This is a genomic window from Longibacter salinarum (genome assembly GCF_002554795.1).
Taxonomy (GTDB): Bacteria; Bacteroidota; Rhodothermia; order Rhodothermales; family Salinibacteraceae; genus Longibacter; species Longibacter salinarum.
This window is the reverse complement of the sequence record NZ_PDEQ01000002.1, coordinates 519,043-576,713: the sequence shown is the minus strand read 5'-3', so window position 1 is coordinate 576,713 and position 57,671 is coordinate 519,043. Positions and strand designations below refer to the sequence as shown.

General features: G+C 57.9%; 42 protein-coding genes (1 of these 42 running past the window's edge). 11 read left to right on the top strand and 31 right to left on the bottom strand.

Features of this window, described 5'->3' with window-relative positions:
* Positions 1-516: 516 nt before the first annotated feature.
* From CRI94_RS05730 to CRI94_RS05645, 18 genes are all read right to left on the bottom strand, one after another.
* Entirely contained in the window at positions 517-1,671 is a 1,155-nt protein-coding gene (locus CRI94_RS05730; RefSeq protein WP_098074697.1) for an O-antigen ligase family protein, read from the bottom strand.
* 98 nt (positions 1,672-1,769) lie between these two features.
* A complete protein-coding gene (locus tag CRI94_RS05725) occupies positions 1,770-2,882 on the bottom strand; it encodes a glycosyltransferase family 4 protein (RefSeq protein ID WP_098074696.1) in 1,113 nt (370 codons plus the stop codon).
* 48 nt (positions 2,883-2,930) lie between these two features.
* Positions 2,931-3,878 carry a glycosyltransferase family 2 protein gene (locus CRI94_RS05720; protein ID WP_098074695.1) on the bottom strand — a complete coding sequence of 316 codons (948 nt, stop codon included), beginning with the start codon at positions 3,876-3,878 and terminating at the stop codon, positions 2,931-2,933.
* Positions 3,871-4,827 carry a sulfotransferase family protein gene (locus CRI94_RS05715; RefSeq protein ID WP_098074694.1) on the bottom strand — a complete coding sequence of 319 codons (957 nt, stop codon included), beginning with the start codon at positions 4,825-4,827 and terminating at the stop codon, positions 3,871-3,873. The genes CRI94_RS05720 and CRI94_RS05715 overlap by 8 nt, the downstream gene beginning before the upstream one ends.
* A 68-nt stretch (positions 4,828-4,895) precedes the next feature.
* Positions 4,896-6,293: a flippase gene (locus tag CRI94_RS05710; protein WP_143815314.1), complete on the bottom strand. Its 1,398-nt coding sequence runs from the start codon at positions 6,291-6,293 to the stop codon at positions 4,896-4,898.
* 6 nt (positions 6,294-6,299) lie between these two features.
* Complete coding sequence (locus CRI94_RS05705; RefSeq protein ID WP_098074692.1) at positions 6,300-7,535, bottom strand: Wzz/FepE/Etk N-terminal domain-containing protein; 1,236 nt, start codon at positions 7,533-7,535, stop codon at positions 6,300-6,302.
* Between the two features lie 78 nt (positions 7,536-7,613).
* Positions 7,614-8,723, bottom strand: coding sequence for a GDP-mannose 4,6-dehydratase (gmd, locus tag CRI94_RS05700; RefSeq protein ID WP_098074691.1), 1,110 nt, complete (start codon positions 8,721-8,723; stop codon positions 7,614-7,616).
* A gap of 231 nt (positions 8,724-8,954) precedes the next feature.
* Entirely contained in the window at positions 8,955-9,926 is a 972-nt protein-coding gene (locus CRI94_RS05695; protein WP_098074690.1) for a GDP-L-fucose synthase family protein, read from the bottom strand.
* A 25-nt stretch (positions 9,927-9,951) separates the two neighbouring features.
* On the bottom strand, positions 9,952-13,023 hold the full coding sequence (locus tag CRI94_RS05690) for an SLBB domain-containing protein (protein ID WP_245846090.1): 3,072 nt from the start codon (positions 13,021-13,023) through the stop codon (positions 9,952-9,954).
* Positions 13,024-13,357: 334 nt separating this feature from the next.
* Positions 13,358-14,227, bottom strand: coding sequence for a glucose-1-phosphate thymidylyltransferase RfbA (gene rfbA / locus CRI94_RS05685; protein WP_098074689.1), 870 nt, complete (start codon positions 14,225-14,227; stop codon positions 13,358-13,360).
* A 63-nt stretch (positions 14,228-14,290) separates the two neighbouring features.
* On the bottom strand, positions 14,291-15,184 hold the full coding sequence (gene rfbD, locus CRI94_RS05680; RefSeq protein ID WP_245846089.1) for a dTDP-4-dehydrorhamnose reductase: 894 nt from the start codon (positions 15,182-15,184) through the stop codon (positions 14,291-14,293).
* A 38-nt stretch (positions 15,185-15,222) separates the two neighbouring features.
* Positions 15,223-15,783: a dTDP-4-dehydrorhamnose 3,5-epimerase gene (gene rfbC, locus CRI94_RS05675; protein ID WP_098074687.1), complete on the bottom strand. Its 561-nt coding sequence runs from the start codon at positions 15,781-15,783 to the stop codon at positions 15,223-15,225.
* Between the two features lie 115 nt (positions 15,784-15,898).
* On the bottom strand, positions 15,899-16,339 hold the full coding sequence (locus CRI94_RS05670; protein WP_098074686.1) for an oligosaccharide flippase family protein: 441 nt from the start codon (positions 16,337-16,339) through the stop codon (positions 15,899-15,901).
* 99 nt (positions 16,340-16,438) lie between these two features.
* Positions 16,439-17,494, bottom strand: coding sequence for a dTDP-glucose 4,6-dehydratase (gene rfbB / locus CRI94_RS05665; protein WP_098074685.1), 1,056 nt, complete (start codon positions 17,492-17,494; stop codon positions 16,439-16,441).
* 102 nt (positions 17,495-17,596) lie between these two features.
* Complete coding sequence (cysN, locus tag CRI94_RS05660; protein WP_342751889.1) at positions 17,597-19,516, bottom strand: sulfate adenylyltransferase subunit CysN; 1,920 nt, start codon at positions 19,514-19,516, stop codon at positions 17,597-17,599.
* 85 nt (positions 19,517-19,601) lie between these two features.
* Positions 19,602-20,513: a sulfate adenylyltransferase subunit CysD gene (cysD, locus tag CRI94_RS05655; RefSeq protein WP_098074683.1), complete on the bottom strand. Its 912-nt coding sequence runs from the start codon at positions 20,511-20,513 to the stop codon at positions 19,602-19,604.
* Between the two features lie 154 nt (positions 20,514-20,667).
* Positions 20,668-21,627 (bottom strand): UDP-glucuronic acid decarboxylase family protein, encoded by a 960-nt coding sequence (locus CRI94_RS05650; RefSeq protein WP_098074682.1) that lies wholly within the window; start codon positions 21,625-21,627, stop codon positions 20,668-20,670.
* A 93-nt stretch (positions 21,628-21,720) separates the two neighbouring features.
* Complete coding sequence (locus CRI94_RS05645) at positions 21,721-23,109, bottom strand: UDP-glucose dehydrogenase family protein (protein WP_098074681.1); 1,389 nt, start codon at positions 23,107-23,109, stop codon at positions 21,721-21,723.
* 674 nt (positions 23,110-23,783) lie between these two features.
* On the opposite strand from CRI94_RS05645, the gene CRI94_RS05640 reads away from it, so the two are divergent.
* The 5 genes from CRI94_RS05640 to CRI94_RS05620 all read left to right on the top strand — a co-directional run bounded on the left by CRI94_RS05640 (position 23,784) and on the right by CRI94_RS05620 (position 29,804).
* Positions 23,784-24,941 carry a DegT/DnrJ/EryC1/StrS family aminotransferase gene (locus CRI94_RS05640; protein ID WP_098074680.1) on the top strand — a complete coding sequence of 386 codons (1,158 nt, stop codon included), beginning with the start codon at positions 23,784-23,786 and terminating at the stop codon, positions 24,939-24,941.
* Positions 24,938-25,558: a sugar transferase gene (locus CRI94_RS05635; RefSeq protein ID WP_098074679.1), complete on the top strand. Its 621-nt coding sequence runs from the start codon at positions 24,938-24,940 to the stop codon at positions 25,556-25,558. The genes CRI94_RS05640 and CRI94_RS05635 overlap by 4 nt, the downstream gene beginning before the upstream one ends.
* A 520-nt stretch (positions 25,559-26,078) precedes the next feature.
* On the top strand, positions 26,079-26,744 hold the full coding sequence (locus CRI94_RS05630; RefSeq protein WP_098074678.1) for an acetyltransferase: 666 nt from the start codon (positions 26,079-26,081) through the stop codon (positions 26,742-26,744).
* Positions 26,698-28,059: a glycosyltransferase family 4 protein gene (locus CRI94_RS05625; protein WP_098074677.1), complete on the top strand. Its 1,362-nt coding sequence runs from the start codon at positions 26,698-26,700 to the stop codon at positions 28,057-28,059. Before CRI94_RS05630 ends, CRI94_RS05625 begins: the two co-directional genes overlap by 47 nt.
* Before the next feature lie 164 nt (positions 28,060-28,223).
* On the top strand, positions 28,224-29,804 hold the full coding sequence (locus CRI94_RS05620; RefSeq protein WP_143815313.1) for a polysaccharide biosynthesis protein: 1,581 nt from the start codon (positions 28,224-28,226) through the stop codon (positions 29,802-29,804).
* On the opposite strand, the gene CRI94_RS05615 is transcribed toward CRI94_RS05620, so the two are convergent.
* On the bottom strand, positions 29,798-29,998 hold the full coding sequence (locus CRI94_RS05615) for a glycosyltransferase (protein ID WP_098074675.1): 201 nt from the start codon (positions 29,996-29,998) through the stop codon (positions 29,798-29,800). The genes CRI94_RS05620 and CRI94_RS05615 overlap by 7 nt on opposite strands.
* A 248-nt stretch (positions 29,999-30,246) precedes the next feature.
* Positions 30,247-31,155 (bottom strand): glycosyltransferase family 2 protein, encoded by a 909-nt coding sequence (locus CRI94_RS05610; protein WP_098074674.1) that lies wholly within the window; start codon positions 31,153-31,155, stop codon positions 30,247-30,249.
* A gap of 191 nt (positions 31,156-31,346) precedes the next feature.
* Here CRI94_RS05610 and CRI94_RS05605 point away from each other — a divergent pair, with 191 nt between their 5' ends.
* The 3 genes from CRI94_RS05605 to CRI94_RS05595 are packed head-to-tail and all read left to right on the top strand — an operon-like array spanning position 31,347 to position 39,156.
* On the top strand, positions 31,347-32,591 hold the full coding sequence (locus CRI94_RS05605; protein WP_098074673.1) for a glycosyltransferase: 1,245 nt from the start codon (positions 31,347-31,349) through the stop codon (positions 32,589-32,591).
* A 46-nt stretch (positions 32,592-32,637) separates the two neighbouring features.
* On the top strand, positions 32,638-37,776 hold the full coding sequence (locus CRI94_RS05600; RefSeq protein ID WP_179862178.1) for a C25 family cysteine peptidase: 5,139 nt from the start codon (positions 32,638-32,640) through the stop codon (positions 37,774-37,776).
* Positions 37,777-37,824: 48 nt separating this feature from the next.
* Positions 37,825-39,156: an oligosaccharide flippase family protein gene (locus tag CRI94_RS05595; protein ID WP_098074671.1), complete on the top strand. Its 1,332-nt coding sequence runs from the start codon at positions 37,825-37,827 to the stop codon at positions 39,154-39,156.
* Between the two features lie 30 nt (positions 39,157-39,186).
* Here CRI94_RS05595 and CRI94_RS05590 read toward each other — a convergent pair whose 3' ends face one another.
* From CRI94_RS05590 to CRI94_RS05560, 7 genes are all read right to left on the bottom strand, one after another.
* Positions 39,187-40,038 carry a purine-nucleoside phosphorylase gene (locus CRI94_RS05590; protein WP_098074670.1) on the bottom strand — a complete coding sequence of 284 codons (852 nt, stop codon included), beginning with the start codon at positions 40,036-40,038 and terminating at the stop codon, positions 39,187-39,189.
* A 108-nt stretch (positions 40,039-40,146) separates the two neighbouring features.
* A complete protein-coding gene (locus tag CRI94_RS05585; RefSeq protein WP_245846086.1) occupies positions 40,147-41,610 on the bottom strand; it encodes an AI-2E family transporter in 1,464 nt (487 codons plus the stop codon).
* Positions 41,611-41,760: 150 nt separating this feature from the next.
* Positions 41,761-42,558: a regulatory protein RecX gene (locus CRI94_RS05580; protein ID WP_098074669.1), complete on the bottom strand. Its 798-nt coding sequence runs from the start codon at positions 42,556-42,558 to the stop codon at positions 41,761-41,763.
* Between the two features lie 85 nt (positions 42,559-42,643).
* Positions 42,644-43,516: a DUF4249 family protein gene (locus CRI94_RS05575; RefSeq protein ID WP_342751888.1), complete on the bottom strand. Its 873-nt coding sequence runs from the start codon at positions 43,514-43,516 to the stop codon at positions 42,644-42,646.
* A gap of 405 nt (positions 43,517-43,921) precedes the next feature.
* On the bottom strand, positions 43,922-46,594 hold the full coding sequence (locus CRI94_RS05570) for a TonB-dependent receptor (protein ID WP_245846084.1): 2,673 nt from the start codon (positions 46,592-46,594) through the stop codon (positions 43,922-43,924).
* A 240-nt stretch (positions 46,595-46,834) separates the two neighbouring features.
* The gene (locus CRI94_RS05565) at positions 46,835-48,085 is read right to left on the bottom strand and encodes a FecR family protein (protein ID WP_098074667.1); all 1,251 of its coding nucleotides are present in this window, start codon (positions 48,083-48,085) and stop codon (positions 46,835-46,837) included.
* Between the two features lie 362 nt (positions 48,086-48,447).
* The gene (locus tag CRI94_RS05560; RefSeq protein ID WP_098074666.1) at positions 48,448-49,002 is read right to left on the bottom strand and encodes an RNA polymerase sigma factor; all 555 of its coding nucleotides are present in this window, start codon (positions 49,000-49,002) and stop codon (positions 48,448-48,450) included.
* 309 nt (positions 49,003-49,311) lie between these two features.
* On the opposite strand from CRI94_RS05560, the gene CRI94_RS05555 reads away from it, so the two are divergent.
* Positions 49,312-49,596 (top strand): hypothetical protein, encoded by a 285-nt coding sequence (locus CRI94_RS05555; protein ID WP_098074665.1) that lies wholly within the window; start codon positions 49,312-49,314, stop codon positions 49,594-49,596.
* Between the two features lie 139 nt (positions 49,597-49,735).
* Here the strand turns inward: CRI94_RS05555 and CRI94_RS05550 are convergent, their stop codons facing one another.
* Both CRI94_RS05550 and recQ read right to left on the bottom strand, forming a co-directional pair.
* Entirely contained in the window at positions 49,736-51,247 is a 1,512-nt protein-coding gene (locus CRI94_RS05550; protein WP_143815311.1) for a hypothetical protein, read from the bottom strand.
* A 183-nt stretch (positions 51,248-51,430) separates the two neighbouring features.
* Positions 51,431-53,281, bottom strand: coding sequence for a DNA helicase RecQ (gene recQ, locus CRI94_RS05545; protein ID WP_098074663.1), 1,851 nt, complete (start codon positions 53,279-53,281; stop codon positions 51,431-51,433).
* Between the two features lie 273 nt (positions 53,282-53,554).
* On the opposite strand from recQ, the gene CRI94_RS05540 reads away from it, so the two are divergent.
* Positions 53,555-54,523 (top strand): cation diffusion facilitator family transporter, encoded by a 969-nt coding sequence (locus CRI94_RS05540; RefSeq protein WP_098074662.1) that lies wholly within the window; start codon positions 53,555-53,557, stop codon positions 54,521-54,523.
* A 253-nt stretch (positions 54,524-54,776) separates the two neighbouring features.
* Positions 54,777-57,038, top strand: a complete 2,262-nt coding sequence (locus tag CRI94_RS05535; protein WP_179862177.1) for a LysM peptidoglycan-binding domain-containing protein — start codon at positions 54,777-54,779, stop codon at positions 57,036-57,038.
* A gap of 131 nt (positions 57,039-57,169) precedes the next feature.
* Here the strand turns inward: CRI94_RS05535 and CRI94_RS05530 are convergent, their stop codons facing one another.
* Entirely contained in the window at positions 57,170-57,550 is a 381-nt protein-coding gene (locus CRI94_RS05530; RefSeq protein WP_098074660.1) for a TM2 domain-containing protein, read from the bottom strand.
* A 75-nt stretch (positions 57,551-57,625) separates the two neighbouring features.
* Positions 57,626-57,671: the 3' end of a DUF2752 domain-containing protein gene (locus tag CRI94_RS05525; protein ID WP_218919354.1), read on the bottom strand. It continues 299 nt past the right edge of the window; the window shows 46 of its 345 coding nt (coding positions 300-345); its start codon lies off the right edge, out of view; its stop codon occupies positions 57,626-57,628.

The following is a 57,671-nucleotide window of genomic DNA, read 5'->3' as shown; positions in this document are numbered from 1 at the left end:
CACGTCCTATCAACATGGCACACAGTGCCCGCTTCACATATACCTTCCTCTGTGATGGACGATCCATTTAGGATTTCGTTTACAAACAAACCCGGTCGACTGTGTTCAAATCGGTCCTTGCGATCCATCCCAACCCTCTCGCACTACGTTGATGTAACTCCAGTACGAGATGTATGCCAATAAGAAGAGACGACCCAGTGACCAGAACGTTCACAGACTAATAAAAAGTGCAAACTAACATGACGGACAACACCTGTTCGCCCCCTAGAACGAGCCCATTGGTCGCTAGTGGCTTTCTAAAGTCGGGAGCATAGGCCCCTTTTTCCACTGAGGCGGGTGAATCAACGATGGACATTACGCACCTCCGTGTCCCGATAGGTGTCGTTCAGCCTCAACATGATTAGAGCCGACAAATACCCACTGTGTTTTCTAGGGGTAACCATACGATCGTGCAAAGAGCAGTAATTCTTTCACACAACATGAGCCGCTTCGCGGAACGGCATCTGTGAATAAATTCTATTCAGACGACGTGATGTGAGCATGCTCCGTTCTTCGGTGCTGATTCTGACCGATCATGATCCCGATCAGATATAGAAGCCAAATGGGGAGTAACCAACCGGCGAGTGTCTCCGCCACGGTTCCCATTACCAGTGCCGAGAGAATATAGACGATGCAAATCTGGGCGATCTTATTTCTCCGCTGCTGGTAGCATAGTCGAAATAGATATATGGCAAATGATATATGGAATAGGAGACCGACGATTCCGTTTCGGAAAAGGACGTAGAGATAGTCGTTATCCAACGTCTGTGTAAAGGAACGGTCACTGAGCCCGAACAGCCATGTCCATATATCACCCTGCCGGAAGATATCGGCGACCATCTCCCAATGGATGAATCGGGCGTTGAGTGAACCGATGGCTGTAAGCGAACCGGTAACGAAAAGTTGCCGAATCGATCCCACGTACGGTAGGTACTGGGAAACAGCTATAAATAACGACGTCGAGATTACACCGACAAGGAGCGCAACACCGATGAGCCTTACGATTCTAACGCGCGGGCTCCGCCGAAACGATTGCGTCAATACGATAACGAACGGTAGAATAAGCGTCGCCGTACGGGATCCGGACATAACGGCCATCACTGCCGCAATCAACACCAACGGGTACGCAGTCGCTCGTCGGTTGAGCAACGTTATGATGGTCACAAGCTGGAGCATCACCCAGCCGTAGAAGTTCGGGTTCGCAAGCGTTCCAGACAGCCGAAGCAGTCCATAATAGGGGCTTGATTTCGATGAGGTGTAAATCAAGTCAAAGACGCGAATACCGAGAAATTGCGTCGCACCAACGATTATTTGCCCGGCCAGGACAACGTACGCTGCCCAGAGTATACTTAAGGTGATGGTGTCATCTGTTTTCGCAACGCCGATCTTATACCCGTAGGCGATGACGACCATGTAAAGGAAGGGCCTGGCAATACGGGTGACCCCACTCAGTTCCAATCCTCCGGAGTTTAAAAGCTGTGAGACGGCGGTCAGAAGCGCGATCACGAAAAGCCATCCCCAGACCGTGAGAACGCGCTTCCCAATTCCCTGCTTTTCTGAGGTAACCGCGACAAAGCCCAGTCCTATTACAGCCCCGATCGTCCCGTAAACGACGAACGGGGATGAGTACACAGCGCTTCGTGGTGCAAAGATAGGGATGAGGATCGGCAACGCGACTAGCCACCGATCTACATTTATGTTGCCGAAGTTTGCCACAGAAGAGATATGCCTTAGCTCAAAACCGTGTCGGTGTAAAATTCGAGAAGGCGATCGGCCTCTCGCTCCCAGCTGTACCGTTCCTGGACGGCCTGGCGCCCGCGTTCTCCCATCGCCTGCGCCTCGTTCGGGTGGTCCAACATATAAGCGATCGCTTCTGCCACAGCTTCAGGGTTTAACGGGTCAGCGACAAGGCCACAGTCTGCCTGCTCCACCACACGTCGATACATCGGGATGTCGGACGTAAGAACCGGGAGCCCAAGTGCCATATATTCAAACAACTTCGTCGGATAGGAGCCAACGAAGTTCGGGGTCTTCTCTAGCATAGCGATGCCGATGTGGCAACGGGACATGTGTGACCATCCCTCCTCCGGCGGAAGATACCCGAGAAAATCGATGCCTCCGATGTTCCGGTCCGCCTGTATTCGATCCAGCTCCGCCTGGTGACTCTCTGTCGCAGGACCGATGCACTGCCAGCCGATCTTGTAGCCACGTTTCTGGAGATGGTGAAGAGCCTCGAGCGTAACGACACTCCCTCGATCCTTCCGAACGCCGCCGATATACCCGAGCATCGGCGTGTCAAACTCCGGCTCATCGATATCTGTCAGTTCGGAGACCACAGGCATGTTCTGCACCGTGACGGTATGATCAAGCCAGTCATACGTCTCCGCATAGGAGGCCTCTGCAAAGATCACCGGACGGTCTTTCAGGAAAACACGAAGGCTCATTCCCACAATTGTACTCAAGGCCGAACGCACAGCGTCGGGGACCCAATCTTTGGTGTGAATCTGCGCGACAATGTCTTCATGCATGTCGTACACGACGGGCGCGTCTCGCAGTTGAACCGCGCACCACGGAAGCAGCTCAGGATCGTGAACATGGTAGGCATCGGCAGGTATTTGCCTGGCGCGACGGGTGACAGACGTGCTGGTTGACGTGAACCGCACCCAGCGATTCCGGGGTGGGTCGACTGCAAGAATTTGGACGCCGTCTTTCATCTTGTCCTGACCTGTCGGTGCGATTAAATAGACGTCATGCCCGGCGCGCGCCATCGTGCGACACTCCTTCCGAAATACGCGGGTGTCGGTCGGGCGGTGGACGGACGTTAGGTGAACGATTGTTGCCATAAAGGAACGGTTAGGCGCTGATGGACAATCGTCGCGAACGGTTGTGTATCACGGTGTAGAGGACTCGGACGAGCGTTCGCCGGGTCCTGCGGGCGGGCGAAACCGGTCTGGGAAGATGTGCGAGAGAGAGACCCGGATATACGGCGAGAGCCATGAGAGTGGCCAACGGGCCCCAGCGTGGCGGCGCGCATACGTAAGACGCTCTCCGAGAGGTTCTGCCTTTACGTCGCGAAGGGCAGAAATTCTCTCCCACCAAGACAATTTCGGCTCAAACCATGGACGAGGGCCATGGTCCCGTTCGCACTCTCCGTGAACTCCTGAGCCGACCCACACCTCGCCGCCCTGCTTCTGAACCCGGAATCCGTAATCGTAATCGCCAAATCCGTGGGTGTAAGCCGCATCCAGGTTGCCCACCCGGTCGAGAACCTCACGGCTAATCAATGCGCAGTTTGCATTGAATGTATCGCAGATCTTTGGCTCCTCCGTGGGATGGACAATCGCGGTGCGAAGCGGGTTAATGCCTCCGGTTCGCCGCCACCCGCCGTAGGTCAACTCGCCTGAATCCGGGTCACGGGTGGATCCAACGATCACGATGGGGCACCCCCGGCGTTCCTTAATCCGACGATGATCTTCGATCAGGCGTTTAACACTATCCTCAAACAACTCCGTGTCGTCATTCAGAAGGAGGATATATTCAGGATCCATGTCTATTGCGTGCGACATCGCGATGCGCATGCCACCATTCCAGAAAAGGGATCCGTCTCCTTCGAGCAACGCCACATCCGGAAACTCATTGCGCACGGCTGCGGCAGTCCCGTCCGAGCTGTTATCATCTACGAGGACTACGTCCAAATCGACGGCTTCAGCATCCTCAAGGTCAAGTCCAATTTGCGAAAGGCGACGCAGGCAGGCAGTCGTCTTCTCTCGTCGATTATGGCAGGTAATAGCAACAACCAGATGAAGCGTACCGGAGTGTTGCTCTGTAGATTTATCCATGGTGGATCATACTATCATTCGAAGATTGCAGCTTGTGCTTGTATATCTCATATTCGCCAAACGGCCATACCACGCTTTTGAGGGCCCCTATGAGATCTCCACCCAAATACTCCAAGGTCAAAGGGGAGTCGTTTATCACCCTGGTAAGATCTTCGTACGAATACCCCATGATGCGAAGCCGCTCGCTTCCAAGCCAGTTCAAGTATGATCGGGCGCGTCTCTTCCGAAGCGGATTTGTCAACACTGCCCTCCATTTTTCCAAGGAGGCTGCTGAAATTGAGTCGTATTGGTCCTGTGAGGGGTCTCCCACCACCCCATTCAGGCTTGGCGGCCTCATGTCTAGCTCTTCGTACGCCACATCAAGATGGTCGCACAACTGCTTCAACGTCTCTTCCTGCCGGGTAACGAGGTCTTCATATCGAACCGAAAACACGTTGGAGCGCTCATCCGCCGCGAGATCTACGAGTGCTGGAAGCCCTCGATAGAAATCGACGTTATATCGGTATAGGTTCCACTCACTGTTTCCCCATGTCTCAATCATGGAGGCCATGATGGCGAGTGGATTACGCCAAAGAATCACGGCGCGTGAAGACGGAAATAAGTCAAGGATATCTGAGGCAATAAGATGGTACCGCGGAGTCTTATCCAAGAAATACGTAGCACTCTCCCCAGCCGCTCTTCTATAAAGCCGCAATACAAAGGCTCGCAACTCTTCATCAAACCCTTCTTTGCCCCCACCAACCCGTTGCTGAAAGTCGGCAATGGCACGCCGAGCGACAGAGTGGTTGTAATCGGCGAACACGCCTTCCCTCATCATGCTGAGTAGCGGAAGAAGAAGCCACGGTTCTGGTGTCGTCGCAATACGGCTGTGTGTTTTGAGAACTCGTTGCAGCAGCGTCGATCCAGACCTCGGCAGCGAGAACACGAATACCGGACGGATGGATTCCATTTTTTTATTGCCAGTATGATATTCGCTTGATCTGTCTCCGTCGTATCACGCCCTGCTCCACGGTAGTGTTAAACTCGGGGCAACGCCGTCGATCGAATGTCGATCTCCCGCCGCACGCAGTACACGGCAACTGCATTCCACAACACCATAGTGATCATGGTGGCGAAGGCGGCTCCCTGAAAACCGACCATTTGAATGAACCCGAAGTTTAGAATAACGTTCATGATCGCCGTCACTCCGAGAATTCGAGCAGAGACTCCTTGGCGGTCGGTCATATTTAGAAGCATGATCGCAGGTCCTGAGAACGAGTTGACGACCTGCCCCACAAGCAGCGGCCACAACGCCGAAGCGGACGCGCGGAACTCGTCGCCAAATATCCCCAGAAGCTCGAAGCGAACCAGAAAGATAGCAACGGCGACGATCCCGGAGAAGACGAACGATACACGAGCTGCGAGATCAACAACCCGCTGTAACTCGTCGAATTTTTTTTGACTGTACAGCTTCGAGGCCAACGGGGCCATAATGGCGTTGACCGACGATAAGACAAAAACGAGAACTGTGGCGATTCGACTTGCCACATTGTACAGGCCAGACTCCGTGGGGCTGATCAGCATTCCGATCATCAGCACATCCGCACGAAACAGAATTACGTTGAAGCCGCCAATCATGAGCATATCACGGGCGGTGACTATCCACCGTTTCTTTCGCGCCGCAAGCGCTGGTCGGGGAGAGACGCCACGAAGCGCTGTCGGCATCTCGGTGCGGATCCGCTGTAAAAGAACACCTAGAACGAACAGTGATGCGCAGATGTTTATGCCAAACGCAGCAGGTGCGTCCAGACCAATGCCTTGCCAAGAAGCCAGTAAAACCAGTCCGGCGAAGCAGAGCGGATACAATATTTTTTCCGGGACCAGCGCTTGTACCACGTGCTGAAGTCCTCGTAGCTCTGCCGCGGCGACTCTCACGCGCGTGAGAATTAGGACAAGTATCGCTGCGACGAGGAGCGAAGACAGCAACTCATCGTCACTCCCCGCGAGAATGTACCCGCTGACGACGACGGTAAGACCCGTCCCGACCGAAACCAAGAGAATCACGCGTCGGCTAAACCGAAGGTATTGAGCCAGGCGTCGCGACTGCGCTAACGACTCGTACTGTGCAATGAACTTGACTGATGCCGTCTTGAAACCAAACGTTCCCACGAGGACGGCGATGTTTATCCATGCCCAGACGTAGGTGTATGTCCCGTAGCTTTCGACACCGAGAACACGTGCGAGTGTCACTTGGAGGAACAGAGCAAGCAGCGCGCCAAACGATTGGACTATAAAGCTACTGGCGCTCCCCTTGAGAAGGATGCTTTCGTTCTGGTTCAAACAATTAAGCACTCGTTCTTTAATCGAGCGTCGCTCGCTCAGGCACATCGGCAGCCAATAAAATGGAAGGCACAGGAATTGGTGACTGAATCTCACTCCTCATCAGGAATGCTCCTCGGTACGCTGCTCTTCCGTGGATGAAGACGCACCAGAAAATGGCGAGATGGGCAGCAAAAGTTCGGAGAGGCGATCTAGCTTTTCCTGCTGATGCTTGTCATGACGAAAAACTTGCACAAGTGTGAGTGTGATGGCAATCCCGCATCCGAGCAATACACCGACAACTCCACTTAGAATAATGAAAAGCAAGCGGTTCGGGCCGCTCTTCTGGAGAGGGGGCACCGGTTTCTCCACTACTGTGACCACCGGTTGCTGGCGCTGTAGGTCCAAACGCGCCTGCGTGAGTTGTCCACGCAGGTCGCTATAAAGCTGCTGCTTGAAATTAACCTGGCGGCGAAGCCGGTCTTCTTGAAACTTGAGCGTGGCTGTCGTTGGGTTCTGGTTCTGCTCAAGGAACTGAGCAAGGTCGTCTTCTGCCTCATTCAACTCCGCCCCCACCTCTTGAAACCGGCTTTCCACAAACGCGACTCGCTCACGCACCTTCGCGGTCCGAAGTTCGCGGACACGATCCGTTAGATGTCGGATAAAGCTAGATGCCACTTCGGCCGATAGAACTGGGTCTCCCGCCTGTACAGACACTGTCATCAAGCCGGAGTCTTGATTAATGGACGACGACATCAACTGCGATATCATCTCCACGGCATCTCCTTCTTGCTCCGTCATTTTCCGGATCCCCCCATCGACCGCAGTAGCGTTGGTGCCTGTCGTATCAGCGGCATCGTCGCCCCTCATCACAGCGTCAATGATGCGCTGAAGGAGTCCCGCCGGTTGGTCGACGTATTCGACAAATGTCATCCTCTTTTGTGCGTCCGGAAACCAGAACGTGTCTCTCGCCACTGACAAACGGACCTCTCGGCTCTCCAACACCTCTTGAAACGCCGCCGAGTTCATGCCGCCCCCCGAGAGCGTGCCCAGATTGATCCCGAGCCCTCCACTGAGCGCGCCGAGCCCGCCGAGCTGCGAAAGACCACCTCCGGATTGCTCAGACTCTCGGCTCAGTTTTGCCGTTGAGACGTAGCTGTCTGATGCGAGAAATGCGTACGTGCTTCCGAGGAGTACGGCAACTAATGCCGTGCGAACGATTAATGAGCGCTTCTCGACCAAAACGAGCAGGAGATCCAGCAGTGACACGTCCTCCGACGAAGCATCTTCGGCTGAATCCGACGCATTAGCATGCGACTCTGCACGGATCGCACGATCAGAGGAAGGAAGCTCACTCATCGGTCTCGTAGTTTCAAGCTTCGGAAGGTGGCACGGCTCTTGGCGGAACGCAGAAAAAGGCTTCGTCTTCCACGTCGGCTACACATTTTCGACAGCAGCCTTTTTCTGGGCTCCCGTCATATCGGACTGAACCATCTCCTCTGCCATCTCCTCGAGGTCATATCGAGGCTCCCAGCCGAGCGTCTCTCGAGCCTTCGCCGCGTCCCCCAGCAGCAGATCTACCTCTGTCGGGCGGTAGTATCGCGGATCAACCTCGACAATGCACTCGCCGGTCTCGGCATCGTAGCCCTTCTCGTCGCGGTCTTCTCCTTCCCAAACCACGTTGATCTCCGCCGCCTGAAAGGCCATATCGACGAAGTCGCGGACGGAGGTTGTCGTCCCCGTCGCCAGCACGAGGTCGCGCGCTTTCTCCTGCTGGAGCATCAGCCACATGCCTTCCACGTAGTCCTTTGCGTGGCCCCAGTCGCGCTTGGCGTCCAGGTTACCCAGATACACTTTCTCTTGCTGGCCGAGCTTTATGCGAGCCACGGCACGGGTGATCTTGCGCGTCACGAATGTCTCGCCGCGGCGCGGGCTCTCGTGGTTGAAGAGGATGCCGTTACACGCGTACATGTCGTACGCTTCGCGGTAGTTCACGGTGATCCAGTACGCGTACAGTTTCGCTGCGGCGTACGGGCTGCGCGGGTAGAACGGCGTCGTCTCGCTCTGCGGCGTCTCCTGCACTTTGCCGTACAGTTCGGACGTAGATGCCTGGTAAAACCGCGTCTCTTCTTCCATGTCGAGAATGCGGATCGCCTCCAGCAGACGTAGCGTCCCGAGCGCATCGACGTTAGCGGTATACTCCGGCGAGTCGAAGCTCACCTGCACGTGACTCTGCGCCGCGAGGTTGTAGATTTCGTGCGGCTTTGTCTCCTGTACGATACGAATGAGGTTCGTCGCATCCGTCATGTCGCCGTAATGCAGGAAGAACCGGACCTCTTCCTTGTGCGGGTCCTGATACAAATGATCGACACGATCCGTGTTAAACTGGCTCGCCCGGCGCTTGATGCCATGAACTTCATACCCTTTCTCGAGCAGCAGTTCGGCAAGATAGGAGCCGTCCTGGCCGGTGATACCCGTGATAAGTGCTCGCTTCCGATCCGCGGGTCGATTGTCCGGAATCTTGCTGGTGATTTCTTTCTTGCTCATGGAGCGACGTGCGTGTGCGGAAATGGTAACCTTTAACTTCGTGGAGTAGGAGCCCTCCTCGTCGCAACTCAAGGTATGTTCCAAAGTTGCGATTTAAGACGGTTTACGGTCTCCATCGGTGAGTCTTCATGCGTTTCTTCCCACGAACTCGACTAGCTGGAGCTAAACAAATCAAGTGTGACGATCAGGCAGCAAAAGTGCAGGGGTTCAAACGCGGACAATGTACCGGCGTTAGACGCGTACAATGTCTTTTTCGTGATCAAGATACCAGTCATACACGTCACGGATGCCTTCACGCAAACCGATGCTCGCGTTCCATCCGAGCTCGCTCATCCGGCTGACGTCCAGTAGCTTCCGTGGCGTTCCGTCGGGCTTCGACGTGTCGTGTTTAATGTCTGCCTCACTCGATACGACATCCCGGATCACGTCAGCCAGCTCATTGATCGAGATGTCTTCCCCCACGCCGATGTTCAGCATGCCGTCGGGAGCCACATCGCGTAGCTGGCTTTCTGGTGTTTCGAGCACGAAACGTACGGCGTCTGCCAGGTCTCGACTATGGAGAAACTCGCGGCGCGGCGTTCCGGTGCCCCAGAGCGTAACCATGTCATCGGCATCCGGCGCCTCGTGAAACTTACGGATGAGCGCCGGCAAAACGTGACTCGTCTCCAGATCGAAGTTGTCGTCCGGCCCGTAAAGATTGGTTGGCATGAGCGTGATCATGTCATCGCCGTGCTGACGATGGTACGCCTCACAGAGCTTGTGTCCGGAGATCTTCGCGATCGCGTACCACTCGTTCGTGGGCTCGAGCTCTCCCGTAAGAAGGTGCTCCTCTTTCATCGGCTGAGGCGCGTGCTTCGGATAAATGCACGTGCTGCCGAGGAAGAGCAACCGATCGACACCCACGCGATGGGCGGCCTCGATCAGGTTCATCTCGATCGCGAGATTGTCATACAGGAAATCAGCCGGGTACGTATCGTTCGCAAGTATTCCGCCGACTTTCGCCGCAGCAACCACGACAACATCGGGGCGCTCCTCCGCCATGAATGCGCGCGTGGCCGCCTGATCACGAAGATCAAGCTCCGAGCTGGTTCGCCCGATGAGGTTGGTATAGCCAGCCTTTTTTAGGGCGGCCCCCACGGCCGAACCGACCATCCCGCGATGACCGGCGATATAGATTTTTGCAGATGGATCGGACAAACGCATGAGCTGCCGGCTAATATATGTCTGTTTAGTCGAATGCCCTCGATGCAAGCACGATGATCGTCAAGGCGCTGGACAGAATTCCAGTCACGTCTCGAATGGTGTTGCCAATGTCAATGGGCTCTTTTTCCTTCTTCTCTGGCTCCTTCACGACCCGGATAATGGCACCGTCGTCCACCTGCGGCGTTCGCCGGAACCAACCGGTTCGAACCCGGAACGTTGCTCCGGACGCCTGTGTGAGGAAAACGGCTTCTGTATCGTCACGTAATCCGCCAGCACGTTCGAGGTAATATTCTACGCGACGACCAGGCTCGAAACGGACGAGGCCTTCGTTCGCGACATTCCCTCTTATTGTGATTGTGTTCGGACGAGGAGGCAACACGATTTCATCATCAGGCTGGAGAATCACGTCATCATCCGCATCCCCGTTAATGGCATCGTCCATTTCCACGATCACTTGTTCATTTCCGCGGATGAGACGACCGCCGCTAAGGTACCCCGTAGAGAGAACGCCTCCCGCCCGCTTCAAAATATTGCTCAACCGCTCGTTGTCACGAAGTAACGTATACTCCCCGGGGTATCGCACCTCCCCTCGAACCATCACCGTTTCCTGCGGCTGAAAGGAGGGATCCGTTCGGACGAACACACGATCGCGATGCTGCAACTCGAATTCGCTCGCATGGCGGAGCACCTGTGCCGTGTCGGCTTGTGTTCGCACCTCGAATTCCGCGTCGTCCACAGAAGATGCTGACCGGGTCAAGGGGATTCGGATCGTCCGAGCACGCTCTCCCGTCTCGTCCTTCACGCGAACCATGCGTGTCACCTCGACTTCATGGAGCGAGGCCCCTTCTTCGAACCCATTCGCCTGCAAAATGACATCTTTCAACGTAAGATTGTCTCGGTACGGATACTCCCCGGGCTCTTTAATAGCGCCTTCGATCTGGACGAAGCGGTCTTCCAGACGCGTGACGCGAGCAGGGTAAATTCGGATCTCATCTTCAGGCTTGAGGTCCATAGCTCCAAGTCCTTCTCCCTCGAGGGCGTCCCCGAGATGAAACGGAATCACACGTTCCTCGCTTCCGTCGTCGGATACGCGATACAGGTCCGCACGCCCGAGAAATACCTCTTTCAAATACTCGTCGTCCGCCAGTCCTCCTCCAAGAAATAGAAGGTCGCGAATTGTCATGTCGTCCCGATAAACGTAATCGCCGGGCTTGCGTACCTGCCCGCTGATCCGTACGAATCGATCAGACTCCATCTCGCGGATCGACGCGACGTGCAAACTATCACCCGGTTGCAGGACGATGTTCTCCGTCGGTACGTCCTCCATCGCCTCTGCAAGGTTAACGGACTGCACGGAAGACTTCAGGTTGTCCTGAACGCGGACGAGGGAAGCACGGTCGAGATATGCATCGCCCGTCAAACCGTCGGCATTCTCAACCAGATCACGAACCGTACGAACGTCCGTGCCGAGTTCGTAGCGACCCGGCTGAAAGACGGCCCCGCTGACCTTGACGGCATCAATTCGTGTCGCAATCACACGGTCGTCCGCCTCACGGATGCTATAGACGCGTACGCGGTCCCCATCGGACATCGGCACGTCGATCCGTCCTTCACGCGCCGCCTGCAGGTCGTAATCAACCACTTCGCGAGCCACTGACGGGTCTTCGCGCTCGTCGTACGGCACGATCCGGTTCACGGTAAAGCGCTTGACGTAGGCCTCCGCCTCCAGTCCACCGGAGTAGTCGAGAAGATCGCGGAAGGTCTCCTCTTCACTCAACTCGTAGTACGCGGGGCGTTCAACCGAGCCCGTAATAGCGACCGTTTCGCCTCGCGGCGGGACAAACACGTAGTCGTTGTTCTGCAGCGTAACGTTCGCTGTGCTATACCCTTCCAGCAAGTAATCATACAGATCAACCGTGGCGATGACCTCACCTTCACGGATCACCTTGATGTTACGAAGCGATCCACTTCGTTTCGGTCCGCCCACACTGTAGAGCGCGTTGAACACGGTTGAAGATGCGCTCAACGTGTACCCACCCGGCTGTGCAACTTCTCCCAGCACGAACGCCTTCACTGGCTGAACGCGCGTAACCGTCAGATCCATGAATACGGACGGAGGATCACTTGTCAGGCCTGCATAGCTTCGAGAAAGCCACATCTTCATCTCCCGACGAAGGTCTTCCAGCCGACGGCCGGCGACGGTAAACTGCCCAACGTTTGGCACCGTCACTCTTCCCTGGTCGTCGACCATCAACTCATACTGAAATTCGGCGCCTCCCCAAACAGTCAGACGAAGTTCATCGCTCGGACCCACGACGTACCCCGGGTCCACAGGACCTCTTGAGGAAGGTAGAAAAGCCTGCGGGATGGTGTTGAACGCGTCGTAACCGAAGTACTCCAGCGAGTCTCTTCCAGCAGCCAACGAATCCTGCTTCGGCAGTTGCCCCTTCGGAAAGATCGTGAGCGTGCGGCCAGTCGAAAGCGTAACCGTAGTATCCATCGTCGATGCTTCGACGAACAGCGTCCACGTCCCAGCTGAGGAATCTCGCGGCACAGTGACCGTCCCTCCCCACACGCCGTCGAGCACAGAGCCACTCCGACGCATCCGGTTTTCCACGGCGCTCGTATCGCCTCCCGCCGTCAGGAAGAACGGACGGACCGTGGAGATGAGTGCACTACTCCTGAGGGGGACGGACACGTCGATCTGCCTTGGCAGCTGGCCCTTGCCGATGCTATCGGGCGTAATCTCCGGCGTACCCGCAAGCACGGGGTAAGCAGGCACTTTCGACGTGTCACGCGTCGTGCCAAGCTGCGGCTGCTCCTGTAGGTCCTCAGGTTGTACAGCCTGAATAATCGCCTGGATCTGCGACTCGGGAATGCCGAGCTCACGCGCCCTCCGAATCGCTTGCTGCGGATTATTCAGATCAATCCCAAGTTGCTGAGCTCGCATTCGGGCCTCCTGAACCGTCATATTTCGACGATCCAGCTCCCTCTGTATGGCCTCCGGCACCGGCTGCTGCTGAGCGACAGCCCCCGAGGGGAACGCCCATCCTACAGCACACACAAGAAAAAAGGCAATGGAGATACGAATCAGCATAGTCGGGCAGAGGAACGATACAGGGGATCCGGGACGCACGGACGCTGAGCCTGAGCGCAACCGGCGGACGCTAGCGTGGACAAGACCGAACCTGAGCGACACAGGCCAGAAAACCACAGAAGGATGTGAACGATGAGGATACGTATCTGGACGTATCGGCTTGGATTACGACCAGACCGGGCCGTCAAGACTGCAAAAGCAGAATTCTTACGTTTGACGCCTATGTTTGGTACGTCTTGTAACGGAAAATAGCGAACGACTCGTACCACCACCTTTCAACTTTCTCAAATTTTCGACCTACCCTGTCGCTCAAAGCAGCTTGAATGAGCCTCATCTACTCAGCGAGATCCATCAGATACTGACCGTAGGTGTTGTTGGACATGCTCTGCCCGATACGCTCTAAATCGTCGGTATCGATCCACCCTTTCCTCCACGCGATCTCTTCCGGGCAACTGATTTTCAGCCCCTGCCGCGCTTCGATGGTCTGAACGAAATTAGACGCCTGCAAAAGGGACTCGTGCGTCCCCGTGTCGAGCCACGCAAATCCACGCCCCATGGTTTGAACATGCAACCGCCCTTCAGATAGGTACCGGGCGTTGACGTCCGTGATTTCCAGCTCGCCACGATCCGACGGCGAAAGTGAACGGGCGATATCAACCACCTCGTTGTCGTAGAAGTACAGTCCGGTCACGGCATAATGTGACGCCGGATGCTCCGGTTTCTCCTCGATGCTGATGGCACGTCCCTCGTCGTCGAAGTCCACAACTCCGTAGCGCTCAGGATTTTTTACGTAGTAAGCAAACACCGTTGCTCCCTCGTTCCGACGACCGGCCTCGACGAGCATGCGTTGCAATCCGCTCCCGTAAAATACGTTATCACCCAGGATCAGTGCCACCGGATCATCACCAATAAACGACTCTCCCAGAATAAACGCTTCTGCAATCCCGCGAGGCTCGTCCTGAACGACATACGACAGGTTCATCCCCCATTGCTCACCACTCCCGAGCAGATCTTCGAACCGAGACGTATCGCGCGGGGTCGAGATGACGAGCACGTCCCGAATTCCGGCGAGCATCAGCGTCGACAGCGGATAGTACACCATTGGCTTGTCGTACACCGGCAAAAGTTGCTTGCTGACAGCCTGCGTTGCAGGATTCAGTCGAGTACCGGCACCGCCAGCGAGAATAATTCCTTTACGTGACATTCAGCTTAGATGTCGTCAATGACGAATGAAAGTCGCGAGGACGCACGAGACGGCCACGTACATTTAGCTACCCGACGAACGGCCGACCGTGAGATGAGGTGCTGTGTCGGCCAGCTGCCGGGTCCAAGACGGTGGGATAATGCCGAACGTTTGTCGCAGCTTCGCTGTGTCTAATACGGAATATGCGGGGCGTGGCGCAGGACGAGGAAAGGCAGATGTATCCACCGGATCGACGTCCACCTCCATCCCAGCGTTCTGAAAAATGGCCTGTGCAAACCCGTACCAGCTCGTCTGCCCTCGGGCCACGGCATGGTAGATGCCTGCTGTCGCGGACGGATCCTCGTGTTCATTTACGAAACGCAGTAGGTCTCGCGTCGCATCGGCCAACCACAGCGTCGATGTCGGGCACCCGATCTGGTCATCTACAACCTGAAGCTGGTCGCGCTCTGTACCGAGTTGAAGCATGGTTCGGACAAAGTTGCTTCCGTTCGGACCGTAGAGCCAACTGGTGCGCAAAATCCAGTGCGTAGACGCAGACGCAGCGACGCGCTCTTCTCCTTCGAGCTTCGTCTGGCCGTACACAGAGGTCGGATTTGTCGGGTCGTCTTCGCGATAAGGACGGTCCTGCGTGCCGTCAAAAACGTAATCCGTCGAGTAGTGAACCATGCCGGCGCCGCATCGCTCGGCTTCCTCTGCCATAACACCCGGCGCAATGGCATTGACCAGTCGCGCTCGCTCTGCGTCGGTCTCCGCGTCATCAACAGCCGTGTAGGCTGCGGCATTGACGAGCAGGCGGGGCGTTGTCTCTCGGATCAGGGCGCGCACCGTGTCAAGGTCCGAGAGATCGGCGTCCTCACGGGTTGCAGTCACGACGATACCGAGCTCGCCCAAAGTCGACTTGAGGGCCTGTCCTAGCTGCCCACCGGCACCGATTAACAAAATGGGACGATCATCCACGGGCAAGTGAATTGCTTTGAGAGACAGATTCGAGTGCGTTATTGAACAGACTCAGCTAACATAAGCCGATCGGGGTCAATATCACGAAGGCGAGGAGCAGCGGCATCCTTCCCCGACACGATCGGTGTATCGACCGGCCATTCGATGTCAAGATCCGGGTCGTTCCACAGCACGGAAAGCTCTGCGTTCGGGTCATAAACATCCGTACACTTGTACGCGAAGAGAGCCGGTCCCTCGGTGACGACGAATCCATGAGCAAACCCTTCCGGCACGTATAGCTGGCCGGACCATGCGTCGAGCGTCGTGCCCATCCACTCCCCAAAGGTGTTCGACGAGGGCCGCACGTCTACGACGACGTCGTACACCGTGCCCTGCAGCACGTAGACGAGTTTTCCCTGTGGATGTGGATTCTGCAGATGCAGGCCCCTGAGGACGCCCTCTTCCGAGCGGGAGACATTATCCTGAACGAACGTTGCATCGATTCCCGCCTCGGCATAACGCTCTGCATGAAACGTTTCCATAAATGCGCCGCGTTCGTCCTCGTACACATCTGTTTGAATGTGCAGGACACCGGGAAGAGCAGTTTCCTCGACCGTCATGACATGACTTGAGCAGAATCCGAAGACCAGAAAATGAAACCGAAATCGCGAACGTCAGCACTCGCGGGAAGGTCCTTGTGTGAATCGTTGTTGCTTCAGAAAACTTCGACTCCATCTATCCGAAATGAGTCTGTTCTATCGCTGCACGCCTGACCGGATAAGATCCGAAACGCATTTCAAATACGATACGCCTCCGGGCAAAAGAGCCCACGCCGTGAGGTAGCTTATATCCGAGCACAGCGGCCGAAACCGCTATCACTACCGCATCGGCATGAGACATGACCTCGATGCGAAACAGCGATGAGAAGTCTATCGACCGCCGCACTGTTGCTTTCGTTAGGCCAAGATCTGTGAGTAGCGTGATCACGGTCATCGCCATCGCTACAAGCCCAAACCCTTCCGACTCCACGAGACGAACGAGAACCGCGAGCGACCCCAGTCGCAAAACGAAAATCCCCGCCTGTCCAGCCAGGCTGACAAGTCCTCCCGTTACCGACTCTTTCTTGAGACTCTTGTTGTCAAATAAAGACGGCTCTGAGTCGGTGGACGAATTCATATAGCGTGGCTTAACCGCTTATCGGAAGGGGGCCTGACTCTGACGGAAAAGTCAACATTGAGAAACCGATTCGGAACGTATAATCAGATCGCTGAGCAGCTACGCATCCGTCCCGAGCCTCGACAGATCGTAACCATCTAGCACTTCATCCACCCAGTCGAGGTGCTCAAGATACCATTTGACTGTCTGCCGGATGCCGTCCTCGAACGTCGTCGACGGCGTCCAGCCCAGCTCGCGCTCGATCTTAGAGCAATCGATCGCGTAGCGCCAGTCATGGCCCGGGCGGTCTTCTACGAAGGAAATGAGCGACCGATAGTCGTCGCCGCTTCTGGGATGTAGCTCTTCGAGAACGTCGCAGACCGCGTGGACAACTTCAATATTCTGGCGTTCGGCGCGTCCCCCGATGTTGTACGTCTCACCCAGCTCCCCCTTTTCGAGGACGGCGCGAAGCGCAGTTGCGTGATCTTCAACGTACAACCAGTCCCGAACATTTTCGCCGGTACCATAAACGGGAATGGCATCGCCGGCGAGCGCTTTGAGCAGAATCACCGGAATCAGCTTTTCCGGGTACTGATACGGGCCGTAGTTATTCGAACAGTTCGTTACCAGGACCGGCAAACCGTACGTTCGGTGCCACGCACGGGCCAGATGGTCGGCCGAGGCCTTACTCGCAGAATACGGCGAGCTGGGATCGTAGGGCGTCGTTTCGTGGAACGCGCCCTCGTCCCCGAGTTCACCGTACACCTCGTCGGTCGACACGTGGAGGAAACGGAAGGCATCCGCGGCATCATCGTCAAGCGAGCGCCAGTGGTGCCGTGCAGCCTCGAGGAGCGTGTACGTCCCGAGAATGTTCGTCTCGATGAACGCAGCCGGCCCATCGATCGATCGGTCCACGTGCGACTCCGCGGCCAGATGCATGACCGCGCCCGGCTGAAATTCCTCGAACACATCCTTCATGGCTCCGGCATCCGCGATATCTTCCACGACGAGCGTATGCCGCGGACTGTTCAGAACCGGGCCGAGATTGGCACGATGGCCAGCGTACGTCAGCCGATCGACCGTAACGACTTCAGCATTCGTATCGCGAATAAGCTGACGAACGACGGCAGAACCGATAAATCCGGCGCCGCCGGTGACGATGATGGGCTCAGACATGCGAGACAGAGTCAATGCGTGGAGAGGGTGCGGGGAAACAGCACAGCCCGGACGACCGCTACGAAAGCGGGTCCGGGCTGCACCCAACTGCGGGAAACAAGCTTACTCGATGATGCCACGTTGCTTCAGCGCTTCAACCAGCTGGTCAACGCAGGCTTCGACATCATCCGTGTCGCTGTGGACCACGACCTCAGGCGATTCGGGCTCTTCGTACGGAGCCGTCACACCCGTAAAGTTCGCGATCTCACCGCTCTCGGCTTTGGCGTAGAGGCCTTTCGGATCGCGCTCTTTGCAAACCTCGATGTCGCAGTCGACGTGGACTTCGAAGAACCGGTCGTCGGGAAGCAATTCCCGGACACGGTCCCGATCCTCCTGGTACGGCGAAACGAAGGTGCACAGCGTCACATTGCCTTGCTCAAAGAAGAGGCGTGCGACCTCACCAACGCGCCGGATGTTTTCCTTCCGGTCGCGAGCGGAGAAGCCAAGATCGCCGGAGAGGCCGTGGCGCACATTGTCGCCATCAAGCATCATGGTCTGGCATCCGAGGTCGTAGAGGCGGCGCTCCAGTTCCTTCGCAATGGTCGATTTGCCGGAACCGGAGAGACCGGTCAGCCACATGACGGCTGCCTTATGGCCATTGCGAGACTCGCGCTCTTCGCGCGGGACGTTCAGCTCTTCCCAGACGACATTCGGCGAGGTCGCTCGCTCCATGCCCGTTTCGGACTCCGTTCCGTACGGCGCCACGTTCTCGGCTACACCACGGATCATTCCAGCTCCAACCGTAGCATTCGTGTCGGGATCGATCAGGATGAACGCGCCGGTTGAGCGGTTCACCTTGTACGGATCGATGAAGAGCGGATCCGCCGTTTCCAGTTCGACGCGTCCGAGTTCGTTCAAGCGGAAGGTATCGGCCTCCTCGCGGTGGAGCGAGTTGATGTTCATGCGATACACCACCTTGGACACGTACGCCTGCGTACGGCGCGTCGTATGCTGGATGATGTACGGACGGTCGGTCCGCATCGCCTCTTCGTCCATCCAACACAGATCGGCATCGATGGAACGGGTCACCTCCGGACGGTTGCGCGCCCGAACGATCATCGAGCCCCGGCTCACGTCAATCTCATCCTCCAGCGTCATGACGATGGACTCGCCCGGTCCGGCTTCTTCCTGATCGCCGTCAAGCGTGACGATCGACTCAACCGACGTAGACCGCTCGGACGGGAGGACGATGACTTCTTCACCCGGGCGAATTTTACCCGACGCAATCTGCCCCGCATAGCCACGGAAGTCCTGGTTCGGCCGGATGACGTGCTGCACCGGATAGCGGAAATCGACCTGGTTCCGGTCGCTCTGCGTCTTGACGGTCTCCAGCTTATGGAGCAGCGTGCTTCCGTTGTACCACGGCGTGTTGTCCGACGATTCAACGACGTTGTCGCCTTTTAGCGCCGAAATCGGGATGAACGTGATGTCGTCCATATCGAGCTTCTCGGCGAATGCTCGATACTCCTCCTCAATCTCGCGGAAGACGGACTCGTCGTAATCCACGAGGTCCATCTTGTTCACCGCCACGATCATGTGCGGGATCTGCAGGAGCGAGGCGATGAAGCCGTGCCGCCGGCTCTGCTGCAGTACGCCATTGGTCGCGTCGATCAACACCACGGCCAGCTCCGCCGTGGATGCACCGGTCACCATGTTGCGCGTGTACTGCTCATGGCCCGGCGTGTCCGCGATGATAAACTTCCGCTTCGGCGTCGCGAAGTAGCGGTAGGCGACGTCGATCGTAATGCCCTGCTCACGCTCGGCACGGAGACCATCCGTCAGAAGCGCCAGCTCTAGATCTTCGTCTTCCCGCTGCGTGTTTCGCTGGATTTCCTCCAGCTTCTCCTCAAAGATCTGCTGCGTGTCGTACATGAGCCGGCCAATGAGCGTGCTCTTGCCGTCGTCAACACTGCCGGCGGTGGTAAATCGAAGAACGTCCATTCTGTCAATGCGAAGTTTGAAGTGCGAAAGGCGAAGTGTGATGCACAGAGTCGAAGGAGACGGGCGACGCGGATTATGTCCGGCAGTCGAACATCCCAATTCGAATTTAGAATTTCGGCCTTCGCATTTAGAAATATCCCTGCCGTTTGCGGTCCTCCATCGCGGCCTCAGACCGCTTGTCATCTGCGCGTGCACCACGCTCGGCCCGTTGTGCAGTCGCTACCTCTTCAACCACTTCCTCAAGCGTTGTCGCCGTCGACTCCACGGCACCTGTGCACGTCATATCGCCGATGGTACGGAAGCGAACCATCTTTTCAACGTAGACTTCGCCCTCCTGCAGTTCGATGTAGGGGGACTTGGAAAGAAAGACCCCTTCCCGCTCCACCACGTCACGTTTATGCGCGAGGTAGAGGCTCGGAATCTCCAGGTCCTGCTGCAGGATGTACTGCCAGACATCCAGTTCCGTCCAGTTCGACAGAGGAAAGGCACGGAAGTGCTCTCCCTTTTCGCTGCGACCGTTGTACAGGTTCCAGAGTTCGGGCCGTTGGTTCTTCGGGTCCCACTGACCGAACCGGTCGCGGTGGGAGAAGAAACGTTCTTTGGCGCGGGCCTTCTCTTCGTCACGACGCGCACCACCGAGGGCAACATCGAACTTGTGCTCTTGAATCGCGGCGAGGAGCGTTGGAATCTGCGCCTTATTTCGGCTTGGAGTAATTCCCTTCTCCTCCTTCGCAAGGCCTTTCTTAATCGTCTCCTCCACGCTTCGCACGATCAAGTCCACTCCCAGTCGGTCGACCAGGTCATCGCGAAAGCGGATCGTCTCCGGAAAGTTGTGCCCGGTGTCGACGTGGAGCAGCGGAAACGGGATGGGTCCGGGATGAAACGCCTTTCGGGCGAGGTGAACCATCAAAAGGGAATCCTTTCCACCCGAAAACATGAGCACGGGCCGTTCAAACTGGGCCGCAGCCTCACGCATCAGGTGAACCGCCTCGGACTCAAGCCAGGCTAGGTGCTTCGAGGTATCGTTCGAAAAAACCATGGGTCGTTGTATTCAGGAAAAGCAAAGAGTCCGCACCATCATCGGCTCGCTTCAGCGGATGACCGTTCGTCGCGTACCGAGAACGCGAACGAAGCCACTATCGAACCGAGGATTGGAAAACTGGACGCATCAAATAAAGACGATCTTAGACGTTCTAAGCTTCCACTGGGGCAAGCCCCATTTCCTTCCGGAAGTAGTCAAGGGTCCGTTTCAGTCCATCTTTCCGGTCCACGGCGGGTGTCCATCCAAGAACCTCCCGAGCGCGGGTAATGTCTGGTTGACGCACCTGTGGGTCGTCTTTCGGAAGCGGCTCAAACGTCAGCGAGCTATCGGAACCTGTAAGCTCGATGATCTCCTCGGCAAATTCTTTGATGGTGATCTCGTCAGGGTTTCCAATATTGACGGGATCGGATTCATCACTCATCAGAAGGCGAAAAATACCATCCACCAGGTCGTCTACGAAGCAAAAGCTTCGCGTCTGGCTTCCATCGCCGTACACGGTGAGCGGCTCCCCGTTCAACGCCTGCGACATAAACGTCGGTAGGGCGCGGCCATCGTCGATTCGCATCCGCGGACCGTAGGTGTTAAAGATCCGGACGATGCGCGTCTCGACGCCGTGGTACCGGTGATACGCCATCGTCATTGCTTCGGCAAACCGCTTCGCCTCGTCATAGACGCCGCGCGGCCCGATGGGATTCACGTTGCCCCAGTAGTCCTCTTTCTGTGGATGAATTTCGGGATCGCCGTACACCTCGCTCGTCGAAGCAAGGAGAAGGCGTGCGTCTTTCGCTTTCGCGAGCCCGAGCGCCTTATGCGTTCCGAGCGCTCCGACCTTCAACGTCTGGATTGGGAGTTCCAGATAGTCGATTGGGGAGGCCGGACTTGCAAAGTGGAGAACGTAGTCCAGCTCGCCACCGACGTGGATGAAGTCCGTGACGTCGTGTTTAACGAAACGGAACCGATCGTTACCGAGCTCGAAAAGATGCTCGATGTTTTGGGTATCGCCGGTGATCAGGTTATCCATACAGATAACCTCGTGCCCCTCGTCGATGAACCGATCACAGAGGTGCGACCCTAGGAAGCCGGCGCCTCCTGTTATAAGTGTACGAGGCATATTCAGGAAATCAGTTGTAGAGCGAGGGCAAGGGAAAAACCCGGCACCCACCGCCGGAGACCTTCATCCCCGGCGATGAGCGCCGTCGGGCCGTTATGCCTGTCCGTTCTCGGACAGCGCGGCTTTAATTGCCTCAGCGTCTTCCTGTGGGGCCACGTGCGGCCGTCCAATGCTGAAGTATTCAAAGCCCATTTCTGCCATCCGCGACGGGTCGTAAAGATTCCGACCGTCGAAGACAACCGGGGTACCAAGCGTGTCGTGGACCCGAGCGAGGTCGGGGCGGCGGAATTCGTGCCACTCAGTACAAATGACCAGTGCATCCGCATTCTCGAGCGGCGCGTACATGTCTTCGGCGTAAGAAATGCTGTCGCCAAAGTTGACTTTGGTCGTCTCGATCGCTTCCGGATCGAACGCCGTGACCTCCGCCCCGCGCTCAAGTAGTCCCTCGATAATCACGTGGGAAGGCGCTTCACGTACGTCATCGGTATTTGGTTTGAACGCGAGCCCCCACATGGCGATCTTCTTGCCTTCGAGATCCCCGTCGAAGTACTCATCGAGGCGGTGAACCATCAGCTCGCGCTGCTGATCGTTCACACTCAGCACGGAGTCCAGAATCTGAAAGTCGTATCCGTGCTGGCGGCCGGTGCGATGAAGGGCCTGGACATCTTTCGGGAAGCAGCTTCCGCCGAAGCCGATGCCTGCGTAAAGGAAGTGGCGCCCGATACGATGATCCTTGCTGATGCCGAGTCGGACCTTGTCTACGTCCGCTCCCACGCGCTCGCACAGGTTGGCGATCTCATTCATGAACGAGATGCGCGTCGCCAGAATCGAGTTGGCGGTATACTTGATCATCTCCGCCGAGCGCTCATCCACGACCAGGATCGGATTCCCCTGACGGACGAACGGCTCGTACAGTCGCGTCATCTTGTTTGCGGCCTTCTCGCTGGACGTACCGATCACGACACGGTCCGGCTTCATGAAGTCATCGACAGCCGCGCCCTCGCGGAGAAACTCCGGGTTCGATACCACATCGTAGTGCTCACCCGTGGTGAGACCTCGGTCGGCCATCGTTTCCGACACGCGATCCGCCGTTCCGACCGGGACCGTGCTCTTGTTGACGATGATGCGGTATCCGGGATCGTCCTGCTCAACCAGGAGATCGGCGATGGTGCCGGCCGCCTGAAGAACATAACTCAGGTCTGCGGAACCGTCTTCGCCAGGAGGGGTCGGCAATGCGAGGAAAATCACCTCCGCATCGAGAACGGCATCCTCATAATCGGTCGTAAAAGACAGCCGCTCTTCTTTCCGGTTGCGGGCGAAATAGTGTTCCAGGTCGGGCTCATAGATCGGCAGTTTGCCGCTACGAAGCATGTCAACCTTGTCTTCGTCGATGTCTACACAGGTTACCTGGTTGCCCATTTCAGCGAAACAGGTTCCAGAAACAAGACCGACATAGCCGGTCCCGATAATTGCGATATTCATAGAGTGAGTAGTGCGTTCACACGAATAGGTCGGAAAAGGGCGGAGTCGAGCATGCTACTCGGATCGACTCGTATTGAACCGGAAAAATGGGAGCACGGCAAGCCCTTTCAATGAATTCACGCGGTGCTGAAGGTACGGTCTCGCTGGCGATGCCCTGCCAACTTCCGGGGGCATCCGTCGGGCAATACCGGATCAACGAGCGTCATCCTTCCGCCCCTTTGGATCCGGATGGAGTCATCCTCACCTCCGGTATGTTTCAGATCGACCACCGATGAGACAGTCCAGATTGGACCCCATCTCTGTATGTAAAGTTTTTAACGGTGTGTTCGATCCAAATTGATGTGTTGGTATTTTCAGTAACCAACGTCTCAACTAAGGTACGCAAAAGCAATGCGACAACGCGTGCCCCGACCGTTCTGACTCCCTCTAAAACACGCCGAACGACGGATTCCGGCCTTTTTCTTGCGACCTTCGCTTTTCCACAACACGACGAACGTCCTGGTTTCACCCGCACGATCTGGTGGATGTGTCGATCTGTCTCCCCACCCATTCCGGGAAACCTTTCGGTTTGTCATCGAACTGCCTAGGTTTCCCTGAACCAACACTCGTTTTCAGCAGGCCTTCTTCTTTCATCGTCGCATCGAACCGTCGTGGACGAATCACCTAGTTCGGATATGGATCCGATTCCGCTCTCGCAACCCGACATTAGCGAGATGGAGCGGTCGTATGTGTCCGATGTGCTCGAGTCGACGCGACTCTCTTTCGGTCCGTATCTGAAACGCTTCGAGAGGCAAATGGCCGACCGATGTGGAACGAGTCACGCTATTGCCGTGAGCAGCGGGACGGCAGCGCTGCACTGCATCGTCCGCAGCCTGCATCTCCAACCCGGGGATGAGATCCTAACCACGCCATATAGCTTCGTCGCGTCGTCGAACGCGCTACTATTCGAGGATCTTGAGCCAGTGTTTGTGGACATCGATCCCGATACGTATAATATCGACATTGAGAAGGCGAAGGCTGCTCTGACTGCCAGAACGAAAGGCATACTTGCCGTCGATGTTTTCGGCGTGCCGGCCGACTGGCCCGCACTTACGGAATTTGCTGAAACGCATGACCTCGCTCTGATTGACGATGCATGTGAAGCGCTTGGTGCCTCCATCGGCGACCGCCCGATCGGTGCATGGGGCGATGCGGCGTCGTTCGGTTTCTATCCGAACAAACAGATGACAACCGGCGAAGGTGGATGCATCACGACAAACGATGCGGACCTCGCCGCAATCTGCCAATCGCTTCGAAATCAAGGACGTGCCACGACCGCAGAAATGCGCCACGTTCGACTCGGCTTCAACTACCGGCTGAGTGAAATGCAGGCAGCGTTGGGTTGTGCACAGCTGGACCGCCTCGATGATCTTCTCGACCGCCGCTCTCAGGCAGCTGAAGCGTACAGTGAAGCTCTCGCCCCATTACACCACATGTTGCATCGGCCGACATCGGCCCCGTTGGGGCAGCGAAGCTGGTTCGTATACGTTGTCCGACTTCACGACAGTGCTCCCCCCGATGCACGGGACCGATTGGTCGATGCTCTCCATAATGCGGGTATCGGCGCCGCACCGTACTTCCCGAGCATCCATCTACAACCGTATTACCGCGACCGTTTCGGCTTCACCTCCGGGTCCCTCCCCATTGCCGAACGTGTCGCTGCGCGAACGCTCGCTCTTCCGTTCTTCCCTGCGATCACGTCCGCCCAGATCGAACGTGTCGCTGAAACGATAAGCCGCGTGCTGCCGCCCATCCTGGACCCGGCCCCCTCCCAACGTGCTACGTCGTCATGATCAAACGATCAATCGACATTGTCGGAAGCCTTGCGCTTCTCACACTCACTTTTCCCGTCCTCGCCGGTGCAGCACTGGCAGTCTACCTGTCTCTCGGACGCCCGATCCTCTTCCGCCAGATTCGTCCCGGTAAAAACGAGGTCCCGTTTATCCTTATCAAGCTTCGGACGATGCGCGAGGACAACGGCGAAGTGTCCGATGCCGACCGTCTCACTCCGGTTGGACGCTGGCTTCGGCGAACAAGTATTGACGAGCTTCCATCCCTCATTAACGTTCTTCGGGGAGACATGAGCCTCGTCGGCCCGCGACCGCTGCTTATGAAATACCTCCCATTTTACACGGAAACAGAACGTCTCCGACACAGCATTCGCCCGGGACTCACAGGCTGGGCTCAGGTGCATGGGAGAAATAACCTCGACTGGGATAAGCGATTTCAGTTGGACATCTATTACGTCAAGAATAGATCGCTTGCCCTGGACCTGAACATTCTCTTGCGGACGGCTGGCACCGTTCTCTCACAGCGCGGCGTCGTTCCTTCTTCAAACATGACCCTTTCCGATCTCGATGTAGCCCGACGCGAGCGTCGTCGCCGGCCGCTGCTTTCGGTCGACTCGTGAGACGGGAACGCGCTTATTACTCATATCGGCCGAACCGTCACGCCGACGATTCTCCGGTGTCGCGCCTGTTCACCTCATCTTGCATGGTGATCCCCGTTCTAATACCAAATCCAAATTCTAATGTCCGGGTCTGCTTCGTTCGCCCGGGTGATTCAAACGGCAGAAACAAGCATGGATCGTTCCTAGCGACGTCTTTTTACCCTTACTCGACCGAACCGTCCCTAGCGGCCGAGGCATGGCATCCGGACAGCGTCATTTGGATTCAGTATAAGAGCGAATTGCCATTCTCTCGCCACGAAATTAACTAACAAAGCCGAATCCGGCCGAACAGTGTTTAGCGCCTCCGACCTCAGAGGCGTTGGATGCGTTTATTCAACCCGCAACAAAGCGCGTGAACCCAGATTTCCCATCCGAAAACGAACGAGCGAACGGAGAAGCCGGATAATCTACCCAACATGTCGTTCTCGGACATGCCTACGTCTCTCGGTTCGCCCTCTTCCTCTCCAGATTTCCAACTGAAGTGAAGGATTCTTTCGCAAACGCTGATAAGGCCCCTTCATGCTGGCTTGTTGGGGCTGGTGGCTTCGGGCGAGAGGTCGCGTCTTGGGCACAAAACGCTACCAGTGGACCGACAGACGCCGCCCGACTAGCATTTATCGATGATGACCCGGACCTCGTCGGTCAGAACCGACTCGGCGTACCGATCGATGGAACCATTGCCGATCTTACGACAGCGAGCGGAGGCAGCTTCGCGATCACAATCGGCACGTCCGTGCTGCGGCGGCAAATAGCCGATACGCTCACGGAGGCTGCTGTTTCACCCGTCTGTCTCCTCCATCCCAGCGTTGCTCCGGACCCGACGGTGGACATCGGTGCCGGCACGATTCTCTGCGCTCGTGTGACACCAACGGTCAATGTCAGAATCGGGTGCCACGTGATCGTGAACCTGCACGCTACCATTGGGCACGACGCCGTGCTGGGCGACTTCGTCACGCTTCACCCTGGCGTCCATGTCTCTGGTCACGTCGTGATCGGGGAAGCGACGGAGATCGGTACGGGTGCCGTACTTCTTCCGGGGGTAACCGTCGGTGCGAACGTGCGAGTGGGGGCGGGCGCTGTTGTCACATCCGACGTTCCAGATGGCGAAACCGTCGTTGGAGTGCCAGCCCGCGCGACAATGCACTGACGGCGCAATGCACGTATGCGTCATCGTGGGCAGCCTTCGCTCCTGTGTCTACCTCTTCGTTTTCTCACCGTCTCAACTGTCTACCTTCCCGGGACTCGGCCCTGCCTTGATGCACATCCTCGCCTTTATCCACCATTATCATACACCAGACTGTGCCACCGCCGTTCGACCCTATTCTCTCGTGCGGCATCTCGCGCGCAATCACGACGTGACGCTGATCACGACGGATGCGTGGCGCAGCCGCAGACACACGGACGAGTTCCAGTGGGTCCCGGACAATGTCCGACTTATCGAGTACGACGTAACGTATCGCAACGCGATGGGGACGAGTGAACGCGTAATTGCATTTGCGAAATTCGCTGCACGAGCGCTCGCGGACGGCATTCGGGGAACAAAGCCCGATGTTATCTTCGCCACATCTACACCACTCAGCACAGGTCTGGTGGGCGCGCTCGTTGCACGATGGCATCGCGTGCCGTGGGTCTTCGAGGTTCGCGACCTCTGGCCCGACTTCCCGATCCAGATGGGCGCTCTTCGCTCGCCTGTACTTCGCTCGCTTCTTTACCGTCTCGAGAGCTTCCTCTATCGGAATGCATCGCACGTGATCGGTCTCTCTCCGGACATGACGGATCACGTCCAGCAGATTGCTCCACAAACGGCCGCATCGACCGTTCTATACGGTAGCGACCTGGATTTCCACCGTGCGGTTTCAGACGAGGACGTGGCTCGCATGCGCGCCATCGCAGGGAAGGACGCCCCGATGACTGTACTTTACGCTGGAAGTTTTGGCCGGGCGAATGCAATTCCTTCGCTAATAGAAGTGGCCCGCAAGCTTCAACATCGTTCGGACATCCGCTTTGTGATGACGGGTGAAGGCTATCATGCCGAAACGGTTCGTCAAGCCGAACGTGCACTCGACAACTTGACTCGGATCCCGCCGCTTCCGCACCACCAAGCGGTCGCTCTCTTTGCTGCAGCCGATGTTTCCCTCGTTTCATTTGCCGACGTACCTGTTTTATCGTCGAACTCACCTGGCAAACTATTTGACAGCCTTGCAGCCGGAACCCCTGTCGTTGTCACCAACCCCGGATGGACGGCCGACGTCGTTCGAGAAAATCGATGCGGCTGGGTCGTTCCACCAGAAGATGTCAGTGCGATGGCGAAAACGCTCGTTGAACTTCGCGACCGACCGCAGACCTTGCAAGAAGCAAGCACGAACGCTTTGGAAATCGGCCGCAAACGTTTGCAACGATCACAGGCAGTAAAAGAAATTGAACGCGTTTTGCTCACAAGCGTCGTGAACGAAATATCGTAATCGAATCGATGACTGATCCTTTCATGATCGATTGCTATTGCATTCCTGTTCTGCGGTTCGTCTCTTAACGTACTGCTATTGCTCTATCTGAGGGCCGAATCGCTGCCCCACGCAGGGCGCTCCTTTCCCTCTATCGCTCCCATCCCACACTGTCCCGCTTGTTCGTGCGCGACACGGATTCCAACTTCTCGCTAGAGCAGATGACTTCTGCGCTCAGACTTGGGCAGATCGCTCTTTTCGCTGTTGACGGGGTCTGGGTCTACGTGGCACTCGCCCTTGCGAATTACGTCCGTGTCGGCATCTGGGAATGGCCGCAGGACATGCTGCCGACCGGTCTCGTTCTGCTGCTTACCTCGATTTACCTTCTGGCGATGATCTGGGGTGGGGCTTATCAGCGGCCGCACGCCCTCCGCTTTTCTGAATTCGCCCGTCTTGCCGGGGGGCTCGCTGGCGCGTTCCTTCTTTCGATTGCCGCTGCATACCTCGTTGCACCGTCGTCCCTTGTGCCGCGCGGTACCGCCGTGATTCACGCATTGCTTTGCGTGATCGGGCTCCTCGGCAGCCGGTCGGGCCTGCGCCTCATCAACGAGTGGCATCGGTCGGGCGCACCATCGACCCCGCCGACCGAGCGCGAACCGGTTACCCTTGACGAGTTCGTGGATCGTCCGCCCGTCGAAATCGACATCGCCAACCTGCAGGACGTGCTCTCGGACGAGACGGTTCTCGTGACCGGCGCCGGCGGCTCGATTGGAGCCGAACTATGCGAGCAACTGGTTCGGCTTCATCCCGAGCGTCTGATCCTGGTCGATATGTGCGAGTACAACTTGTACCGCATTCAGACCCGCTTGGGTCGTCGCCAGCATAGCGTCGAGATGGTCTACTCGATCACAGACGTGAGAGATCGGTCCGCGCTCGAACGCCTGTTCCAGCGGTACAACCCGGGCATCGTCATCCACACGGCGGCGTACAAGCACGTTCCGCTGATGGAGTACCATCCGGAGGCGGCATTCGACAACAATACGATGACCACCGTCCACCTCGTCGACCTGTGCGACACGTTCGAGGTCGACCAGTTCGTGTTCGTGTCGACAGATAAGGCGGTTGAGCCGAAGAGTGTGCTCGGCGCAACGAAGCGGCTCGGCGAATGGTACGTCCAGAGCACCTCAACGAACACCCGATGTAAGATTGTCCGCTTTGGAAATGTCTTCGGGAGTCAGGGAAGTGTCGTCCCACTATTCGAAGAGCGACTCCGTGAAGGCGAACCCGTGCCGGTGACTCATCCCGACATGGAGCGCTACTTCATGACCGGCCACGAGGCCTGCAGCCTGATTCTGCAGACCCTGCTCCACGACTCGCACTCGGTGTACCTGCTCCGAATGGGAGATCCCGTTCGAATTGAGTGGCTCGCTCGCAAGATGGTCGAAACGTATTTTCCCGATGTCGTCACGGACCGCATGATCGAATACATTGGGAAGCGACCGGGGGAAAAGCTCAGCGAGTGTCTGGTCACCCCGACCGAAACGATGGAAGACAGCGATCATCCCAACGTCGTCGGCGTGAAGAGCCATCCGCCCTATTCGTGGTCGGAGCTACAGCATCAGTTCGAGACGTTTAAGAAGCTTAGCCGGGAACCACACGTCGACCCATCTACGCTCCACGAACTGCTCTTTGACGCAGCCCGTCTTCCCGGGGGAGACGGACAGTTGGGCACCAAACCGTTCCCCTCATCGTCCGACACTCAGTGATTCGACGCGGATCGAATGGACCGGACGAGTCTGGTCACCTCACGGCTCAGATCAAATCGCTCTACCACTTCGGCCTGAGACGCTTCCGCCCACGCCAAACTGGCATCGTAGTCGATAAGTATGTCTTTGAGAGCGTCGGCGAGCGCCGTGGTATCGTCTGTTGGGATGACACGTCCCGTCAATTGATCTCGCACCAGCGAAGAAATACAAGCCACCGACCACGGGAGCACCCTCGGCATGACCTCTCCGTTTCAATGGTTTCGAGGAGATCTGCGGCGCACCTTCGACCGAATCCGTGAGCAATTGCAAAACTCCGCGCCGACACGGGAAAACCCGTACGCGGCCGTGCTCAACCTGCGCCATCCCGGTTGGGGAGACGGAATAACCTCTCTACCGCCTTCCCCGTATCCGGCATGCATGGAAAAGCCGACTGTCCGTCCCTTTAATTGCCAGACTGAGACCGCCAGGCTCTCCTCGTGGCTGTCCAGACAGTCCGAGCGCGCGACCACTCGCTACGCATGAGACGCGCACCGATCTTCCCTGCCGTTTCGACGGCAAGCGCAAATTCGGGCCACGGCGCATGCTTTCGGTAGTAACGAACAGCGGAACTTGCAATCCAGCGGTCTCGCTGCTCGGCACTCGTTGAGCTGCCGCCCACCGCGTGATAGACGGTCGCATCTTTGGCCACGGCGACCTGCCACCCGGCACGCTGCATCCGAACACACAGATCGACATCTTCTCGATACATGAAATACGCCTCGTCAAGTAACCCGATCTCGGACAATGCGTCAATGCGTAGCAACAGACACGCACCCACCAGATAGGTAATAAGCGAGTCCGGGACCGGACGGGTCCAGTTCACAGCCGCACCGAGCCACGGTGCATGCCAACCACCGCCCCAGGTCTGCACGTGGTTCGGGTCTGCCATGTAGCGGAGCACCGCGCCGACACCGCCAACGGCGGGGTGGGCATCAGCCACATCGCGGAGAGCACGATACGCTCCATCTGCCGGGATGGCGTCGTTGTTTATCAACCACACGTACTCCGCACCGTCCCGTATCGCGATTCGAATACCCGCATTGCACCCCCCGGCAAAACCCAGGTTGGCCCCGGTTTCGTGCACCCGCACCTCCGGACAGGCAGCGCGGATCGTCGCGGCCGACCCATCCGTCGACCCATTATCGACCACCAAGCATGTGCAAGACGCGTCGCTTCGTGCCTGGACAGACCGCACACACTGAATCGTGTCGTCGGCGCCGTTCCAGTTCAAGATGATGGCGACAACGCGTCCAGCCCTCTGATCGCCTGCATAGGTACCTGAATCCTCTGCTAAATGTGTCGACTTCGTCATTCACGATGAATTATTGGTCGGAAATTGCGCCTCGGACGGTGTTTGAAAAATGTGTTGGTGAGTACAGATCACCGCGAGATCTTCTTCTCGCACACCGGCGACGGGAATGTACGCATTGACCGGCTGAATCGCATCCATTAATCGCTACGCATAGAAAACGAAACTGCGTATCGAAAAGAGGTTTTTCATTTATGGCGCACGTTGTCTTCCTTCCCTCTTGGTACCCGACTCAGGCCGTACCGAACCGGGGAAGATATTTCGTTGATCAGGCCCGATGTCTACAAGAGCACGGGCACACCGTTGGCGTGGTCTACCCCGAACACGAGTCGCTCCGCCACGCGACGCCAGAGCGTCTCTGGCAGAATCGATTTCAGATTACGTCCGGTCGGGAAGGCGGTGTGTACACGGTGCGCCGGCACGGCTGGAATTTTGCGTGGCGTCTCCCAGGAAGTATCGCCTGGCGCGTTCGAAGCGCGGTCAACTTGATGCAGCACTACGTGAAGGAGCGAGGACGACCGGACATCATTCATGCACATAGTGCGTGGTGGGCGGGAAGCGCCGCCGTTCAGATTGGGAAACGGTTCAACCGACGGGTTGTGATTACCGAACACCACGAACAGTTTCTGTCGCCCGACTCGCTGTCTCGTCGGCGGCGCGCGCACGCCACCCGAGCGTTTCGAGAAGCGGACGCCGTCTCCTGCGTGAGTCCTGCCCTTCAAGAATCGCTGATCGCCAGTGGGCTTACCGACGCCGCCTCGGTCATCCCAAACCCTATTTTCCCGGGCTCGTATCCTCTTCGCCCTCGGTCATCGCACACGGATCCAGGAGCTACGTTCCGTTTTTTCACGCTGAGTCATCTGTACGCGAATAAACGTATTGGCGAGCTCGTTCATGCCTTTGCCCGGGCGTTCCCAAAAGCCGGCGACAGCCCCGCGGCAATGTCCCGGCAGGACACCGGAAGACCCACCGATGGAGGCGTCGAGCTCGTCATCGGCGGGGAGGGACCGGCGCGAACGCACATCGAACAAACGATTGACCGGTTAGATGTTGGCCGTCGGGTTCGGCTCGTGGGCGCGCTGTCGCAACTTTCTGTGATCAAGCACATGCACGCTGCCCATGCGTTCGTCCTCCCGAGCCGACGTGAGACGTTCGGGGTTGTGCTGCTGGAAGCCCTCGCGTGCGGTCTCCCCATCCTTGCAACCGATAGTGGAGGCCCGTCGTCTATCATCACTGAAGCGAACGGTTATCTCGTTCCTCCCGGCTCCGTAGCCGATCTCGCCGCCGGACTGCGTACGCTCCATCAAACCGCGCATCGCTTCGACCCGGCCGCTCTCCGCCGCGATGTTGTATCCCGATTCGGACCCGACGTGTTTGCTCAACGTACCGAGACGTTGTACGAGCGCTGTATGCCGAACACCCCGGCCGATCCCGCCTAACCGGACCGGATCCTTTCTTATTTCGCCTCACCCCAACGTAGTACGTATGCCTTCCCCCATCCTTCGCGGCATTCTCGCGTGGACCGCGACTCTTCTGGTTCTTGCTGTCCTCGGCGCAGATTCGTCCGATCGGAACGCCGTTGCTCCGGCTTCCGATGCAGCGTGGTCGTCGCCGTCCCGGTCGTCCGCTTCTCCCCGGATCGTAACCTCCCCAACGAACGCAGCACGTCTGGCTCTTGACCCGTTTGCTGTCAGCGACTGGCACGATGGCTCCGCAGAGTACGTCCGTATCGCCGTCGTAGAGGATGGCGTGTACAGCGTCCCCCGGTCCTCGCTGGAAAAAGCAGGCCTTCCTGCAAGCGCAGATCCGGCCTCCTTTCGCCTGATCGAAAACGGCACCGAAATTCCAATCGTCGTTGACGGATCCGGTCGCGTGGAATTTGTCGGGAGCCGCAATCGAGGTACAGACGAACTGTGGGCCTACAATGGGAACGCTGCCTACCAGAGCAGTAATGAGCGAAGCCTCTACACCGACACGACGTACTACTGGCTCACGTGGGGCGGAGCGAACGGACTCCGATACGAGACACCCTCTGCCCCAACCTCTCCCACACCACGAGCAACGGTTCGAGAAGAATCACACGCAGAACAGGACGAGGTTTTTTACCTCGGCCGCCCCTTCGAATCGGAGCATCCGCTCTACCTCTCTACCGAAGGATACTACTGGGAAGAAATTCGGCACTCGAACGTCGGGACAAAACAGTTTGAGACAACACTGGATGTCGGCCGGCGCGTCGCCTCGTCTGCTGAGACGCTTGACCTGCGCATCAAGGTCAACTCTTCGTCGGCGTCGTGTCATCGGGTCGAATTGTTTGCTGAAATTCTTCAATCCGGGTCGCCCACATTTACCTCCCTGGATGTCATCGAGTGGCAGGGGTACAGTGAAAAGACGCTGACTGCCTCCATTCCTCAAGATCAGGTACCAGCGTCGGGGCTTCGTGTCCGCCTTGAGTCGAGCAACGGTTCCTTCACCAGTTCCAGCTGCCCAGACCCGACGCGCAACCCAAACTATGTCCTCATCGACTACATAGAGGCGGATTACACGCGGCAGTTGACGGCGTCCGGCAACGCGCAACGCTTCGACGCACCCACGACGAATGCCACCACCTTCGAGCTTGGCGGCTACACGTCGGGTCCTGTCCGCATTTTCCACCCAGAATCGCGTCGAATCTGGTCGATTCCGGTCACAAATGGAAGCGCCTCGTTTTCCGACGCTCCGTCCTCCGTCAACAGCCGGTATGAGGCCATCGCTGCGGGCGCCGAACGTGCGCCTGCAGCCGTACTCTCGGATTCCCCCTCCAACTGGTCAGACCCGCAGGCAAACGGGGCTGACTACGTGATTTTAACGACGAAGAGTCTTCGTCCATCCGCGGATGACCTCGCTAATTATCGCCGAACTCAGAACGGATTTGATGTGGCCGTTGTCGAAGTTCAGGATGTGTACGATGAGTTCGACTACGGGCGCCCTACGCCCATTGCGATCCGACGATTTGTACGTGCAAGCCAATCCTGGACCGGGGGAGCGCCACGGTTTTTAACCATCTGGGGCGACGCACAATACCCGATATATACCGATGACGAGATTGACGAAGTTCGACCGTCGTGGAGCGTCAGCTCGTTCGGGTTTCCGCCGTCCGACGGGTGGTTTGCCATGCAGCAGAACGGCCCCACGGACTGGTCCGAGTTGCTGGCGGTCGGCCGGGTGCCCATCCGATCTAACGAGCATGGACGCACCTATCTGGATAAGCTGACCACGTACGAATCCGCACCTCGCGACCGGTGGCAGCAGCGGATGCTCCTGCTGGCTGGCGGAACGAGTAGCTTCGAACAACAGCAACTGCAGTCGAGCTCCAATCGCTGGGGGGAGCGTGCCACGCGCCGCTCCACGCCGCAGGGCGACACGCTCTACCCCGCGGGCATGGACTCGATTCGCTATTACAAAAGCATCAACGATCCACTCGACGTATCCTTTCAGGACTCCCTCGCCCAAGATCTTCGTCAGGGCGTCGGCTGGCTCAACTATTTCGGTCACTCGGCGGCGCAGACCTGGGAAATCGTCACCGATCCGCCGTCCGAATTCGACAATGCCGGACGCCTGCCAATGGTTGTTTCACTCGGGTGCCGAACCGGTTCGTTTGCTGGAGGGCGCTACGAGGTTCGCTCTGCCCCATCCCTTGGCGAACAACTTGTGGTCGGATCCGTGAACGCGTCCGGTCAAGTGGAACCGGGTGCAGAAAACGGAAGCATCGCACACTGGGGCTCTTCTGCGCTCGGCAACCTTCGCCCCTCGGCCATTCTAAATGACGCCCTGATCAATCGTGTTTTCCGGGATACCATGCGCGTCCTAGGAGTGGCGATCCAGCAAGCAAAGGCAGACGTCGCAGCCAGTTATGGCGGAAGCCCGACGTATGTCCGCCATCTGCTTCAATACAGCCTGCTCGGTGACCCCGCGACGCGGCTGTCACTTCCCGATCAGCCCGACTTCCATCTTGAAGCATCTCAGATTCGAACGTCTCCGTCCGCACCAACCCCCTCCAACTCGCTCCAGCTTGAGGTCTCGCTTCAAAACCGTGGTCTCGTACCGTCAGATAGCGTCGACCTCTACCTTCAGTGGTCGAAGCCCGACGGAAGCGTCGAGGAGACATCCCGGCGTCTTCCCCGATTTGCCCTCCAGACGGAGGAGTATTTCTCCCTGGATCTCAGCGAGGCAACGATCGGAACGAACACACTCGAACTAACGGCAGATCCGCTCGGTCAGATTCCAGAGATGGTCGAGAGCGACAACCGTGCGGAAAACTCAATTGTTGTTTTCTCGCAGGGCCTCGAACTGGTCTCGCCGGTGCGCCAGGAGACCGTGTCAAAGACGTCGCCAACCTTTCGGGTCAACCTGGTACGACAAACGCCAGGGGATCTCTCCGTCGATATTCAGGTGGACACCACGGCCTCCTTCTCTTCCCCGGCGTTGCAATCCACATCACAATCTACTTCAAACGTCTATCTCGACTGGACGCCCCCCGAACCGCTGATCCAGGACCAACCCTATTACTGGCGAGCACGAATCGGAGGAAACTCGCCCGGAGTGTGGAAATCCGCGGCATTTTCCGTAGCTCCAAACCAGCCGGCCGACTGGCGACAGTTCAGCAATCTGTTCGATGTAAACGGCAACCAACGGGTCGTCCGAGAGAACAACACTTGGTCGTTCTCGACCTTCTCCCTGAACGTGAAATCGTACGGTCAACGGAGTTCCTCGCCAAGCGATTACGGGTTTAATGTCGGTGGATCAGACAGCTACATCTTTCTCGGCCTCGGGTATGGGGTTCTCGTGATCGATGGCACGTCTGGAGAGGTGAAAGCGGTTGACGAGTTCACGACCTATGACCTGCAGACCCAGTTTGAGTATGCTCTGGAAAATGGGGAAATGCAGGAAGCAATCGACGCGCTTCGCGCCTTCTTAGACACCAATGTAGACGCAGGAGACTACGTGTTCGTGCAGACCCGCCACCTCGGGCGAGAATCTTCCTTCGGCGTCGACATTCAGCAGGAGGTTAAGGATCTTTTCAAAAGTCTCGGATCAGGAACCACTCCCACCCCCTACACCACCTACATCGATACGCTGGAGTACACAGACGCATGGACCCTGAGTGCTCGGAAAGGCGACCCGTCGTTCACCCGTGAACAGGTACTTCCCGCGGGCACAGCAGGGGCGACTCGACAAATCATGCTTGAGCGAAATCTACCGTTTCGGCGTGCGTCAGGAACAACCGTTACACCGCTTATTGGGCCTGCCTCCGACTGGACGGAACTCCGCTGGAAGGGATCCACATCCGCCTCCTCGAACATCGAGGTTGAAGTCCTCGCCCCCGACTCGACTCGCCTCCTCGGTCCGTTTTCCGGAGATAATGGCACCGAGGCGCTCTCCTCTCTGGATGCCGACACCTATCCCTACCTGCGCCTTCGAGGTACGCTTTCTGACACGGTCCAGCGAGACGCCCCACAGCTTGATCGTTGGGAAGTTGATTTCACCGGTGTCCCCGAAATTGCCGTCGACCCAGCAACACTGGCTACGATTGCCGATACAGTTCAGCAGGGCGACAACCTTCCCATTGACCTCCCCGTCATCAACCTGGGCGATATCGCATCCTCCGATGTTGTCGTTACATACCGGTTCACCGGGTCTAACAACATTCAGCGCGTTGTTCGGCGCGATACCCTCACGGGCCTCGCTCCGAACGAACAGTCGCAAAGCCAGCTTCAACTTTCGACCCAAGACGTGGACGGCCTCACGCTTCTCGACGCGACCGCATCTATCCCAACTGTTGAACGGCTCACGTTCAACAACACGGCCGTCCGCAACCTTCGTGTCGTAACGGACGACACTCCTCCTGTCCTCAGCGTTTTTTCGGATGGCCGCCAGCTTCAGGCACGCCCCACGGTGGACGACCTAAACCTCAAGGACGCCCGTCTGCCGTTCGTTCCTCTGCAGCCCACCCTTGAAATCCGCATCGAGGATGAGAACCCGTTCTTTGCCATTGACGACACCTCGCACGTCGAGGTGTATATCAGCGAAGGCCTCCCGTCCACAGACACTGGATTTCTCTCGACCTATGAGCAGGTTGGCTTCGCCACAAATCTCCTTGAGTTTTCCCCATCGAATCCGAATGAAGGCGTGCAGGAGGCGACCGTCACCTACACCCCAGATTTCACTGGGCGCGACTCGACCTACACGCTTCGAGTGGAGGCGAAAGATGGTTCTGACAATGAAATCGACCCGTACGAAGTCAGCTTTCGGGTAACGACGGAGCAGCGAATCCGTGATGTTTATCCATATCCGAATCCGATGAGCACGAACACGACGTTCGCGTTTCGGGTGGAAGGGGGCCAGACTCAGGATCTCCGCAACTTCCGGCTCCGCATCTATACGGTCGCCGGCCGCCTCATTCGTGAGTTCGACGAGCGAGATCTGCAGACAGGGTCGCTCCGCGTCGGCTGGAATATGTTGCCGTGGGACGGACGGGATGAGGATGGCGACCGGGTCGCCACCGGTGTATATCTTTATCGGGTGGCTGTAGAAGGGGCAGACGGGACCTTCACCGGAGATGTCGAGAAGGTTGCCGTCATCCGCTAACCCCGGGACTGCGTCACTTCGACTCTTCGCTTAGCTTCTTCCGCCTCTGTGCCTCTCCCCCTTTCCTTTCTGGATCGGCTTCCTCTCGCTCGCGGCGCGGTGCTGGTTTTCGCAACGCAGATTGCCGGCGTCATACTCGCGTATCTGGCCCAAATCCTCATGGTTCGATGGGCAGGAGCGGAGGCATTCGGACTATTCAGTATGGCGTTCGCAAGCGCCTCCGTTCTCGCTATCACTGGCGGCATCGGCCTACCCGACGCCCTCGTCCGACTCGTTTCCGAGTATCGCGTCAACGAGGAGCTTGCGACCCTTCGACGGCTCGTCTCCGCCTCTGAGCGCGTCGTCCTGGTCTCTACTCTCGGGCTCGCTCTTCTGGCCACAGCGGGGATCGTCATCTACCATGGCGCATGGCCTGCGCTATCTTCTCCCGCCGGCGCGACGCTGCTTGGCAGCTGGATCACGGCTCCCGCGCTTGTGCTCTTCACGCTCTACACCAACGTCTGTCGCGCGCAGCATCAGTTCTTGACGGCCTACGGTCTCGGCCGGGTTGGGCGGCAGCTCTTGATAATCGGAGGGACCGGAGCAATTGCTTATCTCCACGTCCGCTGGCTCGACGGCGTCGCACTTCTACTGATGGTCACCGGGAGCATTTTCGTGATCAGCATAATCCAGCGGACTCATGCACGGACTAGCCTACCGCACAGCAATGCTGATGGGTCGTCTCCCGCCGAAGTCCGCGGCTGGATTCGGTTTGCACTCCCCTTCTTCTTCACTCACGGCTTTTTTGCGCTTTTCCGCCAGACCGACCTTCTACTCGTCGGTCTTTTCGCTCCCGTTGAAGATGTCGGCCACTACCGCATCGCGATGAACACGGCGGCCGGGGTGAGCTTCGTACTCGCCGCCGTAAATACCGTGGCCGCCCCTCGATTTGCCGCCGACCACGTCCAGGGTAACGCCGATGCTCTCCGAAAGACGATCCGCCGCGTCCTACCCTGGATCACCAGTCTCTCCACGGCGGCATTTCTGATTCTTGCCGCTAGCGGCCCGTTCCTGCTTTCTTTTTTCGCCCCATCATTTCAGAATAGCTACGTGCCTCTCTTGATTCTGGCAGGCGGTCACCTGTTCAGCGCGTGCTGCGGGCCGGTCGACACCCTTCTGTACATGACCGGGCATCAGCGTACGGCAGCCCGAATCATCGTCACCAGCGTGGCCGCGAACCTCTTGCTCAGCGTCGCCGGTCTGCTTCTGTATGGCCTCGTCGGTGCCGCCGTAGCATCAGCCGTGTGCATGGTCGGGTGGAATGTTGCCTTTGTACGACTCGCGCGTCAACGCCTCGGCGTCGACCCCTCACTTCTTGCACTCCTATCAACGGGTCGCTGATCTTTCAGGGGAACGCCATGTGCCGCCCGGTCAAGCCTCCCGCACGATGCCACGCACGAGATTGGTCAGGTCCTCCCGTACCTGGCGGCCTACCTCGAGCACTTCCTCGTGGTCGAGCGATTCCGCTCCCATGCCGGCCGCCGGGTTCGTGATGGTCGACACACCGAGGACCGACATGCCGAGATGCTGAGCCTGGATAACTTCCGGCACGGTGCTCATCCCCACGGCATCGGCACCAAGCTTCTCGAATGCTCGAATCTCGGCTTTCGTCTCGTACGTCGGCCCCTGCACCCAGATGTACGTTCCTTCGCGCGTCGCGATGCCCATATCACGAGCGACCGACTTGGCGCGCTTTGTCCACTCTTTGTCGTAGAACGGGAGGTGACGGTCTGAACGCTCTCCCGGCACGGCCTGACGCGGCGCGTGGCAACTCCCCACAAGCGGGCTCGCGAACGCAAAGTTGATGTGGTCGGTGATAAACATGAGCGTCCCCGGCGAGAAGTCGCGATGGATCCCGCCCGCACTGTTGGTCACAAGGAGCTTGTTTGCGCCGAGTGCATGGACAAGACGTACCGGGAAAGCCAGGCGCCGCATATTGTAGCCTTCGTATGCATGCACGCGTCCCTGGACGAAGACAACGGGGGTCCCTTCGAGTTGCCCGAAGACGAGCCGTCCGTGGTGACCCTCGACCGTGGACGTTGGATAACCGGGAATATCCACGGCCTCGACATTGACTGATCCTTCCGCGGCGTCCGCGAGGTCGCCAAGTCCCGAGCCTAGAATCAGAGCAATCTCCGGCTCAATATCGACCTTCTTTCGCACCGCTTCGACAGCGGCATTGAGACGAGCGTCAGACGTAGCGGGATCGGGAGCAACGGACATGTATGGGACGCGAGGCGGTGATGCGAGGAGAGACGAATGCATGCTGCCTCGCCTGTACCCTTGGCGGACTCAGAGGATCCGAGCCGTCCGTCCACGACCACGACTCGATCATGTCGAGCGCAGAATCCGATAATTACGAATGCTCCAGATTACCTGCTCGGCCATAACGCGGATCGTCGTCGCCAGGGGAATCGCAATGAGCATGCCCACGATGCCGCCGAGTTGCGCTCCAATTAGGACCACAAACAGGATAATCAGTGGGTGAGCCTGCGCTGCTCGAGAGAAAATGATGGGTTGCAACAGGACATTGTCAGCCAGCTGCGTCAATCCCATGGCAATAGCCACACCCGGGACAAGCGAAAAGGTACCGGTTTGAGCGATGCCGACAAGACTACCACCGAGGAAGCCCAGAAACGGACCGAAATAGGGAATCGTGTTCGCGAGGCCCGTGAAGATGCCGATCGCAATCGGACTTTCTAGACCGACGAGCCAGAGCAGCGATGAGGCAATAATCGCTATGGAGGTGCATTGCACAAGCAGGGCTCGAAAGTATCGGCCGATATTCGCTTCTACCTTAGCGAGAATAGCAAGCGTGACCTCAAAGTACCGATTGGGTACCAGCTGAAGCATACTTCGACGAATCTGGACGCCGTCCTTCAGCAGGAAAAAGGTGATGAATGGAATGATGATCACCGCGTAGAGGATATTGGTGAACACCGAGACCACCGAGGTCACCGTCTCGGCCACGCGATCCCCTTCCACAAGGTCGGCACTGACGAGGGCATTCGCGATCTGCCGAATGTTCTTCACGAGAACGCCCTCCTCGATGGGTACGACCTCTCGTACGCGCGTCTCGATATAGTCGGCTACGTCCGTTGCTGCCTCTACCGACACGAGCTGGGAGATATCTCGCAGCTGTGTAGCAACGAACGGAACGATTGACGTCACCAGAACGGAGGCGACAAGAAAAAGCAGGACGAACGTGATCAGGATCGCTGGCACGCGTCCAAGACCGAGCCCCTGGAGCCGATCGACTACGGGGCGCAGCAGGTACGCGAAAATGCCGCCCACGACGAGATACACGACCAGTCCCATGAAGTACCACAGCACCCACCCGGCGGCACCCAGGGCCGCTGCTCCGAGGATAAACCGGATGATACGGTCGGCGGTGAAAATCGACCGGTCATCCCTGCCTCCCGATGGTGCCGGTGTGGAGGCAACAACCTTCGGGTCGGATCCTAGCGGCGAATGAGCTATCGATCGGCGACGCTTCGGGCCGGCACCACCGGATGGCTCTGGATCCTGACGTGGAGCTGACGGAAATTGCGGCGACTCCGATGACGAAGCCGAAGCGCCGGAGCCTCCTGTTCTCATTCCACCACTCGATGCACGATCTCGCGACGCCGCCGACGAGGGGGACGAGGGAGACGCGGGATTAGACGGAGTGGGTGCCGACGCATGCTGCGACTGCACGGCTCCATTACCGGGAGCAGAGGCCTCTGCTCCTTCATCATCGGAGCGAGGCTGCGACCGATCGGGGGGCGATGCCGGTACGTTTGTCTCGTCAGCCATAGACGAAGAGCCGAAACAAGCGGGGGAAGGAAGGACACACAAATTTAAGTATGCCCTATGACTTCGAACGTTCTCTCGAAGGTCCCGAGAGGGAAGCGGTAACGCCAATACGTCTCTGTACGACAATTGCGTACAGGGCAGACCACTACTCTATGGATCTACGAACTCGTCGACAACTCTATAAACGACATCCGGAGTAAATCCCCGACGCTGCAGGTACCCTAATAGCTTTCTCTTCTGCTTTCGGACATCCTGCTCGCCGGCGACGCGCGGCCATCGCTTTCGCGCCTGCTCACGCGCGGCGTCGAGCTCACTCGCCTCCTCGAAAAATCGTGCAACCGTCCGCTCGGCAAGGTGACGGTCGATGCCGCGCTCGGTCAATTCACGCTCGATGCGAATCGGCCCGTATCCCTTATTTGAAAACCGGTTGTGTGTATAATCGCGAGCGTACTGCTCGTCGTCCAGATAATCCAGTTCGTACAGCCGTTCGATCACCCGATCGATGACGCGACGTCCCAGGTCGAGTCCACGGAGCTTCCGTCGCACCTCGGTTTCCGTCCTTGGCTTGTGGGCAAGATACTTGAATGCCCGTTGCTTGGCTCGGACGATCTCCTCATCGACCTCAACCTCTTGCTGCATCTCTGGCGTCAACGTCTGTCCTTGATGCAGCCCGTGCTTGGCCGCGACATCCTGATGGCAACCGAACGCAAACTCGCCGTCGACGAACACGGAAACGCGCGCGTCGTCCTTCTTCTGCGTCTGGATATCTGTGATACGCCGCGTGTCCGGCCCCTCAGGTACCGATTCTTCGAACGGAAGCGCCTCCTCCCCTGTGGACGCCGACTCGGGGGATTCGCTCGTACCTGTCTCCGCCTCTCGAGCCGCTGTTTCGGCCGCCGCTTCTTGGAAAATGTCTCGCGATGAACGCTCGTCAGCAGAGTCAGGCATGGTGCAGCACGGAAAATAAAAGGCAGCCAGGAGGAGGGTTAGGCTACGTCTCTCGAAAATGAGAGTTCATCGATCGCGTCCCGGATCAGGGCAACTCACACTGCTCACCAGACGTGGCTTCGGACACAGCGAGGCGTAGCGTATCGAGCGCGACAGCAGTGGCGACACCGATGCCCCCATCCACGTTCGACACCGGCTCTCGACGTTCAGGATCGGTTCGACTCGACGCAAATGAGGCGAAAGCAGAATCTCCGCGCGTCAGACTCACGGTAATCTCGTGCGCCGGAACGGGCGCCGTGGAATCCTCGGCGGAAACGGCATATACGCCGACCCACTGACGGCGTGAGGCTGACCCCGACGCAAAAGAAAAGTCGGATTCGCGATCCACCTCGACAGGCTGAAGAAAGAGCTCGACAACACCAGAGGAGAAGTCCGATGACGGGCGAATTCCGGTTCGGACCCAGCTATCATCATCGGTGGAATCCTGCCAGTCCACGGATACATCGATCGGGAAAATGTATCCCTGTTCGGCGGGAATGTCGAGAGAGTCGCGCCGCAGAGAGTCGACGAGAATTGCCTCCACCGGGTCGTCCGGCACACGCACGCAGGCCTCCCCGATCCCGATGGGTTCCGGTACTGTTCCCGCAGCGGTTACAACCTCGCCCTTCCACTGCACGCGAACGGAAAAGGATTCTCCCGGCTTGGCGATGACGGGCCGTGCCGGACGATATCGCCCAGGCGTCGTGCCCGGCAGGTACGCCACGGTATCGCTGCCGATCGCAACGGTGACTACGGCGCCCGTAGCAGCGTCCGCGGTTGAGTCCTGCGGAGGCACTGGATTCCGCAACCCTCTGGTTTGGCGAAGCACAATTTCGGGCAGTGGTTCTCCAGACAAGAGGAAGGCCTCGACGACAAGTCTGGACGGCGACGGATCATCGACAAAATCACATCTCGCCACGAAGAGGACCACGGCCAAGAATACAGCGGCGCGACGAACCGACTGGCCAACCCGAGCAGATGATGGCGGCCGATATGCATGCATGTGATCAGAATGAGACGACTTCACGCGATCGCGGGAGGATGGAAAGAAGTATGCTGCGGCGTGTGAGAGGAAAGAGCCGGGCCGGGCTGGCAGATCAACAGAAGCGCATGGCGATCTGCGCAGAACCTGTTTGGCGGACAGCCTTCGGCGATCTGGACGTACGGACCTTCCGGTGGTCGGTCCTCGCGACACGCCTAAGACGAGGCCTGGTTCATCTCACACACCGCGTCTACGGCGCTATTGTGAAAGAATAACCGTCCGGACTACAATAGACATGAACGGCTGCGCTTACTTTTCGCAATCCATCCGCCAAACAGGTTATCAAAGCGTCATCTCTAGCTCGAGCAGGGGGAGAATCGGTAGACCGCGCCGATCGTCGATCCTGACCCCGGTATCCGTGGGTGCAAACTGACGATCGATGACGTTCGCCTGGTTGGTCGCATTATACAGATTGAGCTTCGCCTTCCATCGGGCACTGAGGAGCGAGAACCGATATCCAACTGTTGCATCAACGCGGAGGTAGGTCGGCAAACGGCCGTTGTTAATCTGCGGGCGGTAGAGGTATGACGTCGGACTGTCGTCGACCGGATCGCCGAGGCGATAGCGGGTTACGGGCGTCGTCAATGGGTAGCCGCTCCGGATCTCGGTAGCAATCGATGATTCCCATCTCGTACCGGTCCAACTCAACGCAGCGCGCAAAGAAAAGGGAACGTCCAGATCTGCCGGCCTCCAGGCCGACGCGTCGTCGTTCAAACTGCGTACGAAGGTGCGCCCGCTCGCCACACCAAGTCGGGCATCGAACTGCCCGACTTCAATCAGGCCGGTCAGCTCCACCCCAAACGCTCGTTCGTCCGCCTCGACGTATTGACCCAGCAGCGCGCCCACCTCGATGCCCGGCCCTTCGAGACCGTCTTTGGTCACGAACACGTCAGCGGGAATAAGGGTCTTTTCCGCAGAGCGGCCGTACGTACTCAGCTCAAGAGTCAGCCAGCGCGTCGGCTGACTTCGGCCACTGAGGCTCACCTGGGCTCCGGTTGCGGGCGACACGCGCTCACTCGCAGGCACCCAGCGACTTGACACCAGATCATAGGCGAGTGAGTACCGATCCCGTATGCGGTGTAGATACTGTACGTGCATTCCAAGTCCGCCCCGGAGCACCAGGTACCGCGGATGGACGGTGTATCGTGCACTAAAGCGCGGACGGACGTGCATGTAATTGCCGCGGGAGAAGTAGGTCGCCCGCACGCCAGGCTGCAGGGTCCAACGAGGCGACGGTTGCCAGATATCCTGCAGGTAGCCCGTCACCTCCCAAGACGACTGATCGCTCGAATCCGCCTGTACGTCTACCGCTCTCGCGGAACGTCGAATATTACTCTCAAGGGTGCTGCGAAAATCCAGGTTCGAAACCTGAATTCCGGCACGTATCTGGTGCGCGACGCTGGCGTAGTAGTCAAGATCTACCTTCGCTCCCAGGTCCCGTAGCTTCACGTCGTAGTCAGACTCGAGAGAAGCTGTCGTCGTAGGCTGTACGAAGGAGGCCTCCCGAGCGCTGTATCGTGATGAAAACAGCGTCGTCGTGAGGAAGGCATCGTCGAACACCAGCCACTGGTGCCGCGCGCTTGTCATCTGGTTCTCCCAGTTTTGCGCGACCTCAAAAAACAGATCCGCCGGCCGGAGCCACTGCGAAAAGTTCAAAGACAGATCGAACGGCAGTCGAAGATCCAGATTGTCTCGGCCACGGTAGTGACTAACGGACAGTCGATGTCGCTCGTTGAAGCGAGTCGTTATTTTTGCGCTCAAATCGTAGAAATAGTACCCCGTGCGGAGTGTGTCGAGCCGGCCTGTGTCGGTATCACGTACCGGATGTTCTCGACCGAGAAGCTTGTCGACGTATGATCGACGTCCCGAGAGCATGAAGGACGTCGACCGAGTGACGGGGCTCTCGATTCGGTAACGGGCGCTCAAAGCGCTGAGGGAAACCACGGCTTCAGGCTCGGTCCGATTGCCGTCCTTCATCTGCGCATCCAGAATCGACGCAAGCCGTCCACCGTGCTCCGCGGGAAATGCCCCGCGGTACAGGTTCGTGCTCTTCAGAGTGCCGGTCTGAAACGTCGAGATCAGACTGAATGCGTGCCATGGATGGTAGACCGGGGCGCCGTCCAACAGATAGAGATTCTGATCCGGATCCGCACCACGGACACTCAGCCCGCCTGAGACGGCACCGGATTTCCTGATTCCCGGCGTCCACTGGAGTGCCTTAAACAGATCGGGTTCACCAAGCGACGGCAGCTGTTCGAGCTGTTCGAGCGAGAGAGCCATCATCCCCGGAAGACGGCGATTCTCCGGCTGCTCGTCTGCTTTTTCCTGCACGGTGACGCCTTCGGACTCAATTGTCGAGGGCGAGAGCAGAATCCGAACCGGATCCGTACCGGCTACGAGTGTCGTATCGACCGTGTTGTAGCCAAGATAAGAGATGCGCACGTTGTACGTCCCAGCCGGCAGAGACGAGATGGCGAAGAAGCCGGCCGAGTTCGTCGTTGCCCCAACCCGGAGCGTCGTCAGATAGATATGTGCTCCTGGAAGAGTTTCACCGGAAGTCCCGTCGATTACGCGGCCCGAAAGGGTGACCCGCTGCACTCCGTTCCGGGACGACGGCCCCCGCTCTCCTCGAACGAGTACGTATTGCCCGCGTCGAACGCGCTCTGCTCGTAGCCCCGTGCCCTGCAACACGCACTCAAGCGCTGCTCGCCGCGATGTGCCTGCGTACTGACACGATGCGATTTTATCCTCCACCAGACGCTGGGCGTACACAATGTCGAAACCCGTCTGATTTCGAACGACATCCACCGCCTCGATGAGGGGCACGGCGTCAAGGTTGAGCCGGATGGACGATTGCCCGAAAACAGGGGTACAGGCCCCCGCGCAGACGAGCATGGCGATAAAAAGAGAGACGAATCGATGCAGCACGCGTGCGATAGAGGCAGAGACGGTCACGGGGATTACGCGAGCACAAGCATCCACCGCGCGATCCAGATGACTGCGCGGTAGCAACAGCACAGTGTACCCGGTCAACGGTCTCCTGTTCGCCTCCCTCGCAACGGGGCTCTCCCGAGAGTTTTCTTGGTCGTTCGTCTACCTGACCCCGAAATACGATGGCCCCCTCGCCTCATCATGAGGGCGAGAGGGCCATACATCCGCCATTGCGTCCGACCGTCGAGACACCGTTGTCAGCGGCTATCCTTGATCGTCGAGCACGAGAGTGTAGCCCGACTCGTCCTGTTCGAGATTAGCACCGAGAGCGGTAGCGACGACGGACAGAATCTCCTCCGGAGCCATCGACTGCTCGAAAGTACCTGTGACCGGTTCACCCTGAAGTGCAGGTGCGATAGAAACCGAAATGTTGTGTCGGTTCTCAAGTTGAGACGCAATCTCTTCTACAGGCGTCCGGTTGAAGATATAGAGCCCGCTCCAACCGAGCTCCGCGATCAGATTCACATTTTTCGGCGCGGAAGGTGCAGCATCTTTCTCCACGCGGCTCTGCTGCCCCGGTGCAAGGTCAACCTCTCGACTCGTATCAGAGATGGACTGAACCTTGACCTTACCGCTGGCCAGCGTCACATCCGTCACATCCTCTTCTGCTTCAACGCCAAACTGAGTGCCGAGTACCGTCGTGCGAGACGTCGGCGTTTCGACGATGAACGGCTGGGGACGCGGCTTTTCTGCCACCTCGAAGAACGCCCGGCCGAAGTCCAGAGTGACTTGTCGGTCAAACGTACTATTCGTCGCGTCGTTGAAACTGAGTTGTGTTGCTCCCGCAAGACGAACCGTCGACCCGTCTGCAAGATCGACAACCTGCGTCTCCCCTTCCGCCACCGTGATAACGGTCCGCTCCGGCTCCGTTGGCCAGAGGAAGACCACCAGAACGGCCATCGCCGCAACGAGAGCCGTTGCCCCGATTCGGCGCCATGTACGACTCGCCGAACCAGATGACGCTCGAGCGCTTCGATCCTGCCGCCCCGTGGACGGGTCTAGAGCCGACGGTGCGACATCGAGATCGATGTTCGGGTCAGTATCGAGCGGGCCGTTGACTGACCGAGTGGATTTGCTGGCGGCACTCTCGCTCCATCCTTTCTCCCACACATCGTCAAAATCAGCGCGGGCGTCCTGGATGTTGTCGACCACATCACTCAACGAGGGATGGCGTTTCATTGCCCGCTCGATATCTCCGCGAGCCTCATCGAGCGCCATCTGCTCCTGCGTCGACAGCAGACCGCGATCACCCCGATCTTCCAGGGCAAACAGCACCAGCAGATGACGCTCCGGCAGATCGTTGTGGAAGTCCTCTGCGATGCGACGTTCGATCGTACGCCACTGGTGAAACGTCTTCGCGGCATCAGGATCGGTTTCGAGACGCTCGAGAACATCCTCCCGCTGACTCGGAGGCAGATCCTCAAAAAACAAGATGGCCTCGTGCAGGTCGTTCATAGGTATCAAGTCGTTACGTCTTTAAATTGTCCACTCCGTCGCCAAGCGCTTTCGAGCGGCGCCTCCCGGAATGCAGCCGAGGTCAGATTCTGGGGGTGATTTGACCCTGCATAACGGATCAGATTCGGAGTGTATTTATCCAGTCAAGAGTGTTTTTCCCGAGGCGGCGCAGTAACGTTCATGGGTGAAGAAAGGAGGATGGAACTCCAGCCACAACGGTTTGCACTCCAGGTGGATAGATGGGTGAGTATTTTCGAGTATGGCCTTGAGGACCATCGCTCATTCATATAGCCGCAGACAGCGCGGAGAAGGTAACACAGCATTCCATCGATTCTCTCCGCCACCCGAACGGGCCACATCAACTACAAGCTCGGAATCAAAATGAGCGCGAGCAGCATGGTAATTGCGTCACGCATTTTGTCAAATGCGCGTTTGACCTGCATCTTGATTGCTGCTTCCGTCGTGTCAATCATCTGCGCGATCTCTCGATACTTGTATCCATATTCGCGCAATTCAATGATTCGCCGCGCCTTCGGGGATAATTGCTCGAGGGCGGTTTCCACATCCACGCGATCGCTCCCGTCATCCGCTGCGGTCGTCCGGTCCAGCGGGAGCTCGGGATCGTAGAGGCGTTCCTTCATGTCGTACCGCCCGCGATAAAAATCCTGCAACTCAAATAGCGCCGCCTTCATAGCGAACGGCTTCAAGCTTCCTGGCTTCTCCAGGTCAGCGAGACCCTCGTGCACTCGAATCAGCGTATTCTGCACAAGGTCGTCCACATCTGTGCTTTTCCCGATCCGCTTGACGAAGTAGCCGCGCAGAATCGGTTCAATAGCAGAAAGAAGTGACGACCGTGCACGGTCATCCCCGTTCTGCGCCTGGCGAACGGTATCGGGATCGATGGAAGGAGAGGCCATCAGCGAGAAAACAGACTTGGAAGACAGTTGTGAAACCGGACCGTCAAAACGGACGCGGGTGACTAAATCTCGATTAAGTGAGACGAGCGAGCGTCCGGCAGCATGCTCTTATCGTCACGTACAACGGAAGCGAGAGTCTTGATCGAGAGTGAACCGGCAATTCTAATGACTCTGTACTCTAGATGTGAACTGATGCCTGTTCGTTCCGTATGAAACGTATGGTTATAAGGACGAAACACCCTGTGAGTTGGACTTCATGGGTGTCCTTGTCCATGGTAGACACTCTACACACACTGTTTCGAGCACATCATGAGCCTCTACGACCTCCACGACGCGCAGCTGAATGACTTTGAGGGGGAAGGCTTCGCCTACTCTCAGAAAACGGTCTATGGAAAAGCCTACAAAGGTGTCTTTTTCGCAGAAGACGGTGTGAGTATCGACGACCTGGCTGAAAAGGAAGATGATGCCGAGTTTCAGGGCATCCTCTACGATCGGAGCCGCGAGCGGGAGAAAACGTTCTCCGTGGAGATTACAGACGTAATCAGTACTCCTTCTGGTGATCGCGCGGACTTCATCGCAACCGAGAAGCCGTAACGTGCTACGTCAAGACAAAGCGGTGCGTCGGTCATCGGTACCGTTGCGCAACTCCGCGAAAGCCGGGCCTCATTGGGGGCTCGGCTTTTTGCTTTACAGGAAACACGGCCGACATCCGCCCCCAACGACCCCTCTGCTGTCAATCCTTCGGGGAATAGCGAAAGTTGTACGTCAAACTTATCTCCGGTGTCGTGCGCACCATGTCATACCCGCTGAAGACGACGAACCGACCGGTGTTTAGCACGAGCCCAAGGGAAACGGCCGGCTTAATCTCGGTGTTGTCTCCAATCGCAACGGCCTGCACACCGACGGCAGCCGCCGGTTGGACCGGGCTGGTCCCGACCACGTCGTAGAATCCCATGAGCTTCGCGTTCAGTCGCTGGACGCCTTCCTGTTCGATCACTTCGGAGTTGACCGCTGCCTGGAGATGCACGCCTCCGCGAGGTTTTGTCACACCAGCTGTGAGCCCGAGGGGCGTCTCGCCCGTGCCGTAGATACCAACCGTTCCTCCGAAATACGCGACGCCCGCCACGACGGCAGCGGCTCCGAGTGCTGCAGTCGCGAGGTCATCGTCGTCGTCATCGTCATCGCGTCCAGAGGACGTATCCTTTTCGTCTGCGTCGGTCGCCTTTCCGTCGTCACCGGAGGAGGCCGTCCCCGATGTCCGTCCGGTACGTCCGGCGCCGTTGTCTGCCGCCCCATTGCTTCGCCCCGCAGTGGCGGCACGACCCGTACGTTCGGCGTCTCCCGCACGACTAACGACCCGATCGTCTTCGGAGTCTGCAATGGTGCGACGTGTCTGAGACGGTCCGACATAATAAGGTTGTGGACCGACGCGCCACCCGATCAGCACGCGCGTTCCGGGTCGATAGACAACCCGTGGTGGATCAGCGCCGGGAGCAGGGCGAGCCTGCGGCTCTCTGTCCTGACGCGAGGTTTGGACGGCCCCGTATGGTTGGCCATTGCGATACTCACGAAACCCGACGACCTCGATCAACGGTCGCTCGAACGTCACGCCCTGTCGTAGATACAACTCCGCTTCCTGCGCGTCGCTATCGAGAAACACTCGCTCATACGGCACCTGGACCGAAAACTCGTAGTATCCCGGCGCTTGAGGTAGCGCCATGCTGTCGACGGCAACAACCGTTTCGGCAACCTTCTGCCCCCCCTTCACGACATCAAGGATGATCTCGAACGACGACATCCGTATGTCCCGAGGGCCTTCGCGCCTCGTCACCACACTCCCCTCATATAGTACCGACTCTCCCGCCTGCCACTGAATCCCGAATCGCATGTCGACCATGTCCTCGCCGGTGACATAGTCATAGTCGATGCTCAGGGTGTCTATTTTCGGCAAAAGACGCGGAGCCCTCCGCCCCATCCGCTGGATCAAATCCGGGAGCGACGGAGGCCAGTCGGCAAGAATGGCCGTTCCGGACCCATCGACCTGAGCCTGCTGAGCGAAGCGACCCCGGTCGCGTGCCATGTCAGTAGCGGCATCGCCTGACTCAACGGTGTCGACAGCAGAAGACGTGGACTCTTGCTGTTGAGCCTGGGACGTATCGGTGGGAATTTGCTGGGCAAGAGCAGGTGTACCCGCTGAAAGCAAGATCAACACGCCCGCCAAGAGAAGGGAATAAACGCGTGCCATTGCGAACATCTGATTCTGTACGGAAAGAGAGAGACCGCGGTGCGGTGGATACAGAGACGTGAAGCACAAGTCCTATGCGTATAGCCGCCTACAGATCAAGAAAAGTCACAGGTCCTACGCAGGGAGACAAACCTCCTCGGGTGAACAACGGGCCGACCGATCGCAGCCTCGCCTCCGGCCCCATCAGCTCTCTTGAAATGTGCGCACAACGTCAAGGAATGCATCGGCGTATCGTTCAAGTTTGACATCGCCGACTCCGTGCAATTGCCGAAACTCTTTCGGGGTCGTCGGGCGATGTTCAACCATCGCAAGCAGCGTTTTATCCCCAAAAACGACATACGGCGGAACGTCCTGTTCACGGGCGAGCTTCGTTCGGACCTCTCGTAGTGCGTCGAACAGATCGCGCGCCTCCCCGCTCTCCGGTGCATTGGACCGTTTCGCTGTTTTCGTCGATGAGCGCTTGCTCACCGGTTCCGGTTCGTGGCGAAACTCGACGTCCCGATTCCCGCGCAGCACCGGACGGCACGACTCGTCCAGTTTCAGGGAGCCATATCCCGTGATGTCGACGTGCACCATTCCCTTGGCCACGAGCTGACGGATGATGGAGCGCCAGGCTTGCTTCGAGCGTTCCGAGCCTATTCCGTACGTGGAAATGTCGTTGTGGCCGAACTTGCGCACTTTCTCCGTATCGGCTCCTCGAATCACGTCGGTGATGTGAGAGGCGCCGAATCGCTGACCGGTCCGCGCAATGCATGACAGCACCTTTTGCGCAGCAACGGTGCCGTCCCACGTGTCGATCGAGCGGAGACAATTGTCGCAATTGCCGCAATCGACCGGTAGATCGGTTTCGCCAAAGTAGTTGAGGATGACGCGACGGCGGCAATCCGTCGTCTCGCAGTACCCGAAAAGCGCATTCAGTTTGTGATGCTGCGCCCAGCGATACTCCTCGTTGTCGGTCGACGACTGAATGATTTTCCGCATGCGTACGATGTCGGACAGGCGATACGCCATCCACGCATTCGACGGATGCCCGTCCCGCCCGGCACGCCCCGTTTCCTGGTAATACGACTCCATCGTCTTCGGCACGTCGAGATGCGCAACAAACCTCACGTCCGGCTTGTCAATGCCCATCCCGAACGCGACGGTTGCCACCATGATGAGTCCCGGCTCACGGAGAAAGCGGTCCTGATGCTCTTCTCGCTTTGTGCCCGAAAGTCCAGCGTGATATGGTAAAGCTTCGTAGCCCTGGTCCGCAAGAAATTTTGCGGTTGACTCGACGCGCTTCCGTGACAGGCAGTAGACGATGCCGCTGTCGTGCCGATGCTCGGAGTCATCGTTCCGATGCTCAGACTCAATGAACTGGAGCAGCTGCTGCTTGGGGTTTCGCTTCTTCGGGACGACGCGGTAGTTAATATTCGGTCGGTCGAAACCCGTGACGAAAAGGTCGTCCTCCGACATATGCAAACGCTCCAGGATCACCTCCTGCGTCGGTGGATCGGCCGTCGCCGTCACGCCGATGGTCGGGACGTGGGGAAACGTCTCCCGAAGCGTGCTGAGCTGCAGGTACTCCGGCCGAAAGTCGTGTCCCCACTGAGAGATGCAGTGCGCCTCGTCGATCGCGATTAGAGCCACATTCGTCTGCTTCATGGCTGCGATGAAGCGGTCGCGCATCACGCGTTCGGGGGCAACGTAGCAGAGATCGAGTTCACCGTGGGCGAACTGCGCTTCCACGATTCGGCGTTCACTGGCCGACAGGCTCGAGTTTAGGACAGCGGCACGGATGCCGAGCTGCTGCAGCGCGTCGACCTGATCCTGCATCAGCGAGATGAGCGGCGAGACAACGATGCCGACACCGTCTCGAACAAGTGCCGGAATCTGATAGCAGAGCGACTTTCCTCCACCGGTCGGCATAATGACGAGCGCGTTCCGGCCTCGAGTTATCCGCTCGATAATCTCCCCCTGATGCGGGCGGAAGGAATCGTAGCCGAAAACGGATTGCAGTACGTGCCGGGGATCGGCGGAAGTGACATCCATCGAACAAACGAGCGACAGGCAAAAAACGGTAGCGGCGCGTTTCACCTACGGTCGCGGTCGAAAAAGGATCTGCTACCTTCAAGCGGCTGTGGGACGCTCACCAGGACGATACGTCACTCTTTTGATGAGGGCTCACTGAGCGGCATGATCTCAGAAATAAAAAGAGGATTCGCACGATTGGAACAGGTGGCGACTTTCGACTCACGCGGACGGCTGGTATATAATGAGTATTATTCGCCCGAACATGTTCTTCAATGATCACGCTCCGCGTCCATGGCTTCCTCGAAAAAAGCGATCTACGCCGCAATTGCCGGCAACACAGCCATCGCCATCACGAAGTTTATCGGTGCTGCGATTAGCGGAAGTAGCGCCATGCTGGCGGAGGGCATCCACTCGCTCGTGGATACCGGAAACGGGGGCTTGCTGCTACTCGGCATCAAGCGGAGCCAACGTCCGCCCGATGCGAACCACCCGTTTGGATACGGGAAGTCGCTATACTTCTACACGTTGATCGTGGCGGTCTTGATCTTCGGCCTCGGCGGAGGCTTTTCCATCTACGAAGGCTTGATGCATGCCCTTGATCCTGGCCATGGGGGATCGGGAACGGTGACGGTCGCTGGTATCACCATGTCGGGCCTCACGCTCAATACGATCGTCTTGACGGCCGCGATCGTATTTGAGAGTCTGGCTCTACGGACCGCACTACAAGAGTTCAAAAAACAACGGGGCGATAAACCGTTTTTCTCGGCCATCAAGGAGGCGAAAGACCCAACGACGTTTACTGTCGTCTTCGAAGATAGCGCAGCGCTGGCTGGTTTGGTCGTCGCACTGCTGGGTGTTCATCTCGCGTCCGCGCTCCACATGCCGATCATCGACGGCATTGCCTCTATCGTCATCGGTCTGATCCTGTGCGGTGTGGCCGTCTTCTTGATCTGGGAGAGCAAACAGCTTCTCATCGGCGAGGCTGCAGATCCCGAAATTCGAGACGGGGTTTACGATATTGTACATAACGGAGGCCCGGTTGAAGCAGTCGGTCGCATCCTGACCGTCCACATGGGACCGAACACACTGGTTCTCAACATGGACCTCGAATTTCGCGACGACCTATCCGCTGATGAGGTCGAGGTCGCAATCGATGATCTCGAAAAGAAAATCCGTGAGAGACACCCTCAGGTCAAATATATCTTTATCGAGGCGGATTCGATCACAAAGCGCAAGAAAAGCCCTTCAGCGTCGGCATAAGGTCGTTTCATTGAGACAACCACCCTGTACCGTGATGTAACAGCGTGCCGCATGACATAAGCAGGGGAAACGCCTCGAACCGAGGTCGAGGGAACCGTCCAATAAAAAATTTGACCGGTTTGCAACGATCTGCGTGACATTCCCATCGCGCTTGGTTTTAATTTAGATACGCAACCGAGTAGCGCCCGATTTTTGCGTTACATCGGAGTAACCCGCGCGAATGCCCCCACGCACGCTTCACTCGTCCCATCCTATGCAGGGATCCCTCCGTCTCACCGTACTTGCCGTCCTCACAACCTTTCTTCTCGCCGGTTGCAGCAGCACAGAATCGCTGTCGGATTCGAACGAAGACGCACCAACCAATTCGGAAGCCGTCGCGGAGGCAGACACGTTATCTGAACAAAAGACGCCGATCAACGAGCAGGTCCGGCGGCTGTTCGTTCTTGAGGCCCGGATCCTTGCTGCGCCAGATAGCACAGCTGCGGATAGCCTTCACACAGGGCGATTGCTCAATCAGGCGATGGGCGAACTGTCTGCCCTGCTCGACCGTGACCCGTCGGTCATCGAGCGCGATGCCGTTCGCGACGTGTATCGCGGCCTAACGAAAGAATACCGGCGATACCATCGCTACGAAGGCTCCGCCGACTCGATGGAGACGGCAAAAGGAGACATATTCTCGGTGCGCGCCGGTCTCTTCGCGTCGCTCGAACAGGTCGACGAGCCGCTTCTCGAGGACGTGATGGCTCCCGAAGCCATTCAGAACATTGAGACGGAAATCCCGCTGACAATGAACCGGCTGGTGAAACAGAGTCTCGACTACCTGAAGAGCGATCCCAGCAAGCACGTCGACAGCTGGCTTCAGCGGGAGCAGACGTACGGCCCGATGATCGACCACATCCTCGCGCAGGAGGGCGTTCCGCACGAGCTCCGCTACTTGGCCATGATCGAGAGCGGCCTGAATCCGCGGGCGCGCAGTTGGGCGGGTGCCGTGGGAATGTGGCAGTTCATGCGCGGCACAGGTCGCATGTACGACCTGAAGGTCGATGGCTGGATCGACGAGCGACGCGACCCAGAAAAGGCAACGCGCGCCGCCGCCCGTCACCTCAGTGACCTGTACGATTCGCTGGGCGACTGGCATCTCGTCCTTGCCGCGTACAACTGCGGGGAGGGCTGCGTCCGCCGGGCCGTTCGCCGTACGGAGCGATATGACGACATCGAGGATCCGAACTATTGGGAGGTCTACGACCGGCTTCCCCGCGAGACTCGCGGCTACGTCCCAATGTTCATTGCCGCCACGATCCTCGCATCGCAGCCTGAGAAGCACAACATCGAGCCCCCAAAAGCAGCACCGGCATACGCCTACGATTACGTGGCCGTGCATGGCTCCATGCTGACGGTCTACGAGATTGCTAGGCTCGCCGAAACCGATGCGGATGTCATCCGGGCACTGAATCCGGAGCTGCGTCAGCGTACGCTTCCTCCCTCTCGTGAGAAATACTACATCCGCATCCCGGTTGGAAGCTACCCAACGTTCGCCTGGGGCTACGCAGATCTTCCAGAATCAAAAAAGCGTCCGGCGACCAGCTACCGCGTCCGCTCGGGTGACACCCTCTCGGAGATTGCGGACCGTTTCGGCACCTCGACCAACCGGTTGCGCCGCACGAATGGCATCCGCGGATCCATGATCAATATCGGGCAGACGCTCGTCGTGCCCGTCCGCAACTACGACAGCGCGATCCAAAACGCGAGCCCGCAGCAGCCGATGCGCGTTCAGTACGGCGCCGTCACACCCGTCCGTCCGCTCGACCGCATCGTAATCACAGACCGTGGCCTGCAGCGCTCGCCAGCCGAGCAGCAGAGTCCGCCGGTCCGCACGGCTTCGACGCGTTCCTCCGAGCAAACCAGCTCTTCCTCCGCGTCGTCATCGTCAACATCGGAGACCGTCTCGACGAAGGCCAAATCGTCTTCTTCTGAAGCGACTGCGTCGACGGAATCGTCATCTAGTACGTCGGAGTCCTCGTCGTCGGCGTCGCAGAAAGCATCAAGCTCGTCCTCGTCTGCGTCGATTGTCACCGTACGGCGCGGAGATACGCTGTCCGACATCGCCGCTCGTCACGGCGTAAGCACGCGCAACCTCCAGCGCTGGAATCGGCTTGGCTCCTCCCGTATCCATCCCGGTCAGACGCTGCGCCTGACCGCTCCGCCCGCCGGCACATCGACCTACACGGTTCGTCGCGGCGACTCCCTCGATCGCATCGCCCGCACTCACGGCGTCACGATCCGCCAGCTTCGCGATTGGAACGATCTCCGCGGTTCGCGAATCTATCCGGGACAGACGCTGGAAATTCGGGACGGCGGGGGCGATCGACCAATCATCTACACCGTTCAGCGAGGCGATACGCTCAGCACGATCGCAAAGAGCTACGGCACATCGGTCGGCGAATTGCGCATGATAAACGAGCTTCGCGGAAGCCGGATCTACCCCGGGCAGAAGCTGAAGATTGAAACCAACTAACGCAAGGTTGAGGCCGGATCGCCGGCTCATAATGCCCAGACTATAAAGCAACGGCCTGCCCCGTACCGAGACGGAGCAGGCCGTTCTTTTTTTATCGCGATGCTACCCGACCGGAATCCGACCGTCGGTGCCTAATGGTCTGACGGTGAGGCTTGTGACGGCATCGTCTCCATCACGATCCTCGCGCACTCCTGCGCCTTATTCGCGTTGTAATCGAACGTCAACGTTTCGTAGCGAAAGCAGTCGATCACCGTCCCGACCAGGCAGAATCCGCCCGTAAAGAGGTACAGTAGCCCCATGCCGACCTGACCGAGGTAGAATCGGTGCACGCCCGCGATGGCAACGAATCCCAGCAGGTTCATCAACAGGATCGTCATCGGATCGCGACGACGCGCCCGGTACAAATTGGCGAACTGAAGCGCCTGGTCTTCACTCATCTGCTTGATCATCTGCGCGACGAAGACCTGCTCGTCGCCCTCCAGTTCGGGAAGATACTTCAGTACTTTTGACATTGTAGGCGCTGACTCTGGTGAAAACGTGAATGCGAGGTGCCGCGTCATCATCGGTCGGCCCCGGGCAGGCGGCGATTACCGACGGGAGAAAGTGGAGAAGACCGGTCGGCGTCTTCCGTAT

Coding starts and splice junctions, on each gene's coding strand:
- CRI94_RS05550 (WP_143815311.1), bottom strand. CDS start 51,247: ATGGCACGCGTTTATTCCCTTCTCTTGGCGGGCGTGTTGATCTTGCTT.
- rfbC (WP_098074687.1), bottom strand. CDS start 15,783: ATGACGGTCGAGGAAACTGCTCTTCCCGGTGTCCTGCACATTCAAACA.
- CRI94_RS05565 (WP_098074667.1), bottom strand. CDS start 48,085: ATGAACGACCTGCACGAGGCCATCTTGTTTTTTGAGGATCTGCCTCCG.
- CRI94_RS05580 (WP_098074669.1), bottom strand. CDS start 42,558: ATGCCTGACTCTGCTGACGAGCGTTCATCGCGAGACATTTTCCAAGAA.
- CRI94_RS05590 (WP_098074670.1), bottom strand. CDS start 40,038: ATGTCCGTTGCTCCCGATCCCGCTACGTCTGACGCTCGTCTCAATGCC.
- gmd (WP_098074691.1), bottom strand. CDS start 8,723: ATGAGCAAGAAAGAAATCACCAGCAAGATTCCGGACAATCGACCCGCG.
- CRI94_RS05705 (WP_098074692.1), bottom strand. CDS start 7,535: ATGAGTGAGCTTCCTTCCTCTGATCGTGCGATCCGTGCAGAGTCGCAT.
- cysD (WP_098074683.1), bottom strand. CDS start 20,513: ATGGTTTTTTCGAACGATACCTCGAAGCACCTAGCCTGGCTTGAGTCC.
- CRI94_RS05695 (WP_098074690.1), bottom strand. CDS start 9,926: ATGCGTTTGTCCGATCCATCTGCAAAAATCTATATCGCCGGTCATCGC.
- rfbA (WP_098074689.1), bottom strand. CDS start 14,227: ATGTCACGTAAAGGAATTATTCTCGCTGGCGGTGCCGGTACTCGACTG.
- CRI94_RS05670 (WP_098074686.1), bottom strand. CDS start 16,339: ATGAATTCGTCCACCGACTCAGAGCCGTCTTTATTTGACAACAAGAGT.
- CRI94_RS05690 (WP_245846090.1), bottom strand. CDS start 13,023: ATGCTGATTCGTATCTCCATTGCCTTTTTTCTTGTGTGTGCTGTAGGA.
- recQ (WP_098074663.1), bottom strand. CDS start 53,281: ATGGATGTCACTTCCGCCGATCCCCGGCACGTACTGCAATCCGTTTTC.
- CRI94_RS05540 (WP_098074662.1), top strand. CDS start 53,555: ATGGCTTCCTCGAAAAAAGCGATCTACGCCGCAATTGCCGGCAACACA.
- CRI94_RS05640 (WP_098074680.1), top strand. CDS start 23,784: ATGGATCCGATTCCGCTCTCGCAACCCGACATTAGCGAGATGGAGCGG.
- CRI94_RS05585 (WP_245846086.1), bottom strand. CDS start 41,610: ATGGCTGACGAGACAAACGTACCGGCATCGCCCCCCGATCGGTCGCAG.
- CRI94_RS05605 (WP_098074673.1), top strand. CDS start 31,347: ATGGCGCACGTTGTCTTCCTTCCCTCTTGGTACCCGACTCAGGCCGTA.
- CRI94_RS05560 (WP_098074666.1), bottom strand. CDS start 49,002: ATGGCCTCTCCTTCCATCGATCCCGATACCGTTCGCCAGGCGCAGAAC.
- CRI94_RS05725 (WP_098074696.1), bottom strand. CDS start 2,882: ATGGCAACAATCGTTCACCTAACGTCCGTCCACCGCCCGACCGACACC.
- CRI94_RS05635 (WP_098074679.1), top strand. CDS start 24,938: ATGATCAAACGATCAATCGACATTGTCGGAAGCCTTGCGCTTCTCACA.
- CRI94_RS05530 (WP_098074660.1), bottom strand. CDS start 57,550: ATGTCAAAAGTACTGAAGTATCTTCCCGAACTGGAGGGCGACGAGCAG.
- CRI94_RS05600 (WP_179862178.1), top strand. CDS start 32,638: ATGCCTTCCCCCATCCTTCGCGGCATTCTCGCGTGGACCGCGACTCTT.
- CRI94_RS05555 (WP_098074665.1), top strand. CDS start 49,312: ATGAGCCTCTACGACCTCCACGACGCGCAGCTGAATGACTTTGAGGGG.
- CRI94_RS05625 (WP_098074677.1), top strand. CDS start 26,698: ATGGCGAAACCGTCGTTGGAGTGCCAGCCCGCGCGACAATGCACTGAC.
- CRI94_RS05645 (WP_098074681.1), bottom strand. CDS start 23,109: ATGAATATCGCAATTATCGGGACCGGCTATGTCGGTCTTGTTTCTGGA.
- CRI94_RS05650 (WP_098074682.1), bottom strand. CDS start 21,627: ATGCCTCGTACACTTATAACAGGAGGCGCCGGCTTCCTAGGGTCGCAC.
- CRI94_RS05720 (WP_098074695.1), bottom strand. CDS start 3,878: ATGGATAAATCTACAGAGCAACACTCCGGTACGCTTCATCTGGTTGTT.
- CRI94_RS05610 (WP_098074674.1), bottom strand. CDS start 31,155: ATGACGAAGTCGACACATTTAGCAGAGGATTCAGGTACCTATGCAGGC.
- CRI94_RS05535 (WP_179862177.1), top strand. CDS start 54,777: ATGCAGGGATCCCTCCGTCTCACCGTACTTGCCGTCCTCACAACCTTT.
- CRI94_RS05715 (WP_098074694.1), bottom strand. CDS start 4,827: ATGGAATCCATCCGTCCGGTATTCGTGTTCTCGCTGCCGAGGTCTGGA.
- rfbB (WP_098074685.1), bottom strand. CDS start 17,494: ATGTCTGAGCCCATCATCGTCACCGGCGGCGCCGGATTTATCGGTTCT.